This window comes from Macrococcoides bohemicum (assembly GCF_016865215.1).
GTDB classification, from domain to species: Bacteria; Bacillota; Bacilli; order Staphylococcales; family Staphylococcaceae; genus Macrococcoides; species Macrococcoides bohemicum.
This window is the reverse complement of sequence record NZ_CP054482.1, coordinates 1903162-1960832: the sequence shown is the minus strand read 5'-3', so window position 1 is coordinate 1960832 and position 57671 is coordinate 1903162. Positions and strand designations below refer to the sequence as shown.

The following is a 57671-nucleotide window of genomic DNA, read 5'->3' as shown; positions in this document are numbered from 1 at the left end:
GAATAATCAATAATTAATAAAGCTTCACTCATCGTCAGCGCTCCTTTATATATATTATCAAAATTTAGAGTATACAGCTGATTAAAACAGGGTATAATCTTAATTACATTATAAATGATTTGAAGGTGTTATAAATGAAAAAGATTAATATTAAAGATTTTGGTGCAAAGGGTCGCCATGTTCTTTTTGATACGATTGGCTTACAGCGTGTACTTAATCATGCAAAAAAAGAGCCTGTAGAAGTTTATGTTCCAGAAGGGACATATTACATCGGTAAAGAATTAGTGATTTATGCACACACTTATTTACATTTGCATCCTGATGCTGTTTTGCGCCGAATGAGTCCTTTTGCAATGCTTAAAAATGGTAGGAAAAGTGAAGGATATAAAGGGTACGATGGTAATGGTTATATTAAGATTGAAGGTGGAACGTTTGATCAATATGGTCATGTCCTAAATTTCAATAATAGTATCATGTCGCTCGGTCATGCGCGTGAAATTGAAATTAAAGATGTAACATTTAAAAATGTTGTACAAGGGCATGCGATAGATGCATGTGGTATCGATGGTTTTAAAGTATCAGGATGTAAGTTTCTCGGGTTTCGTGATGATAGTGGAGAACGTGCTTTTAGTGAAGCCATTCAACTGGACTTACAGCTGAAAGATTCATTTCCTAAGTTCGGTGAATATGATGGCACAGTGACGAAGAATGTCATCATTGAAAACTGTTATTTCGGTAATTCTAATGAACCGATGATGAAACCATGGAACAGAGCGATAGGTAGTCATGCCAGCACGTATGAAATTTATTATGAGAATATAACTGTAAAAAATAATACTTTTGACAAAATGGGAGATTATGCACTTACTTTCCTAAAATCAAAAGTATTGCATGTATATGATAATACCTTTAATGACTGTAACGGAGGTATACGTTATTTAGCAACGAAGAAGGGGAAATATTCACTTGATCTATACGGGAACGACCACGGTGCTCAAGCAGGGGAAATGACTGTTATACGTAACAATCATTTTCACTCTATCAATGATAAATACGCAATATTATTTCTGAGTTACGATGGTAAGAAGAATAAAGATATCTATATCATCGATAATGAATTCAGCGAAGATAATATGTGTACTATTAAAATAGGTGCAGCGAAAAATGTTGTCTGTATGCAAAATAAAAACTTAAAGCAGATTAAAAAAGTAGAAGTAGATGATTTTTATGCAGAAACGATAGCTAAAGATGAATCTGTTGGTGAATTATAAAAGCAACGTGTCCTAATGAAACGGACACGCTGCTTTTTTCATTTTATAATAAAAATTCGTTTCGTGATACGTATTGTCGTAGCCTTTGTGCCAGTTATGAACAAGGGAAGGAGATATCGGAGGAATAAGCCATGTCCAGTCTCCAGTTACTTTTCTATTATTTGCCGCTTCATTCTCTTCAAATTTTAAAAATTGTCTGCTGGCATTGTAATGATCAACGATGGAATAGCCTTGCTGTTTAAATGAATGATAAACTGCATAGTTTAATTCAACGACGACTTTATCGCGCCAGTAACTCGTAGTTCTGCTTGTATCTAAATCCATACTGCGGGCAATAGGTTCCAGTAAGTTAAAACGATAATCATCTAGAAAATTACGACTTGCAATCTCACTTTCCATATACCAGCCATTAAAAGGGCAAAGTGGATAAGTAATACCACCGATAGATAAATCCATGCCAGATATAATCGGTACAGCATACCAATGAAGATTTAAGGCATTAAACTTTGGAAAGTCAGGATGTCCAATACGTACTTCTTTTATAAGGTCATGATGAATATCATATGTTTTGTATTGATTATCATAACGATAGAGTAACGGTAAAAATTTTCCGAAAGATTTGTAACCGGTATGTTCAATTAATTTTTTCGTATCACTAACGATGGGATCATCAGCATATCGAATAAGCTGATCGTTTAGCAGTTCGAAATTTATTTTAGATTGCTGATTAAAGATTGTGATGGTCGGAATAATTTTCCCGTTATTTGTTGCACGCACGATATGTGTTTCAAGTGCTGTGAGATAGTCTTTTTCATCTGCTACATGACGCATATCAACGACATTTAACTTATCCCATATAAGACGACCGATACAGCGATTACTATTGCGCCAGGCAAGACGTGCACCGTATGTCAATTCTTCTGTTGTATGTATGTAAGAGCCGGTACGCTCGATTTCTTGTTGAATTGACAGTAATCTTTCGTTGGTTGCATCTCCATCAATGTTTAATTCATTGCCCATCTGTTTTATAAATAATTTAGCTTTTTCGAATAACAATTGTGTCACCTCACTTTATTTATTCTGATTATTTCTATTCTACAATAAAAAAAGCCCGATTTGAGCTTTTTGATTAATCTGTTTGTAGTTGTTGTCGCTTTTTATAATCGTAAAATGTAGCACAGCTTATTGCGAGTAATATAAAAGCGATATAACTAAAAAATTGTGTGTTATGAGATATCTGTATAACAAGTCCGCCTATTATCGGACCTAATATACTACCGATACTGAATATGAGACCGCACATTAAATTCCCAGCAGGTAACAAATATTTCGGAGTGATTTCGGTCATAAATGTTACTCCTAAAGAATACATTGAGCCGACAAAGATACCGGTAATAAAAAAGAGTCCGACTAACACATAGCCAGAGTGACTGAAGATCTGGCACATCATAAATAACATTGCACCGATAAAAGTCACAATAGTAAGTAAGATATTACGATTCATATTATCAGAAATCATACCAAGCGGCACCTGGAAAATGATCGCACCTAAACTAAACGCAGGTAAGATAATTATAATCAAATTAACAGGAATATCCTGCTTCATCGCATAAACAGGAAAGTTGCTGTTGAGACATGCTTCCAATATACCGTACATCATCGGAAATAAGAATGCAACCCAGCTCGTCTTCATTACTTTACCAAAGTTGATAGTTGTTGATTTAAACGATATTTTTGAATGATTATCTTCAGGAAATTCATTTTTTAGCATAAATACAAGGGCACTCGCTGTAAGTGTGAATACTGCACTTAATAGAAATGGAAGGCTTGTATGTACTTCGTATAATTTAGCGAGCAATGGCCCTGCCATAAAGCCGAGTGAGAAGCTTAAGCCATAAAAAGAGATGATACGGCCGAGTTTATGCTTTGGTGTTGTTTCAGTAAGCCAAGATTGTGTAGCAAAGTGGAGCATATTATCGCCGACACCAACAAGCAGTCGTAATATAAACCAGAATGTCATTGCTTTATACACTGGAAAAAGTGACATCGATATTACAATGATGATTGCGCCAATGACGACAAGATTTTTGTAACCTACTTTTCTTAGCAGGCCTTCTAAAAATAATGACGCTAAAAAAACACCAATATATAAAGATGATGCATGTAATCCGTTGATAAAACTAGGCACATCATCACGTTCAAAGATGATGGCGATAAGGGGTAATAACATACCTTGAGTTAAACCGGAAATAGATACAATGATAGTGAGTATAATGAAATTTTTCTTAAACATAACGGCCTCCTTATTTTTGATTGTATCAGAATGCGTTGGCAATGCCTAAATGTAAGCGGTATGTTAATATGAATTTAATATATCAGTTCAAAGTGTAAAGCAAAACATTAATAGATAATTATAAACTTGTTGAGGAGATGAAGCAATGTACAATTATGCTGACGATAGTCTAATGCTACATACAGATTTATATCAGATTAATATGGGTGAGACTTACTGGAATGATGGTATCCACGAGCAAACAGCAGTCTTTGATGTCTATTTCAGAAGTATGCCATTCGATGGTGGTTATGCTGTATTCGCAGGTCTTGAACGTGTAATCAATTATGTTAAAGGATTCAAATTTTCTGAAACGGATATGGAATATTTAAAGTCTTTAGGATATCAGGATGATTATCTCGCTTATTTAAAAGATTTAAGATTTACAGGTAATATCCGTTCGATGCAGGAAGGGGAAATCTGCTTTAATAACGAACCGTTATTACGTATAGAGGCACCATTAATTCAAGCGCAGTTACTGGAAACAGCAATATTAAATATCGTGAACTTCCAGGTGCTTATTGCAACGAAAGCAAGTCGTATTAAACAAGTTGTTGGTGATGAAATTGTAATGGAATTCGGAACACGACGCGCCCAGGAAATGGATGCTGCAATTTGGGGTACACGTGCAGCATATATTGCTGGATTTGATTCAACAAGTAACGTTCGTGCAGGTAAGTTATTCAGCATTCCAGTGTCAGGGACGCATGCGCATGCGATGGTACAAGCGTATGATGATGAATATATTGCGTTTAAAAAATATGCAGAACGTCATAAAAACTGTGTCTTCCTTGTAGATACTTTTCATACGTTAAAGTCTGGTGTACCGAACGCGATTCGTGTAGCACAAGAATTAGGTGATAAGATTAATTTTGTCGGCATCCGTTTAGATTCCGGAGATTTAGCATACTTATCAAAAGAAGCACGTCGTATGTTAGATGAAGCGGGATTCCCAGATGCAAAAATATTTGCCTCAAATGACTTAGATGAAGAAACAATTACTAATTTGAAGTTACAAGGTGCAAAGATAACTGCCTGGGGTATTGGTACAAAATTAATTACAGCGTTTGATCAACCCGCATTAGGTGCTGTATATAAACTTGTAGCAATAGAAAATAAAGCGGGGCAATTAGAAGATCGTATTAAAATATCAAATAATGCTGAAAAAGTAACGACACCGGGTAAAAAGAATGTATATCGTATTATAAATAATCAGACAAAAAAATCAGAAGGTGATTATATCACTTTAGATTTTGAAGACCCATCTAAAGAAAAGCCGTTAAAGATGTTCCATCCGATTCATACGTATAAACAGAAATGGATCAATGATTTTACAGCAAAAGATCTCCATGAGGACATATTTGTTGATGGAAAGTTAGTATACGAAGTACCTACTTTAGAACAGTCACGTGCATATTTAAAAGCGAATCTGGCATTGTTATGGGAAGAAACAACGCGCTATTTAAATCCTGAAGAATATCCTGTAGATTTAAGTACGCTATGCTGGGAAAAGAAAAATCAGGAAATTTATGAAGTATCTAAAAAAGTGAAAGAAGTGAAGTAAATGACATTACAGCAAGATATTATAAAGTCACTTTATGTTCAGCCAGAGATTAATCCCGAAGAGACTTATAGAGCTATCGTAGACTTCATAAAAGACTACGTTAAACAAAATCCATTTATCAAATCTCTAGTACTAGGTATTTCAGGAGGACAAGACTCTACTTTAGCGGGCAAACTATCACAAATTGCAGCCACTGAATTACAAAGTGAGGGATTAGATGTGAAGTTTGTTGCTGTTCGACTACCTTATGGTGTGCAAAAAGATGAACAAGATTGTCAGGACGCGCTTGACTATATCAATCCGGATAAAATTTATACAATAAATATTAAAGATGCAGTTGATGCGAGTATTGCGACATTAAATGCCCAAGGAGTTACTTTAACGGATTTTCAAAAAGGAAATGAAAAAGCACGTGAGCGTATGAAAGCACAATATTCTATCGCAGCAGTTCATAGTGGTATAGTTATCGGAACAGATCATGCGGCAGAAAGTATTACAGGGTTCTACACGAAATTTGGAGATGGCGGAGCCGACATATTCCCCCTTGCCGGCTTAAATAAGCGTCAAGGTAAATCTATCCTGAAGTATTTAGGTTGTCCGGTTCATCTATATGAAAAAGTTCCGACAGCTGACCTGGAAGAAGATAAACCACAATTGCCTGACGAAGTCGCACTCGGTGTGACTTATGAAGCAATCGATGACTACCTTGAAGGTAAGACAGTAGATGCTGAGTCTCGAGAAAAGATAGAAAGTCATTATATAAAAACTCAGCATAAGCGTATGCTTCCGATCACACGTTATTCAATCGAGGAACTCATAAAATAAATTACCATTGCAAACCCTTATCTTCAGTAGTAGAATTTAAGAATGATTTTTTATAGGGGGGATTACAGTGCCGGCAATAGATAACCCATGGATTACCGTGCTATTAATATTTGTTATCAATATTTTTTATGTATCGTTCTTAACGATGCGTATGATTCTGACACTTAAAGGTTATAGATATCTCGCAGCCTTTGTTTCAGTATTAGAAGTACTTGTCTATATCGTAGGATTAGGTATGGTAATGAATGGTCTAGATAAGATAGAAAACATCATCGCTTATGCACTAGGATTTGGTGCAGGGATTATTGTAGGGATGAAGATTGAAGAAATGATTGCATTAGGCTATATCGTTATCAATGTGACGACTGCGGAATATGATAAGGAAATTCCGAAAACTTTGCGTGACCTAGGTTACGGTGTAACGCACTATGCAGCACATGGCCGTGATGGTGATCGTCTTGTAATGCAAATTTTAACCCCACGTCGTTTTGAACTTAAATTAATGGACACAGTGAAGCAGCTTGATCCGAAAGCATTTATCATTGCATATGAGCCTAAGAATATTCATGGTGGATTCTGGGTTAAAGGTGTGCGCAGTAAAAAGTTAAAGGCGTATGATACAGATGAAGTTTGAAGTTAAAGACAATGAAACAATTACACAATGTTTAGAACGCATGAAGCAAGCAGGTTATGCACCAGTAAAAAGATTTCAAAAGCCAATTTTTCGTGAAAATGAAAAAGGTGAAATAGAAGTGTATAAAGAACAGATTATTTTTACTGGTAAAAAGATTCAATAATGAAAATCGGTCCGTTCAGGGCCGTTTTTTTTAATGAGAATTTTATCTCATCGAAATATCTGTTAAAATAGAAGGTGTAGCATAAAATACACGAACTTTATAAATGAATAAATAAAAAATGTACGGAATTTTAAAAGTTTGTTATACTGATTAAGATAAAACATTTACGGAGGAATCTATTCATGATTGAACGTTATTCAAGAGAAGAGATGTCGAACATCTGGACGGAACAAAACAGATTTGAGGCTTGGTTAGAAGTTGAGATACTTGCAAGTGAAGCATGGGCAGAATTAGGATATATCCCTAAAGAAGATGTGAAGTTAATCCGTCAGAATGCTCGTGTTGATGTTGAACGCGCAAAAGAAATTGAGATGGAAACACGTCATGACGTTGTTGCTTTTACACGTCAAGTATCCGAAACATTAGGAGAAGAGAAGAAATGGGTGCACTACGGTTTAACGAGTACAGATGTAGTGGATACAGCGTTAAGCTATGTGATTAAACAAGCGAATGACATTATCGAGAAAGATCTTGAAAGGTTCATCGAAGTATTAAAACAAAAAGCATTAAAGCATAAAACAACACTCATGATGGGTAGAACGCACGGTGTACATGCTGAACCGACAACGTTCGGTTTAAAGATGGCATTATGGTATATGGAAATGCAGCGTAACTTAAAGCGTTTTAAAGAAGTGCGTAAAGAAATCGAAGTAGGTAAGATGAGTGGTGCAGTAGGTACGTTTGCTAACATCCCACCTGAAATTGAAAGCTATGTTTGTGAGAAATTAGGATTAGGATATGCTGAAATCTCTACACAGACATTACAACGTGACCGTCACGCTTACTACATTGCAACATTAAGCTTAATTGCTACATCAATTGAGAAGTTTGCAGTAGAAGTACGTGGTCTCCAAAAGACTGAAACACGTGAAGTTGAAGAAGCATTTGCTAAAGGTCAAAAAGGATCTTCTGCAATGCCGCATAAGCGTAATCCAATCGGTTCAGAGAATGTTACAGGTATCGCACGTGTTATTCGTGGCTACTTAACAACAGCTTATGAAAACGTACCATTATGGCATGAACGTGATATTTCACATTCATCTGCTGAACGTATTATGTTACCAGACGTAACAATTGCGTTAGATTACATGTTAAATCGTTTCACAAATATCATCGATAACTTAACAGTTTACGAAGAAAATATGAAAGCGAACATGGAAAAAACATTCGGCTTAATATACTCACAACGTGTAATGCTTACGTTAATCGATAAAGGTATGGTACGTGAAGAGGCGTATGATACAGTTCAACCGATAGCGATGGAATCATGGGCAACGAAGACACCATTCCGTGAGTTAGTTGAACAGGATAGCAAGATTACTGACTTATTATCAAAAGAAGAATTAGATGAATGCTTCAACGAAAACCATCATTTAAATCAAATTGATACATTATTCCGCCGTGCTGGATTAGAATAGTATTTATGAAAGAATCTCTTCGGAGATTTTTTTTTGTCTTTTTAAACTTTTTTAACAATATTAAATTAAAAAGTAATTTACATTTTTTTAAAATTTGAATAAAATTATATTATACGAATTTTGTTAAATGATATAGAGTAATACTGTATTGCTGTACTTTAACAATGTAATACATTAAAATATAAGTACTAAAGTTTAAGGGGTGTTGATATTGCAAATCGAGAAAATTAAGGGGAAACAACTAGATGAATTGTTCGATGCAATTCTAACGCTGGAATCTCGTGAAGAATGTTATCAGTTTTTTGATGATCTTTGCACAGTGAATGAAATTCAGTCTTTATCACAACGTCTACTTGTTGCTAAGATGATTAAACAAGGATTTACATACGCTGCAATTGAAAAAGAATCAGGTGCATCAACTGCTACTATCTCAAGAGTGAAACGCTCTTTACAATGGGGAAACGATGCCTATACGATGGTTTTAGACAGAATGAATATCGAAACAAAATCTTAATTTCCAAGTACTGGGTCATATTTGATTCAGTATTTTTTTTGGCATATAATAGTAAATGAAATGAGGAGAAGACATGAAAAAATCTTTACTTGTATTGTCAGCTATCCTATTAGCTGCCTGTAATCAAGGTGAAACCAATCAACAAACACATAAGAATTCAACACAGCAGACAGAAATGTCTTCAGAAAAAGAGACTACTGTTTCTGATGGTTCTACTACAATACCATCAGACCATAAAAAACATCAAAAAGAAGTAAAAGATGGCATAACTTATATTGATAATATATTAATTGTGAATAAAGATATTGCATTACCTGAGTCATATGCACCAGGCGAAATACAAGAAGCAAGACAAGCGATTAATCAGTTGATACAGCAAGGTAATGCACAAGGTCTAAACCTGGTATTACGCAGTGGATTTAGAAGTTATGCGACACAAACTGAATTATATAACAATTATGTAGCACGAGACGGTCAAAGTAAGGCGGATACGTATAGTGCGCGTCCAGGGCATTCTGAACATCAGACAGGATTAGCATTTGATTTAGGAAATACTGCCGGAACAGATGATTTTAAAGTTTCTTTTGAAAACACGGCTGAAGGTAAATGGATAAAAGAAAATGCTCAGGAATATGGTTTTATTATAAGATACCCTAAAGACAAAACAGATATTACCGGCTATCAATATGAACCTTGGCATTTGAGATATTTAGGTAAAGAAATAGCTCAGAAAGTCAAAACAAGTGGATTGACACTAGAAGAATACCTTGGTTTGAAGTAGTTAGATATTAAGGAGAAACAAATGAAGAAAATATTATTAGCCTCAGTGTTATTACTTACAAGCTGTAGTCTTCCGGAATCTATAGTTAAGCCTGAAAAAAGCGAAGAAAAAGCAGCTGACACAAAAGACGCACAAAAGAAAGATAAAGCAGTACAACAGAAAAAAGAAGCATTGCAGAAAAAACAGGTGACAAAATACAAGAAAGAAGTTAAAAATGGCGTGACATATATTAACGGAATTCTTATTGTAAATAAAAAAATTAGTTTACCATCAACGTATAATCCTGGAGAAAATAAAAATGTCAGAAAGATATTAAATAAGATGATCGTGGATGCCCAAACAGATAATATGCATCTTGTTGTACGCAGTTCATATCGCAGTTATGCGGCCCAGAAAGCATTGTACGATAAATTTGTTGCTTTAGATGGTCAGCAAATTGCTGAATCATATAGTGCAAAACCTGGGCAATCAGAGCATCAGACAGGTCTTGCATATGATATCGGTTCACGCGAATCAGTAGCCAACATGAGTATTCAGTTTGGGCAAACACCTGAAGGGAATTGGCTGAAAGAAAATGCACATAAATATGGCTTTATTATCCGTTATGGCAAAGATAAAACGCATATTACAGGCTATCGCTATGAACCGTGGCATATTCGCTACGTCGGTAACGAACATGCAGCAAAGTTATACCGCTCTGGTCAAACTTTAGAAGAATATTTAGGTGTATACAAAAAGCCGGTTGCGAAAAAAATCTCTCGAAAAATACCCACAACGGAAGAACCAACAACTGAAAAATCTACAGCTGAACTGTCAACATCAGAAATGTTAACCATAGAACAACCATTAACAGAACAACCATTAACAGAACAACCAACAATAGAAAATAACACCTCACAGTAGGTGTTATTTTTATGCAAACATATGTTTCGTTTCGCATTAAAAATGCACAAAAAAATGATATAATATTCATTATTATTATAAAAGGAGACACCTTATGTACGAGATTCAAGATTGGCAACATGTATTCAAGTTAGATCCTGCAAAAGAAATCAGCGATAATGATTTAGAACGTATTTGTGAATCAGGTACAGATGCAATTTTTATCGGGGGCTCAGATAATGTGACGATGGAAAATGTATTAGATTTAATGAGTCGCGTCCGACGCTATCCTGTGCCTTGTGTATTAGAAATTTCAAATATTGAAAGTGCGATTCCAGGGTTTGATCATTATTTAATTCCTTCAGTGTTAAATAGTGATAACGTTCATTTTCATAATGGTATCCTACACGAAGCGATTAAACAGATGGGACATATGATGGATTATGATTTATTTACAATGGAAGGTTATGTAGTATTAAATCCGGACAGTAAAGTAGCGAAACTAACGCGTAGTAATACAGATTTAAATCAGGATGATATTGCTGCTTATGCAGAAATGATTGAACATCTATATGGCTTAAAAGCAATGTATATCGAATATAGTGGCACATATGGAGACGTCAGTCTGGTTAAGGCTGCCAAAGAAAGGCTGAATCAAACGCGACTTATCTATGGTGGTGGTATTGATTCATTACAGAAAGCACGTGAGATGTTCGAAGTAGCAGATACGATTGTAGTAGGAAACGTAATTTATACAGATATCAAAAGTGCATTACAAACAGTAAAGGTTAGGGGTTAATATTGTGAATGATTTATTAAAGAACATGAATGAAGAGCAACAGAATGCAGTGAAGACGACAGAAGGACCACTGCTTATCATGGCAGGAGCAGGTTCAGGAAAGACACGTGTTCTAACACACCGCATTGCTTATTTAATCGATGAAAAAGATGTATCTCCATATAAAATATTAGCAATAACATTCACAAATAAAGCAGCAAAAGAAATGAAAGATCGTGTAAAAAATATTATCGGCGATGCATCAGACGTAATATGGATTTCTACGTTTCACAGTATGTGTGTAAGAATTTTAAGACGTGATATCGATAGAATAGGCATCGAACGCAACTTTACGATACTTGACCCGACTGATCAGCGTTCTGTCGTAAAAGATATACTGAAAAAAGAGAATATTGATCCGAAGAAATATGATCCAAGAATGTTTGTCGGTGAAATTTCTAATTTAAAAAATGAACTGAAAACACCTGATGATGCACAAGCAGATGCAAATGATTTTATGAGTGTGATGGTTGCAAAAGTGTATAAACAATATCAGGAGAAATTACTTAAAAACCATGCGCTCGACTTTGATGATTTAATTATGATGACATTAAAGTTATTTGAACGTGTACCTGATGTATTAGATTATTACCAGAATAAATTTCAGTATATTCACGTCGATGAATATCAAGATACGAATAGGGCGCAATATATGCTTGTTAAGATGCTCGCTGACAAGTTCAAAAATTTATGTGTCGTAGGGGATTCAGATCAATCTATCTATGGTTGGCGTGGTGCAGATATTTATAATATCTTAAGTTTTGAAAAAGATTATAAAGATGCGAAGACGATATTTTTAGAAAGAAACTATCGTTCAACGAAGAATATATTATTTGCTGCCAATGAAGTCATTAAAAATAATACAGAACGTAAGCCGAAAGCATTATGGACAGATAATGATCACGGCTCTAAAATTAATTATTATAAAGCACAATCAGAACGTTCTGAAGCAGAATATATTGTATCGGAAATATTGAAGAAAAAGCGTGATGGTTATGCCTTGAAAGACATGGCAATTCTATATCGTACGAATGCACAATCACGTGTACTGGAAGAAACTTTGATGAAATCAAATGTTAACTATACGATGGTCGGTGGAACAAAATTCTATGATAGAAAAGAAATTAAAGATATATTAAGCTATTTGAGATTAATCGCAAATAGTAATGAAGATATTAGTTTCACGCGTATTATTAATACGCCTAAACGAGGCATTGGACCATCTGCGTTAGATAAAATCGTAGCGTATGCTGAGAACAATGGTTTAAGTTATTTTGATGCGTTAGCTGAAGTAGACTTTATCGGTTTACCGAAAAAGACGACTGAAAAGCTTGTCCAGTTCTATAACATGTTAGATAACATTATGAAACAGCAGGAATTTTTGTCTGTTTCTGAACTTGCAGAAGAAGTACTTGAACAAACAGGATATATGCGCATGTTAGAAGCGGAAAATACACTAGAATCTCAGTCACGTATTGAAAATATTCAGGAGTTTATGAGTGTACCGAAAGATTATGAAAAGGAAACACCCGACGAAGAACAGTCACTGATTAATTTCCTTACGGACCTACAACTTGTTGCAGATGTTGATAACGCAGATTTAGAAGCAGGAATTACATTGATGACAATGCACTCAGCAAAAGGTTTAGAGTTTAAAGTGGTATTTATTGCAGGACTTGAAGAAACGATCTTTCCACATTCAAGAAGTTTGAATAGTGACAGTGAGATGGAAGAAGAACGTAGATTGATGTACGTTGCAATTACACGTGCTGAAGAGCATCTCTATTTAACACATGCAGATATGCGCAGTTTGTTCGGAAGAACTCAAGCAAATAGAAAGTCACGATTTATTAATGAAATTCCTGATGATATTTTAGATACACCAGCTAGACCAACGTACCCTAAAGGTGTGAAACGAGGACCTGCAAGACGAATGACGACTACAGCAACCTCAGCACCGAGTGACTATAAAGTTGGCGATAAAGTTATGCATAAAGCCTGGGGAGAAGGTTTAGTAAGTAACGTTAGTGAAAAGAATGGTTCAACAGAACTTGATATTATATTTAAATCAGTTGGTATGAAACGTCTATTAAGTCAGTTTGCACCGATTGAAAAAAAGGAGTAACCAATGGAAAAAAGAGTTCAGGAATTACATCAACTTTTACATCGATATAATTATGAATATCACGTATTGGATAATCCAACGGTACCGGATGCAGAATATGATAAGCTATTACACGAATTAATTGCTATAGAAGAGAAGCATCCTGAACTGAAAACTCAGGATTCACCAACGGTTCGTGTCGGAGCTGAACCTTTATCCAAGTTTGATAAAGTTGATCATGATACACCGATGCTAAGTCTAGGTAATGCTTTTAGCGAAGAGGATTTAATCGCATTTGATACACGTGTTAGAAACGAAGTAGGTAGCGTAGAATATATGGTAGAGCTAAAAATAGATGGATTAGCTGTTTCACTAAAATATGTGGATGGCGTCTTTGTTCAGGGATTAACACGTGGTGATGGAACGACCGGTGAGAATATCACTGAAAATTTAAGAACCATCTATGCGATACCATTAACAATTAAAGAGCCGTTAACGTTTGAAGTGCGTGGGGAAGCTTATATGCCTAAAAGTTCATTTATCGCATTAAATGAACAACGTGCTGCAAATGGTGAACAACTGGCCGCAAATCCTCGTAATGCTGCTGCAGGTTCACTGCGTCAGCTTGATTCAAGGCTTGCCGCTAAACGAAAGCTTGATATCTTCTTGTACAGTGTGAATGATTTACGTGAGATTAATGCATCAAGTCAAAGTGAAGCATTAGATCGACTTGATGCAATTGGATTTAAGACAAACCCTGAACGTAGATTATGTAAGGATATGCAGGAAGTTTTTGAATATATTAAGCTCTGGACAGAAAAACGTGAAAATTTAACATACGATATTGATGGTATCGTTATTAAAGTTAATAATTTAGCGAAACAGGATGAATTAGGATTTACAGCTAAATCACCGAAATGGGCAATTGCTTATAAATTTCCGGCAGAAGAAGTTGTAACGACATTAAACGATATTGAACTATCTATCGGAAGGACGGGTGTGGTAACACCAACTGCGATTTTAGAACCTGTTAATGTTGCAGGTACGACTGTTGGACGTGCATCACTTCATAATGAAGATCTGATTCATGAAAAAGATATTCGTATTGGAGATTCTGTCGTTATTCGTAAAGCTGGGGAAATTATTCCTGAAGTTGTGCGTGTCGTACTTGATCGTAGACCTGAGGGTGCAACAACTTATCATATGCCTGAAGTATGTCCGTCATGTGGTCATGAACTTGTGCGTATTGAAGGAGAAGTTGCCTTACGTTGTATTAATCCGAAATGTGATGCAAAACTTGTAGAAGGAGTAATACACTTTGTTTCAAGAACAGCGATGAACATCGATGGACTTGGAGAACGCATTGTACAAAGCTTATATCAGGAAGGTATCATTCATGATGTTGCAGATATTTATAATTTAACACGTGAACAACTTTTACCGCTTGAACGCATGGGTGAGAAGAAAGTAGATAAACTACTCAGCGCAATAGAAGCATCGAAATCCAATTCGCTGGAACGATTATTATTTGGATTAGGTATTCGTCATCTAGGTGCTAAAGCAAGTCAGATATTAGCACAGGAATATCATACAATGGATCGCTTAAAATCTGCAACAATAGAAGCGTTAACTGAAATAGATGATATTGGACATAAAATGGCGCAGTCACTCGTTACTTATCTGCAAAATGAAGATATTATTAAATTAATTGATAAACTCGCGGCAAGCGGCGTCAATATGACGTATAATGGACAGAAAAAAGAAGATATCGAAATTCATCCGGTATTCGGTAATAAAACCATTGTACTTACTGGGAAATTAAACATAATGTCACGTAGTGATGCAACGAAAGCACTTACTGATCTAGGTGCAAAAGTAACAAGTTCTGTAACGAAAAAAACAGATTTAGTCATAGCAGGTGAAGACGCTGGAAGTAAGCTTGAAAAAGCGCAAACATTAGGCATTGAAGTCTGGAATGAAACAATGATGATAGAAGCACTTAAGTAATAATAGTTAGGAGAAAAAGATGAAACGTTTAGGCTATTTAGTATTATCAACACTTATATTAGCAAGTTGTTCGAATTCTGAAACGACAACCAATAATCAGAATAAAGAAAAAGAAGAAAAGCAAATTGCTACTGATATTCAAATTTCAAATGACTATTTTAGAACGTTATTACCGTTTAAAGAAAGTCAGGCACGTGGATTAACAAGTACAAATATGTCTAGCAGCTACAATGGAGAAGCATTTGAAACAGGTTTATTACGTATCAGTAAGAACGTTTTTTCTCCTGATGAGTATTTGTATCGCGATGGCCAATTACTGACAAAAAGTGCTGTAGAAAGTTATCTGGAACCACAATATACAAAAGCTGAAATAGACAAGATGGACAAGGATGAACGTATCGAAAAAAATGCATATGCCAACTTCGGTTTGAATCCATCGCATAAAGATGAGACAGATCCAACGAAGATTGCAAAAGAATCGCCAGCTTATTTATCGCATATTATTGAACAGGACTTCTTTACGGAATCAGACGCAAAACGTAAGAGAATTTCCGGTATGACAATCGGCCTTGCGATGAATAGTGTTTACTACTATCAAAAAGAAGCATATGGTGAAGTGTATAGTGAAAATTTAGATAAAAAAGAAGTTGAGAAAAAAGGGAAAGCAATGGCAGATGAGATACTATCTCGCTTACGTGTGAAACAGGAATTAAAGGATATTCCGATTACGTTTGCAATCTTTATACAATCATCATCAGAAAGTATTACTCCAGGGAATTTTGTCTCTTATGCTGTAAGTGAGGAAAGCAGTAAGAAGATTGGAAAATGGAAGTCTGTAAATGAAAAGTATGTATTGTTACCTTCAGCTGATGCAGATAAATTAAATGAGAAATTAAATAATGATTATAAACAATTTAACGATCAGCTACAAACGTATTTTCCAAACTTTACGCAATCAATAGGAACAGGTTATTTTGTCAACGATTCGATTAAAGAGCTGAATATTAACGTGCCATTAGACTACTTTGGTAAAGCAGAGGTAGTAGGTGTTACACAATATATTGCAGACCTAGCAATGAAGAATTTCAGTCAAGTTGATAATTTAGAAATCTCTATCGTAGATAACGATAAACCACTTGCGTTAATCGTGAAAAATAAAGGTGATAAAGAACCGACGATTCATGTATATCGTCAGTAAATTATAAAAAAGCCATTCAATACGAAAGTGTATTGAATGGCTTTTTGTGTGAAATGATTTTAGGAAGGGTAAGTGTCTTCAAAATAAATCTGAGGTCACTTTCATATAAAAATATAATGATTAACTTCTAACAATACGTTTCATTTCATCAAATTCATCAATAATACGTTGTTCTGGCTTTGGTGTCATCAGAGACACTAATACAGTAGAAACTAAGCTGATGATAAATCCAGGAATGATTTCATAATATTCGAAGATGCCGCCATGAGATTTCATGAAGATCCAGAAGATTACGGTAATTGAACCTAATACCATACCTGTAATTGCACCATGTTTCGTTAAGCCTTTCCAGTATAATGATAACAATACAAGTGGTCCGAATGCGGCACCAAATCCAGCCCATGCATTTCCGACTAAGTTTAAGATTGTATCATTTGGGCTCCATGCAATCGCACCAGCGACTACTGCTACAAGCAATACAGAAATTCTTCCAACTAAAACGAATTCTTTCTCACGACTTTTATCCTGTAAACTAGATTTCGTGAATAACATATAAAAGTCTTGTGTTAAAGCTGAACTTGTTACAAGTAACTGAGAAGAAATCGTACTCATAATGGCCGCTAAAATAGCTGCTAAGAAGAAACCTGCAATTAACGGGTGGAAGAGCACTTGACTCATCACTACGAAAATTGTTTCAGGGTTTTCTAATTTTGTACCTGATTCATTGATGAATGCGATACCAACAAGACCTGTAACGACAGCACCAATCAATGAAACAGCCATCCATGAGATACCGATTCTTCGTGCTGCTGGTAACATTCTATGAGACTTAATTGACATAAATCTTACGATAATATGTGGTTGTCCAAAATATCCTAATCCCCAAGCAAGTAACGAAATAATACCTACTGTTGTTGTTCCTTTAAAGATGTCTAAGTTAGTTGGTTTTAATTCAACAACTGTATCAAATACTTCTAATCCATTTAATTTCATAATCGCTACGATCGGAACTAATACTAAAGCGATTAACATGATAACCCCTTGGAAGAAGTCAGTTAAAGATACTGCTAAATATCCACCGAACAATGTATACAGAATCACGATACCTGCCGTTAAAATTAACCCGACATGATAATTTAATCCAAATGCACTTTCAAATAATACGCCACCTGATACCATTCCGGCATGTGTATATAATGTGAAGAAGACGACGATTACTAATCCTGAAATAATCTTTAAGATACGTGTATGGTCACTAACACGTTTTTCAAAGAAATCTGGAATGGTAATTGCATTATCTGTAAGTTCTGTGTAAACACGTAGACGTGGTGCAACTAAAATGTAGTTAAGCCATGCTCCGAACGTTAACCCGATTGCAATCCATGCTGCTGAAATACCTGTTGAGTAAACAGATCCAGGTAATCCCATCAGCATCCATCCACTCATATCAGCAGCGCCTGCTGATAACGCTGTAACTAAAGCACCAAGATTACGACCACCAAGCATATACTCATCCAGCGTGCTTGTTGATTGCTTGTAGGCATAGTATCCAATGCCAAGCAAGATGAAGAAGTACACAGCAATCATGACATAGGTCATCCATGTTGCTTCAATTTTTACGTTTTGAAACGTATTTCCTAATAAAAACATTATTTATCCCCCTTTTATCCCTTTAATACATTAAATCAGAATATTTTGTACACTTTATTATAAGTCCTTTTAAAGCGTTTTCAAAGATAATTTTTAATAATTTTAGATTTTTCTTAAAAAATTTGATAAAATCTAAGGATGATATAAAGTTCAGGAGGAATATATTCATGTCAAAAGTAACGAACGAGCAGGTAAAGCACGTTGCACATTTAGCACGTCTGGAAATTACTGAAGAAGAAGCAGCAAAGTTCAGCTCTCAATTAGAAGCGATTCTTAACTTTGCAGACCAATTAGAAGAAGTAGATACAGAAAATGTTGAGCCAACATTCCATGTATTAGAACTTCAAAATGTATTGCGTGAAGATGTTGCAGAAAAGAGTTTAACACAAGAAGAAATTTTAAGAAATGCGCGTAGTACAGAAGCAGGTCAATTTAAAGTACCATCGATTTTAGACGGAGGAGAATAACAAATGTCATTAAGATATGAATCTATAGAAAATTTAACGAAATTGATTCAAGAGAAAAAAGTAAAACCTTCTGAATTAATTGAAGAAACATTTAAAAATATTAAACAAACTGATGCAACAATCAATTCTTTCTTAGCATTAGATGAAGCTGTTGCTATGGATAAAGCGAAAGCGATGGATAATCAAGAACCTACAGGTAAACTTTTCGGAATTCCGATGGGTATTAAAGATAACATCGTGACAAAAGATCTAGAAACGACTTGTGCGTCAAAAATCTTAACAGGTTTTAATCCGGTTTATGATGCGACAGTTATGAATAAGTTAAATGCGGAAAATGGTATTGTTGTCGGAAAATTAAATATGGATGAGTTTGCAATGGGCGGATCAACTGAAAACTCATTCTATAAGAAAACTGTCAATCCGTTTGATCATTCTGCAGTACCTGGTGGTTCTTCAGGTGGATCTGCTGCTGCTGTTGCAGCTAGTTTAGTACCATTTTCTTTAGGTAGTGATACTGGTGGATCAATTCGTCAGCCAGCATCATACTGTGGTGTTGTCGGTATGAAACCAACATATGGCCGCGTATCACGTTATGGTTTAGTGGCATTTGCGTCTTCTCTAGATCAAATCGGACCGATTACAAGAAATGTTAAGGATAATGCAAAAGTATTAGAAATTATTTCTGGACACGACAATATGGACTCTACAAGTGCACCGGTAGAAGATGTTGACTTTTCTTCTAATATTGAAAAGGACATTAAAGGATTACGTGTTGCAGTACCAAAAGAATATTTAGGAGAAGGTGTATCTGAAGAGGTGCGTACTTCAGTTCAGAATGCGATTAAAGCATTAGAAAAAATGGGTGCTGAAATTTCAGAAGTTTCGTTACCAAATTCTAAATATGGTGTAGCAACGTACTATATTCTTTCTTCTAGTGAAGCGTCAGCGAACTTAGCGCGTTTCGATGGTATTCGCTATGGTTATCAGGCAGAAGGTGCTAAAAACTTAGAAGAGTTATACAAAAAGACGCGTCAGGAAGGTTTCGGCGATGAAGTGAAACGTCGTATTATGTTAGGAACGTACGCTTTAAGTTCTGGTTACTATGATGCTTATTATAAAAAAGCTCAAAAAGTCCGTACGTTGATTAAACAAGACTTTGAACGCGTATTTGCAGAATATGATGTTATTGTTGGACCTACTGCTCCAACTGTTGCATTCGATATCGGTGCTCAAATCAATGATCCATTAACAATGTATGCTAATGATATCTTAACAATTCCAATTAACTTAGCAGGATTACCTTCAATTTCTGTACCATGCGGAGAAGCAAATGGACGTCCAATCGGTTTACAGTTAATCGGTAAGCCGTTCGATGAGAAAACATTATACAACGTTGCATATAACTACGAGCAAGTATTTAATATGTCTGAACGTTATCAATCATTATAAGGAGAATATACTATGCATTTTGAAACAGTAATCGGACTTGAGGTCCATGTAGAACTTAAAACAGAATCAAAAATGTTTTCGGCTTCTCCTGCACATTTCGGAGCAGAACCGAACACAAATGTTAACGTGATTGACTTGGGATATCCAGGTGTATTACCTGTTGTGAATAAAACAGCTGTAGACTGGGCAATGAGAGCTGCTATGGCTCTAAATATGGATATTAGAACTTCTACGAAATTTGACCGTAAAAACTACTTTTATCCAGATAATCCGAAAGCTTACCAAATCTCACAATTTGATGAGCCGATTGGTGAGAATGGATATATTGATATCGAAGTAAACGGTGAAACGAAACGTATCGGTATTACACGTCTTCATATGGAAGAAGATGCTGGTAAATTAAGCCATAAAGACGGTTATTCATTAGTCGATTTAAATCGTCAAGGTACACCGTTAGTTGAAATCGTATCTGAACCAGATATCCGCACACCAGAAGAGGCATATGCTTACTTAGAGAAGTTAAAAGCAATCATCCAATACACAGGTGTATCTGACGTACGTATGGAAGAAGGATCACTTCGTTGCGATGCAAACATTTCACTTCGTCCAGTTGGTCAAGAGAAATTCGGTACAAAAGCAGAGCTTAAAAACTTAAACTCATTCTCTTACGTTAAAAAAGGATTAGAGCATGAAGTGAAACGTCAGGAAGAAGTTTTACTAAATGGTGGCGAAATTCTTCAGGAAACACGTCGTTTTGATGAATCTACTGGTAAAACAATTCTTATGCGTGTTAAAGAAGGTTCAGATGATTATCGTTACTTCCCTGAACCTGATTTAGTTCCTTTATTCATTGATGAAGCATGGAAAGAACGCGTACGTGCGTCTATTCCAGAACTTCCTGATGTACGTAAAGCGAAATATGTTTCAGAATACGGATTACCTGCATATGACGCACACGTATTAACATTAACGAAAGAAATGTCTGATTTCTTCGAAGCAATGATTGCTTTAGATGCAGACGCTAAACTTTCTTCAAACTGGTTAATGGGTGGCGTAAACGAATATTTAAACAAAAATCAAAAGGATTTACATGATACAAAATTAACACCAGAAAACTTAGCTGAAATGGTGAAATTACTTGCAGACGGTACAATTTCTTCTAAGATCGCGAAGAAAGTATTCGCTGAAACGGTTGAAAGTGGAAAAGCGCCGAAAGTGATTATGGAAGAACAAGGATTAGTTCAAATTTCTGATCCTGAGCAATTAAAAGCATTCGTTACTGAAGCTTTAGATAACAATCCACAATCAATTGAAGACTTTAAGAATGGTAAAGGCAAAGCGACAGGATTCTTAGTTGGTCAAATTATGAAAATTTCTAAAGGACAAGCTAACCCACAAATGGTTAACAAAATTCTTAAAGAGGAATTAGAAAAACGTTAATATATGTATTATCAGCTCTAAAAATAGGACAATATGTGCCTATTTTTAGAGCTTTTATAATACAATGATAGTAAGGTGTAATAATTAACAGTTATAAAATAATTGACAATTATTATCAAATTGATACTATTATTTTAATGAACTTAGGACGAGGAGAGAAATAGAATGATTGATATTCATAACCATATATTATTCGGCATCGATGATGGTGCACAAACAAAAGAAGATATGCTTGATATGGCAAGAGCCGCACATGCAGAAGGAATAACTGATATTATTGCAACACCCCATCATAAAATTGGTGTGTACGAAAATTTTGGTCCGAAAATTAAAGCTTTAACAGAAGAAGTGAATACAATTATTGCCGCTGAAGGTATACCTGTAAAAGTACATCCCAGTCAGGAAGTAAGAATTTATGGAGATGTTGTTGAAGATTTAAAAAATGGTCAGGCTTTAACTTTATCTGAAGATAGCCCTTATGTGTTAATTGAGTTTCCTTCACATGAAGTACCAATATTTACAGAGCAATTATTTACGAAGATGGCTTTAGAAGGATATATTCCGATCATAGCGCATCCTGAGCGTAATTCTGAGCTTCAAAAAAATCCAAATAAATTGGCTGAACTTATAGAACTTGGTGCGCTCGCTCAAGTTACTGCTGGGGTTGTTTGTGGTCATTTAGGTGAATTTAGTAAGCAGTGTGCTGAAATGATGATGGACCATCGTTTAATTCATATAGTAGCGAGTGATGCTCATAATGTAACTTCAAGAAATTATTATATGAATGAAGCGTATGAAGCAATTGCCGGGAAGTATGGCGATGAAGCAGTTAACAAGTATAAAGAAAATGCCCAAAAAGTGTTAAAGGGTGAAACGATTCGTTATGTCAGTCCGATTGAAGTAGAGAAGGAAGATAAGGTTGAGAAACCTGTTAAGAAAAAGAAGAAGAAATTTCTTGGATTATTTTAAATACAGCAAAAAAGCTTGTCTCCAAAAATTATTGGAGACAAGCTTTTAACTATTCAACTTTATCGTTAAATAAATAATCTGAAATTGATGTTACCCATCTTGCTACACCACGGTCTGTCAATAAACCATCAGCTACGTTGTAATAATCTTCAATTGCCTTATTGTTCGGCCATTTGTTAGATTGATTCACATAGAAAAATTCATTGTTTTGACTACCGAAATAATCTGCTTCAGCTTTTTGATATTTAGCAAAATTAGAATCATTGTATTCAGGTCTTGTACCAATGATTACTACAGGCGTATTATCGTCACCTGCTGCAGAATAGATACTTTCAACCGTTGCAATGTGGTCGTTTGACGATACATCTTCAGAGAAATCGTTTAAAGTTAATGCATCTAAAATGACTAAGTCAGGTTTAGTTTTATTAATTTTTTCGATACTTACTGTTGAAGAAGAACCAGATACTTCTACTTCATTCACTTTAATATGATCGTCAGAAGCATATGCTAACTCATCTTTAACTGTCGTGTTCTCGTCAGATGTTTGATACGGCGTAGACACAAGTGTGATATTCATGACTTTCTTATCCTTAACTGCATTGTTATAGATAGACTGAAAAGTTTTGTTTTTAAAAAGATTTGTATTCGGTTTTTTGTTTGTATCTTTTTTTACTTCTTTTTTAGTCTTGTTATCTTGTTCAGCATAGTAATCTTTACCGCCTTGCTCAGAGATTGCTTTTTCTCTAGCCTCAGAGTCAGTTACACGTGTTTCCCAAAATGTATAACCCACTGCAATTAGAATTACTGCTAAAATGATATAAATCCAAAATAATAAATTCTTCATTGCGAATTGTTCCTCCATCTTTATTCAATACTAATATAGTAACAAAAAAATGAGAAAATTTATACATACAAGTACTATTTGATAAATTTTTCTTTAAGATACATACCCTAAACATGATAAGTTAAGACATAATTAAAATAAAATTTTAAGTTTAATACTAGATTTTTAAGATAATATAAGTAAATATATTTTAAAAGTGTAATTTAAGTTGTGAACATTACAAATTGGAAAATGATTAAAATAAGATAGTAATACTACAATTGATATGGTAAAATATCTCTATATAAGTGTCGATGGTATCATTTCCTGAATCGGAGGATATTTATGATTGATTATACGCCTTGGAATGAAAAAGATTATCATCAGATTTTTATCCATGAGGCAAAAGAACTGATAGAAATTTTCAGAAATGAAATCGTTGAACTTCATCATTTTGGAAGCACTTCAGTGAAAGATTTACCTGGTAATCAGACGATAGATATATTACCAATCGTAAAAACTTTATCACAAGTGAGTTTATATAAAGATAAGATGGAGGCTATCGGTTATAAAGAAGTAGAAGTAAAAGAGATGACTGATGAACAGTGCAGACTCTTTGTAGCAAAGAAAAATCAACTGACGTTCTATGTAACGATGATTGAAAGAACAAACTTTAATGCAATTACAAGAAGACTCGCATTAAGAGACTATTTACGTGAACATAAACTTGAACGTCTGGCATATGCCAAATTTAAGATGCAACAAGCAGTGCAATATAGAAATGACTTCAACACTTATAATGTAACGAAGAATGACTATATTTTGAAATTAGAAGCAAAAGCACTTCGCTGGTATGAAGCGAAAAGAGGTTAAGCATTCTGCTTAGCCTTTTTTTCTGTCAAAATTGCATAATATATAGATTATTGTAAAATAAATAGTAACTATGCAAAATAAAAAGGGTAGGGATATGGATGACGACAGTAAATATTGCGAAAAACATAAATGATATAACTTTACAATTACAAATGGCAAATCGTCACGGATTGATAGCTGGTGCAACGGGTACAGGGAAAACTGTAACATTAAAAGTTTTAGCAGAACAATTTTCAAAGTCAGGTGTACCGGTGTTTTTGGCAGATATTAAAGGGGACTTGGCAAGTATCGCTGAACCGATGACATTAAATGAAAAAATTGAACAACGATTAAAAGACTTAAATATTACAGATTACCAGCCGAGAAGTTATCCTGTTCGTTTGTGGGATATATTTGGCGTTGATGGCGCACCAGTTAGAGCAACAATCTCTGAAATGGGACCGATGCTTTTAGCGCGTTTATTAGAATTAAACGATACGCAATCTGGTATTTTAGATATCGCATTTAAAATTAGTGATGACAATGGGTTATTGCTATTAGACTTAAAAGACTTACAATCTTTACTGAAAGAAATGGCGGATAATGCATCTGAATATAGCAGTAAATATGGAAATATTACAAAACAATCAGTAGGAGCGATTCAACGTAAACTGTTATCATTTGAATCACAAGGTGCTGAGAACTTTTTCGGTGAACCTGCTTTAAGCTTAACTGATTTTATGGAAGTAAGTCCTGACGGTGAAGGCATTATCAATGTGCTTATGGCGAATAACTTATTTACAAAACCCGTACTTTATTCAACTTTCCTTTTATGGTTATTAACAGAATTGTTTGAGGAATTACCTGAAGTTGGTGATCTAGATAAACCGAAACTTGTATTTTTCTTTGATGAAGCACATTTACTATTTAAAGATGCACCAGCATCATTTGTTACGCAAGTTGAACAAGTCGTTCGTCTTGTACGATCTAAAGGTGTAGGGGTGTATTTCATTACTCAAAATCCAATAGATTTACCTGATGAAGTGTTAGGACAACTTGGTAACCGTATACAGCATGCATTACGTTCATTTACACCACGAGATCAGAAAGCAGTGAAAAGTGCTTCTGAAACATTCAGACAAAATCCGGAACTGGATGTGGCAGCTGTTATCGGTGAATTAAAGACAGGTGAAGCATTAATATCATGTTTAAATGAAGAAGGTCAACCTAGCATTGTAGAACGTGCCTTTATACGACCACCTGAAAGTAAGATAGGCGTTATCGATAGTACCGTTAAACAAACTGTACTTACAGAAAATCCTTATCAAGCGAAATACGGCACAGCAATCGACCGAGAAAGTGCATATGAATTGTTACAGGAAAAGTTTGCGCAATTAGAAGTTGAAAAGGAAAAGGCAGCTGAAGCAAAATTACAAGATAAAACTGTAAAAGCTGAAAAAAGAAAACCAAAATCAGAATTACAAAAAGTTGCGACAAGTGTACTTACTAGTGTAGGTCGACAAATCGGTCGTGAAATTGTACGAAATATATTCGGCGGGAGAAAACGATGATGAAAAGTGGATGGATTTATATTGTACTCATCGCAATTAATATTTCATTGGTGATTGTATTGATGACACCTACTGTCCAGAATAACGAAATATTTATTAAAGGTGTACAAGTATGTATCGTGATTGTAACATTTATTCTATTTAGAATGTATTTGAAAGACCGTGGATTTTTAAAAGAGAAGAAATAGGTGGTGTGCTTTTTGAGAAAAAGAGCGAGAATTATTTATAATCCAACTTCAGGACGAGAATTATTTAAGAAGTCATTGGCTGATGTATTAATTAAGCTAGAAGATGCAGGGTATGAAACGAGTGCCTACGCAACAAAAGCAGAAGGTGATGCGATACAAGCGGCGCGACAAGCTGTAGAAGATCGCTTTGATCTTATTATTGCGTCGGGTGGTGACGGGACGATTAATGAAGTAATAAACGGTATTGCTGAACAGGAATATCGACCGAATATTGGTGTAATACCGATGGGTACAGTAAATGATTTCGGTAGAGCATTGCTCATTCCGAAAGATATTTTACAAGCAGTAGATGTGATTATAGAAGGAAACACTGTACCGGTTGATGTAGGTAAGATGAACAATCGTTATTTTATCAACATTGCAGGTGGTGGTAAGATTACTGAAGTAAGTTATGAAGCGCCGAGCAAACTTAAGACTGTGCTAGGGCCTTTAGCATACTATATTAAAGGTTTAGAGATGTTGCCGGAAATAAAGGCGACGGATATTCGTATTGAATATGACGGTAAGGTATTTAGTGGTGAAGTGATGTTATTTTTAATCGGATTGACGAACTCTGTAGGTGGATTTGAAAAGTTAGTACCGAACGCATCGATAAATGATGGATACTTTACTTTATTATTTTTAGAAAAAGTAAATTTTGCTGAATTCGGACATGTATTCTCACTTGCTTCACGTGGGGATCACATTAAACATCCGAAAGTACATTATATAAAAGCGAAAGATATAAAAGTATCGTCTTTTGAAAAAGTACAGCTCAATGTTGACGGTGAGTTTGGTGGGATACTACCGGCGCATTTTGTGAATTTAGAAAGACATATCAATGTATATAGTCAGTTAGATAAATTACATCCAGATAAAGAAAATGAGATTATCATTCAATATAAGCAAGACCTTGAAAAAGAATAATAAAAACTGCTTTCTCAATGCGAGAAAGCAGTTTTTATTTAAATTTCATCTGTAAACGATTCTAATAATTCATCGTATTCGAAATTACGATGTGAAGGATAAAGACTTAGTCCACCATCTGCCACAATCGTTTGACCTGTAATATATTTACTCTCCTTGCTGGCTAAAAATGCTGCTACACTAGCAATTTCTTCTGGTTCGGCAACATAACCCATAGGGACAAATAAATCAGCATCACGTTTTGCTTCAGGTGTTTTAAAGTTCTCAGCATTTATCGGTGTATTGATGCTGCCAGGGGCGATATTATTAATACGAATTTGAACGCGCGCATATTCTAACGCTAAACTTTGCGTCATTAATTTTACGCCACCTTTACTTGCACTATAGTGTGCGTAATGTGGCCATGGAATGATTTCATGAACACTTGAAATATTAATGATACTGCCTTTAAATTTGCGATCCATAAAATGCTTTAGCGCCAGTTGACAACCGATAAATGTACCACGAAGATTAACATCAATTACTTTATCAAACTCATCAATGGGCATCGTATGGCTTGGTATATCAGACTGAATACCAGCATTATTTACCATAATATGAAATGCGCCGAAATGATCGATTGTCTGCTTTACTAGACTTTCCATTTCATTTTTATTTGTAGTATCTGCTCTTATTGCAAGTGCATCGACACCAATCTCTTTTACGATATTGACAAGTTCATTTGCTTCAACTTCGCGAGAACGATAGTTGATAACTACGTTGATGCCTTCTTTTGCAAAGCGTATGGCTGTTGCTCTTCCTATACCTGATGCCCCGCCAGTAATAATAGCCACTTTTCCTGTTAAATCGTTATACATAAAGTCACTCCCTTTTTGATTCAATACCCGTAATTTACAAGATTAATCTATGATAGAAAAAATGACATTCTATTCAATTTCTAATAAAATAAATGTGAAAGGTGGCGCACATATGTATAGATTATCGATATTAGCAACGACAGATACACATAGTCATATTAGTTTATATGATTATTTTTTAGAAAGTGATCTGAAAATTAACGGATTAATTCTTGCTGGCAGCAAGATTGAAGCGATTAAAGCAGCTAATGAAAAGATTGATGTTGCAACAGTTGTTGTAGATAACGGTGATATACTACAAGGAAATATTATGGCAGATTATGCAGCAGAAATGCGTCCAGCAATTCATCCTGCAATCAATATGATGAATGAGATAGGCTATGATGCTGGCACTTTAGGTAACCATGAATTTAATTATGGACTTGAATATTTAGATAAAGCCAATCGTCAGGCATTGTTTCCATTAGTCAATTGTAATGTGAAATATAGCAATGGTGACTTCGTTGTTGCGCCTTTCCATATCGTTGAAAAGTCATATAAAGATGGAACAACGGTAAAAATCGGTATAACAGGTATCGTACCTGAGCAAATTATGAAATGGGATGAAGACCATTTAACGGATCGTGTAATTGTTGAAGATATGTATGACGCATTGTATCAATATAGCAATCAGTTAAAAGCATTTGGATGTGATATTGTCATCGCATTAATGCATACAGGGTTAGATCAAGAACAATTAGAAAATATGAAAGGCATTGAAAATCAGGTATATCGCTTGGCACAGATTGAAGCAGTCGATGCGTTTGTGTTCGGTCATACACATCAGCAATTTCCTGGACCTGACTATGTGAATATTCCAGATGTCGATAATGAGAATGGGCGTGTATTTCATGCTTATGGTGTCCAGCCTGTATGTTTTGCAAGCCATCTTGGAAGAATAGACCTTGCGCTCGAGAAAACAGAACAAGGCTTTAAGATTGTGAACGGTAAAAGTAACGTTATCGAATTAAAATCAAGTGATGTGGAAATTAATACACATTTTATAGATGTAAATCAAACTGCGCATCAGGGTGTGTTAGATTACATAAAACAACCCATTGGCATGACTGAGCGCCATCACGATAGTTATTTTGCGCAAATTGGTACGAGCACTGTTGTAGAAGTAATAGCTAAAGCAGTTAAATATGCAATTGAACAAATGATTGGCAATCATCAGCTCAAACTAGCAAGCTCAAATATTATATCAACAAGTGCACCAATTAAAGCTGGAAGAGATGGGGTAAATGATTATATCGAAATTGACAGTGGTGAACTAACACTTAAAGATGCAATTAATATTTATCGCTTTCCAAATAAGATGTCAGCAGTAAATGTTTCTGGTCGCATCTTACGAGAGTGGGTCGAATGGAGCGTATCTTGCTTCAATACAACAGATAGTGAATATATGCTTAAAGATAATAAATCAACATCACCTGGATTTCCAAGTTATAACATGGATATCTTCTATGATTTAAACTATTGTATAGACTTATCACGAGAAGCACGGTACAGTAGTGTAGGTGAGAAAATAAATGACACGTATCGTATTAAAGATTTAACCTATTTAAATCAACCTGTAACTGATGAACAGCAATTTACAGTGCTAACGACAGATTATCGTACAAACTTTTGTCCAATATTAAATGATGCCTCAGTGACTAAGATACAATTAGAAGATATTGAAATTAGACAAATTATTATTGATTATATAAAAAGATTTGGGGTTGATTTTCAACCAACAAGACCATTTACGTTTTTACAGGATGGAATATATAAATTTAAATCAAGTCCAAAAGGATCAGCATATTTGCAACCAGGGATTACGCCAACAGAAACATACGACGATGACTATTTAATTTACGAACTTAATACAGCATTAACATAAGGATAAGACGATACCTTAGTAACACATTCGAAATCATTGTGTCTTATCAATATTTTGAAATAAAACATTAGGAGAAAATATGAAACAAATTAAATTTAACAAAAATGACGAATTACAAGGGACAGTAGTAGACTTAACGCATGAAGGATCTGGTGTTGTTAAGATTGACGATTATCCATTTTTCGTTGAAGGCGCATTACCAGGAGAAGACGTAACGATTAAAGTGATGAAAGTCGGTAAGACATTTGGATTTGCACGTCTTGTTTCAGTACAGACGGAAAGCCCGGACCGTGTAGCGGAAAAAGATATTGTTGGTCGACAAATTGGAACGATGACATTACAACATTTATCGTATCCAGCTCAATTAAAGTTCAAACAGCATTTAGTAGAAAGCGCGTTTGAACGATTAGGTAAGTTTAAAGGTGTAAAAGTAGCTGAAACTGTAGGGATGGAAGTACCTTATGAATACCGAAATAAAGCACAGATTCCAGTAAGAACTGTTAATGGCATGCTTGAGACAGGATTCTTCAGAAAGAACAGTCATCAACTTGTGCCTGTTGAGAATTTCTATATTCAGCATAAAGAAATCGATGCAGCGATTGTGAAAGTAAGAGATATATTACGTAAATATGATATTGTGCCATATAATGAGCGTAACCATAACGGTGAAATCCGTCATATCGTAGTGAAACGTGGCCATTATACAGGACAATTAATGATCATATTAGTGACGAATAAAAAACGTCTGCAAAACATCGAATCAATTACACATGATATCGTGAATGAAATCGAAAATGTTGAAAGTGTTGTATTAAACTTTAATAACCAAGAAGGTAACGTGATATTAGGACGCAACAATACAGTACTACACGGTACACCGTACTATACTGATAAGATGTTAGGACTAGAATTCAGAGTATCGCCAAACTCATTCTTCCAGGTGAATACACCACAAGCAGAAGCGTTGTATCAATTAGCTTTAGAAGCAGCAGATTTAAATGGTACTGAAACAGTGTTGGACGCATATTGTGGTATAGGGACGATTTCTTTAGCGTTAGCACAGCAGGCGAAACAGGTCTATGCGATGGAAATTGTGCATGAATCTATTAAGATGGCGAAACAGAACGCTAAGATGAATGGCATTGATAATGTACATTTTGAGACAGGCGCAGCAGATGAAATCCTACCGAAGTGGAGCGAGGAAGGCGTTAAGTTTGATGTAGCAGTAGTCGATCCACCAAGAAAAGGATTAGACGATGACTTTATTCAGACATTAATTGCACAAAATCCTAAAAAGATCGTCTATGTCAGCTGTAACCCATCAACATGTGCGCGTGACTGCCGTAAATTTGCAGACGCAGGATACAAGTTAGAAACAGTAAAACCAGTCGACTTATTCCCGCAAACAGCACATACTGAGGTCGTAGTTAGACTTACGAAGTAGGTCTTATGGAGACCCATGCAAGGCTTGCCCAAGAAGACGAGGCAACGCCGAAGTATGATTGGCAGCGAGCTACTGACGAGGTCGTAGTTAGACTTACGAAGTAAGTCTTATGGAAACCCATGCAAGGCTTGCCCAAGAAGACAAGGCAACGCCGAAGTATGATTGGCAGCAAGCTACTGACGAGGTCGTAGTTAGACTTACGAAGTAAGTACTTGATTTTTGGAAGCTCTGGAAACAGGGCTTTTTTTGTTGAAAGTTTTTATAGCACGATTTTAGATGAAGTTGTTCCGATTTTACAGGAACGTGGTGTCTTCCATAAAGATTATGAAGGTAAAACGTTGAGAGAACATTTAAGTGTACCGTATCAATATGGTTTAGATGCGAGACTGAAATAAATATAGTTATTAAAGCACAGACTTTTGTAGTCTGTGTTTTTTGTTATGTGGCTGTTTTCGCAAGTGGTAGTATTAATGAAATACAATCACTTCCACACGGAAGTATCCCGAATTATCTTCTCCCGCACTTTTCATATATAATTAAAGTACTAGAAAACTAAAGAAGTGATAATATGGAGAGAAGAATCATTCACATCGATATGGATGCTTTCTATGCACAAGTTGAGCAGCGGGATAATCCTGACCTAAAAGGTAAACCTGTCATTGTTGGTGGTAAGAGTCGTAATCGTGGTGTTGTGGCAACGGCGAGTTACGAAGCGCGTAAATTTGGTGTGCATAGTGCGATGCCTACTGCTCGTGCACATCAGTTGTGCCCAGACGGTTATTATGTAAGTCCTAGATTTGATGTATATAAAGAAGTGTCGAGTCAAATTATGTCGATATTTAAAGGCTACACTGATATTGTACAACCGGTATCACTAGATGAAGCGTATTTAGATATAACACATCTTGTACGTAAAGATCTTGGTGCAAGTCAAATTGCAGCTTTTATTAAAAGAGATATTCTGACAGCTACAAATCTTACATGTTCAGCTGGTGTTTCTTATAATAAATTTTTAGCAAAGATTGCTTCCGGTATGAATAAGCCGAATGGTTTAACGGTTATCCATTACGGAAATGTTGAACAAATATTAGCTGAACTTCCCATCGGTGAATTTCCTGGTGTAGGGAAAGTGACAGAGGAGAAGATGCAAAGACTTAAGATAATGAACGGCAAAGATTTACGTGATAAATCTGAACTTGAATTAATTGAATTATTCGGTAAGAAAGGTAGTAGTTTATATCAAAAAGCTCGGGGTATTGGTTCTGACATAATAAATATGGACCGAGTAAGAAAATCGATTGGTAAGGAATCAACATTTTCTCACGATGTTCAGGATGAAGCATTTATATTACAGACAATGCGTACGCACTCAGAAAAAGTGGCATTAAAACTTCAGGATTTAAATAAAGTAAGTGATACGATTACCGTCAAAATAAAAACTAGTGACTTTGAATCACATACAAAACAAACAAAAATATTAGACTTTACAGATCAAGCTGATACCATTTATAATACAGCTGTGTTATTATATACTGACCTTAAAGAGGAGTTTAACAATATACGTTTAGTAGGCGTCTCTGTGGGTAATTTAAAAAATAAAGTGTATGAAAATCTTACGATATATGATTTTCTTTAGAAATGAGGAAGTATTATGAAATTTAAATTTGCAATCATTGGTATAACCGCACTTCTCATTATGATGTATATTATGGAAACGGTAGAACACGGCTTTAAAGTGTTACCGCTTATCGGTATTATTTTAGTTGCAGGATTTTTATTCTGGATTGATCATAAATTAGAACGACCAGTGAACCGTCATAACATTAAAAAGACTATAAAGAATAACACGACTACACATAAGAAGTAGTCGTGTTTTTTATATCGATTGATAAAAGGCGATCATCTGCTGTAATTTATCGTCGTTCATAATTGTAATATCGTGCCCTAAAGCAATTTTATTACGGGCGACCCCTTCTTTTTTAGAGGGTTTATCAGACTTTTGTCTTCCTCTGATTAATATGTCTGCCTGCTCGATTTCATCTGTATAACTACCACCGTTATCAACGATATATTGCACAATATGTTTTCTTGTTTTATGAAGTGTTCCTGTAATTGCAATTTGTTTATCGTAAAAAGGATGGCTCTTGTCAATTACTGCTGTAGTAGATTTTATACTGCTTAGTTCGCGATGATAGCGTGACATGCTTTGGTTTTTCGTAGTAGTCGAAATGCTTTTGATATATTTTTTTCGGCGTTTCGTTGAAAAGTATTCTTCAAGGTCTGTATAATGTTTCAGCAATCTGACTGTAATCATAGCACATGCCTTAGCGTCGTTTAATGCATGGTGATGCCCGTGGAAATCCAGTTTATAATAGGCCATCATATTCTTTAAACTATAACTATGATTCTTTATCGTATCTCTCGCCATAATGACCGAACAGAAATATGGCAGTTTTGGCATATCGAAATGATATTTATTTATAGAGGCATGTAATACTTTCATGTCAAATTGCGCGAAATGTGCCACAACCGGAAGTTCACCGATAAAATCGAGCATGTATGGATAAACATGTTTAAAGGTTGGTGCGTCCTGAACGTCATCTGCGTGTATACCGTGTACCTGAATGTTAGATGCGCTAAAATATGTTTCAGGATTTACTAATGTGTAAAAGGTTTCAGTCATCATATTATCGATTACTTTTACCATACCGACGCTACAAATTGAAGCAGGATTACCATTAGCTGTTTCAAAATCTAATGCTATAAATGAATTCATTGTTAACTCCTTTTTACATCACATTGTACAATTTTATTAAAATATATATTTTTTAAAAAAATAGGGAATACAATTAATAATATGACTGAATATTACAATATATTTAAGTTAAAAAGCAATTTTAAAACAATTTTTATTTAATCAGGGAGGAAAAAATGAAGAAAGTTTTTAAAATTAGTAGTGCATTTATAGGCGTTATTGTAGGTGCGGGATTTGCATCAGGTCAGGAAATATTGCAATACTTCACTAGCTTTGGAACTATGGGAATATTAGGAGGAATTGTATCAACTATTCTATTTAGTTATATCGGTATGGTACTTGTATGGGCAGGAAGTAAAACAAATGCTGATGACCACAAGATTGTGATAAAAAAATTCACAAATTATCCTGTTATAGGAAGGATTTTGTCATGGACAATCGATATAGTTCTTATCATTACATTATTTAGTTTTGGAGTTGTAATGTTAGCAGGGGCAGGATCTAACTTAGAACAACAATTTGGAATCCCATCAGTATATGGTACAGCTTTAATGGCAATAGTTGTAATTATTGCTGGAATGCTAAAAATTGATTTTATTGTAAAGATTATTGGTTACGTTACACCATTTCTAGTCTTAATGATTTTAGTAATTTCAGTATATTGTGTTATTACATTAGATACACCATATGGAACTTTAGATAAAGTAGCTACAAGTGTTCAATCACCGTTTCCTCATTGGATTATAGCTGGTGCTAATTATGTTTCAATGAATATTGGATTAGGTGCAGCTATGGCAATCGTTATAGGTGGTGCAGAAAATAATAAAAGAGCCGCAGCTATCGGAGGATTATTGGGGGGATTAGTACTTGGAATATTAATTATTTTAAGTCATTTAGCAATCTTTGCTAAAATTGAAGTCGTAAAAGATTTACCACTACCTATGTTAGGTATTGTAAATGAAATTTCGCCGATTTTAGGAATTGTAATGTCAGTAATTATTTTCGCTATGATATTTAATACGGCATTAAGTATGTTTTATTCATTTTCAGCTAGATTTACAATTGTGGATACTAAAAGTTTTAAAATATTTTATATTATTTCAACACTTGCCGGATTCGGATTAAGTTTTGTAGGTTTCACAAAGCTCGTAAATAAAGTCTATCCGATATTAGGAAATTTAAATTATCTATTGATATTAGTAATCTTAATTGCACCAATAAAATTTCATTTTGATAATAAGAAAAACTATATTGAAAGATAAAGAAGAGAAACGAGAATTTTTATATCTCGTTTCTCTTCTTTATTTCTTTATGTTATCAAAATTAATTTGATGAAGATTATCACAACCACAGCTGTCATTTAAATCACAACTGTTGCACTTACCGGCTTTAGAGATTTCTTAAAGAACTTATAAAGGCTAAGTAACACAAGTGCTTGATGTTCTTTAAAGAATACACCAGCAAATAATGCGTATAACAGATTATTCTTCTTCACTAAAGTTGCGTTTACCTAATTCTTTCTCATATAAATACAACGCATTTGCATCATCTTTAATACGTCTGATGTAATCGATATGTTTTTTAAACATCGCTTCTTCCTCAACCTGTTCGTCTAAGAACCAGTTTAAGAACGAGATCGTTGAGAATTCCTTATCATTCTTAGCAAGTTCCGCTAAATTGTAAAAGTTTGCAGTCACTTGTTGTTCTTGTGCAAGTCCTGCTTCAAAGGTATCTAAAACACTTGAAAATTCTGTCTTTGGTGCAGGGATTTCTGAGAACTTGGCATGTTGATCGCGGTCATTTAAATAATTATAGATTTTTGTACCATGGAATCTTTCCTCAGCAGCTTGCTGTTCATAAAAGTTAGCAAACCCGTCATAACTTTCTTTAGCACAATATGCAGCCATTGCCATGTATGCATGTGCTGCTGCGAATTCCTCGTTCATCTGTTTATTTAATGCGGCAGTCAATTCTGTTGATAACATCTTTATTCCCTCCATTTTCTAAGATAAATTCATTATAATATAATGTAAAAAGATTAGATAATAATATCCATGGGATGAAGGGGAATATTTTATAGTCTTTATATTTATTCGTGACAAATATTTATACTAATTATTTATGAAATGATATAATAAATTGTTGAAATCAGGAGGTTACTATGAAAAAATTTGCTGCTAAAAATTTAGCGAAAGCTGCACGACGATTAAGCATTATGGCAGGTAAACGCGGAACAGATTTACCAGGTCAGATTGCGCGTAAAATTGATCCGCAAATATTAAAGAAACTAAGTGCTGAAGTTGATGAAGTGGTCTTTATTTCAGGGACGAACGGGAAGACGACGACAAGTAATTTAATCGGGCATACATTGAAACAAAATAATATTAATATTATTCATAATACAGAAGGTGCCAACATGGCTGCCGGCATTACATCAAGTTTTATCGTACAATCTTCAAAAGATACAAAACTAGCGATTATTGAGATCGATGAAGGATCTATCCCGCGAGTACTAAAAGAAATGACACCGACAAAGATGGTGTTTACGAATTTCTTCCGTGATCAGATGGACCGTTTTGGTGAGATAGACATATTAGTTGATAGAATCGCTGAAAACATAAAAGGACGAGGCATTGAGCTGATTTTAAACGCAGATGATCCGTTTGTTTCACGCTTAAAGATTGCTAGTAATAAAGTTACATATTATGGTATGAAAGATCATATTCATAACTTTGAAGAAAGTTCAATGATTGAAAGTAAATATTGTCCAAATTGCGGTAAAATGCTGCATTATGATTGGATTCATTATAATCAGATTGGACATTATTCTTGTACGTGTGACTTTAGTCGAAACACACCGAAATATGAAGTTGAAGCATTAACTGAGACACCATTCTTAAATCCGACGATTAACGGACATACATTCAATATGAAGATTGCAGGCGACTTTAACGTGTTCAATATCATTGCAGCTTACGCAGTTTTACGTGAACTCGGATTAAATGACAAATCTATTGAAAAAGGATTTTTAACGTACACAAGCGATAATGGGCGTATGCAAAACTTTGAAAAAGGAAACAAACAAGCCATTATCAATTTAGCGAAGAACCCAGCTGGATTGAATGCGAGCTTATCTGTCGGTGAAAAAATTGAAGGTGAGAAATCCTATTTAATCGCATTAAATGATAATGGTGCAGACGGACGTGATATTTCATGGATTTGGGATGCTGATTTTGAAAAGTTAGCACGTCAAAATATACCTTATATTATGTGTACAGGAAATCGAGCTGAAGAAGTTGCATTGCGATTGAAGTATGCAGAAATTGATGCTGAAATTCATGTGAACCAAAATATTAAAGAAGCAACGCATACAATATTGAAACGATCTGAGTACACAGTGTGTATTCCAAACTATACGTCTTTAGAACCGATGCATCAGGCATTAAATCAATTCTTTGAAGGAGGTAAAGGAAATGAATAGAGCAATTGAAGTATTTCACTTTATGCCGGATAAGTTGAATTTATATGGAGATATCGGAAATATTATCGCATTGAAACAACGTGCTAAATGGCGTGGGCTGGAAGTAAATGTTACAGATATTAATACGACACAAGGCATTAAGATCAGCGATGCGGATATATTGTTTATCGGTGGAGGGAGTGACCGCGAACAAAAGATTGCTACTGATGATCTGTTCCGTGTTAAAGATGATTTTAAAGCAGCAATCGAAGATGGTATGCCAGCACTAACGATTTGCGGTGGCTATCAATTTTTAGGTGAAAAATATATTACGCCAGATGGCCAGGAAATAAAAGGGCTACATATTTTGGATTTCTATACTGAATCTAAGAAAGACCGTTTAACAGGAAATATCGTGATTGAATCTGAAACATTCGGTCAAATCGTTGGCTTTGAAAATCATGGTGGGAGAACATATCATGATTACAATACATTAGGTAATGTTGTCAGTGGTTATGGTAATAACGACACGGATAAAAAAGAAGGCATTCATTACAAGAATTTATTAGGAACGTATTTACATGGGCCGATTTTACCGAAAAACCATGAGATTACAGATTATCTTCTGAAACAGGCATGTGAGCGTATCGGTATGACATTTCCTGAAGTATTTCTCGATAATAGTGTGGAAGAAGCGGCGAAACAAGTTATTGTAAAGCGATTAATGGAAGACAAGAAATAAAATATAAAATTGTTATGGGGCGATTCTATTGTGGAACCGCCCCATTTCTATTGATTTGGGCCGAGTCTATACTGAAATCGCCCAACAATCTTGTGACAAATTATCAAACTCTTTTAAAGATGTATTTAAAATATATCTTTTGGGTGTATAATCGACTTATAAGTTTCGGGGAGGGGTTTGTTTGATAGATTATAACGAGAAACCATTTATCGTCATCTGGGAAGTAACACGTGCTTGTGAACTACATTGCCTGCATTGTAGGGCTGAAGCACAAATTGATCGAAATCCATATGAATTAACGACGGATGAAGGTAAAGCATTGGTTGATGATATTGCACAGATGGATGGGCCGATGCTTGTATTTACCGGTGGCGATCCTTTGATGAGAGAAGATATTTTCGAATTGTCAGCGTATGCAGTTGAAAAAGGCGTTCGCGTTTCAATGACACCGAGTGCCACACCAAATGTCACGAAAGAAAATATGCAGCGTGCAAAAGATGTCGGTTTATCTCGTTGGGCATTCAGTATTGATGGACCGAACAAACAAATCCACGATCACTTCAGGGGAACAGAAGGTAGCTTTGATTTAACGATGAACGCGATTCAATATTTAAAAGAATTAAAGATGCCATTACAAATTAACACGGTGATTAGTCGTTATAATATCGATTATTTAGAAGAGATGGCTCAGATGGTTGAAGATTTAGGATGTGTACTTTGGTCAGTATTCTTCTTAGTTCCTACGGGTCGCGGAAAAGAAAGTGATATGGTCACACCTGCACAACACGAAGAAGTATTTCGTTTCTTAAACAAATTACGTAAGACAGCTTCATTTGGTATTAAGACGACTTCTGCGCAACATTATCGACGCGTCGTGCTTCAGGAACAGATTCGTGAAATGAAAAAAGCTGGGACGTTTGATGCAATTAAATATGAAGACAGTTTAACAACGATGGATATCAATACAATTGATGGATTAGGTCGTGCCCCTAAAGGTGTCAATGATGGTAATGGCTTTGTATTTGTATCACATTTAGGACACGTTTATCCGAGTGGCCTGCTTCCTGTTTCATGTGGAAACATTCGACAAAAACCACTCAGTGATATATACGTAAACGCACCAATATTACAAAACTTACGGAACCCTGATCTATTCAAAGGTAAATGTGGGATGTGTGAATTCAGATATGTATGTGGGGGTTCAAGAAGTCGTGCATACGCCGTAACAGGAGATTTAATGGAATCGGAGCCTTTCTGTGTATATCAACCTAAAGCCTGGATACAACATCAAAGAAAGCTGAAAGCAGTTAATTAAAAAAAGTAAAAATGCTTATATAAAATGAATCAATAAACAAAAATTAAAATTAATCGGAGGAAAAAAACATGATCACTAAAGAAATGCTCGTTTCAGATATCGTAAAGCAATCGCCTAAATCAGCAGATATTTTTAGAAGTAACCGTATCGATTTCTGCTGTGGAGGTAATATCCCGTTATCAGAGGCTATCAACGAAAAAAGTAAGCCGCTTGATGCACTATTAGAAGAAATTAACGCTTTAGATAATGGTGGTGATGGAACGCTTGATGTACAGTATTTAGATAATGCAGCGCTTATCAATTACATTCAAAATAAATATCATAAACCACTTGCAGAAGAATTTAAGAACTTAATGCCTTATGTAACGAAAGTAGCAAAAGTGCATGGTGAACGTCATCCACATTTACTAGAATTAAAGGAATTGACGATGAAGTTACGAGATGAATTAATAGAACACACAAAAGATGAAGATGAAAATGTATTTCCTCTTGTCATCGAATATACAAACAATCCGACAGATGATTTAAAGACTAAACTTGCACCTCATATTGCTGAACTTGAAACAGAACATGATGGTGCAGGTAATATTTTAAAACGCATGCGTGAAATGACATCCGACTTTACTCCGCCGATGGATGCTTGTGGTACATTTAGAGTTGTATACCAACGTTTAGCAATGCTTGAACGTGATACTTTCCAACATGTACATCTGGAAAATAACGTGTTATTTGAAAGAATTAAATAGATAATCAAACAAAAAGAAACAAGTCATAATTAGACTTGTTTCTTTTTGTTTGGGTGATCATTCAGTAATCTGTTTATCATCAGCAATTCATAAATGTAATGACTTTTCATTTGATTATCATCAAATTCAGTTAAATGCTTCACACTGTTTTTAAGTAAACTCAGCGAAGGTTTATCGGGATGGTAAGAGCGATCTTTACCGAATGACTCAAAAGCTTTCATTAATTCATTAAGTGCTTTCTTTTCTTCTATTGTCATTTCAAAGGTCGTCCCATTTGGAATGAGTATCATATGATTGATATGCAGTTGAATGAGACGGTTAACATCAAGTCGATGACGTAACTTTGTCAATTCGTACTCAATTTCTAAATTTTTATGAAAATGTAGTTCCTCTTTTTCGTATGCCAGTAAAGTATCAATCTTAGCGATTAATTTATTTGTTTGCTCCATGATTGGCAATGTGCCGCTTAAATCAGCAAGATTAGCATTGATTTCAGTCGAACGCCTTACAAGCATAGACATTAACTTTGATTCCAATATATCCATAAGACTCGCAATCTGCATATGATACTTTGGTGGTAATACAAAGAAATTGACGACAGTTGCTGTCGTTAAACCAATCGTTGTTGTAGCTAGTCTTGAAAAGAAGTTAAATGCAAAATCCTGATGAATATTAGGAACCATAGCTACTGCAGTAAGACTGGCAACAAGCATGCCATCATATAACTTTAGTTTATAGCATACAAACAAAGTCAGTGTTGCAGCGATACTATAACTTAAAGCACTGTCTCCTAAAAAGTATGTACTCATTACAGCGATAAATGCCCCGAGTATAGAAGCTGGAAATCTGACAAATGCTTTCTTCAAAGAAGCGCGAGCTGTCGGTTCTATCGATACGATTGAAGTAATAACTGCAAATATCGGTGGTAAATTAAAAAATTGACATATTACTGCAGTTAAAAAGGTTGCAAGCCCGGTTTTAATCGTTCGGGCACCGATTAATTTTTTCGTCCATTTTATTTTCATTTCATCATTCCAATTTTTAAAAGTAGTATACTGCTTAATCTTTGTTATAATAAACAGTGACGAATATATGATATGGTTATTAATCAAATTAATCAATACTTTCGTATGAAATTAATCGATATTTACACATATCATATGAATAAATTTAAGTGAAAGAAGAGATAAACATGATCGTAACATCAGAAAAAGATTTACAAGGACTTAAAGAAATTGGACGTATTGTAGCACTTATACGTGATGAACTTAAGAAACAGGCGAAACCTGGTATGACAACTAAACAACTTGATAATATTGCCAAAGAATTATTTGAGGTGCACAGTGCTAAATCAGCGCCAATCACTGAATATGACTTTCCAGGATACACATGTATTAGTGTAAATGAAGAGGTAGCACATGGTATTCCGGGACCACGTGTTATCAACGATGGAGATTTAGTAAATGTCGATGTATCTGCATGTAAAGATGGCTATTATGCAGATACAGGTATTTCATTTGTTGTAGGTGAGGTTAATGACCCTATGAAACAAAAAGTAGTGGATTGTGCTGAAATGGCGTTTAATGAAGCGATGACGAAGATTAAACCTGGTGCTAAACTAAGTAATATCGGACGTGCAGTAAACGCTACAGCACGTAAAAATGGCTTAACAGTTATTAAAAACCTAACTGGACATGGTATCGGTAAAAGTTTACATGAAGAACCAAAGCATATTATGAATTACTATGATCCAATGGATAAAACTTTGTTAAAAGAAGGTATGGTATTAGCTGTTGAACCTTTCATCTCTTCTAAAGCAACAATTGTTTCTGACGGTAAAGATGAGTGGGCATTTGAGACGAAAGATAGAAGTTTTGTCGCACAAATCGAGCATACACTAGTCGTTACAAAAGATGGTCCATTGCTACTTACAAAATTAGAAGATTAATCATACTACTTTAGTTGTAGTCAATAATCATTCCACAGACGCTTATATGTTTGTGGAATTTTTTTTATAATGATGATACTACGTAACGAATGAGGTATGAATATGCAAAAGATAAAACATTACTTAAACAATACTGTCAAAGCCTGCGTTCAGAACTTTATGTACTTTAGAACGGCAACTGCCTATAAACGATTAGCCGATATTAATGGATTGAAAAACATAAAACAAAATGAAATAAAGTTGTTAACTTCTGAGAAAGAACAACTACAAATTACGCTTGAAACATATGAAATTAAACCGACAGACCATTTAAAGAACAATCGTCAACCTTTAATCAATAAACTTAATACGATTGATAATGATATTGATGAAATTGAATCATTACTGTTAAACTTAGAAGAAGAAAAAAGAAATATACAATATGAAATATTATTATTATCCAATGTAAAATAAAGAGGAAGTGTATATGTGAAACAAATTGTTAGCTCAGAGTTATTAATCATCTTTTTTACATTGATATTGTTATCGAACCTGTATTATATATTCTTTGTGAAAATTGGGATGCTGCTTGTTATTGTTGTAGCAATTGCATTGATTTACTTAAGCCAGAACATGAAAGAAAATCTGCGCGGACTTATCATTTTGTGGATTGGATTAATCATGTTGATGTTTGGTTTACTATCTAATCCATATACTTTAATCGTCTTGTTTAGTTTTATTATTATCGTTGCAATCAGATATATTATCTATAAACGTCAGCCGATGAAAGTCATCCAGACAGAAAATAATAAGATGATCATCAATAAACAATCTTTGTTTAGCTTTCAGTCCACACCAGACAAAGTGTATAAATTTGAAGATATTAATTTGCAGCATGCGATTGGTGATTTAAATATTGATTTAAGTCAGGCAGCAAATCTAAAAGAGATTAATATTGTAGTTGTGCGCAATATGATTGGTAAAACTACTATTACTATACCTTATCACTACCAAGTAAAAGTGGATTATACAACGATGTATGGCCAACTTAATATTCAGGATGCGTATACTAAGAAGGCACGAAATGAAAGATTGACCTACGAATCAGATGCATATCCTAACAATGTGGTGATCAAACTTTTTGTATCATCTATAGTAGGGGATTTAGAGGTGCAGTACCGATGAATAACTATACGAGAATGATTGGATCTTTATTGATTCTTACCTATAGTCTAGCCGTAATATTTTTCTTGCTAGATCGTATTTTTGTAAATATCATCTACTTTCAAGGCATGTTTTATACACAAATCGTTGGAGTACCGGCTATACTGTTTTTAAATGTTATCGTAATACTCGCCTGTATTATTATGGGTTCGATACTTGCATATCGCCAAAATGAGCAATACTCGGATATTCAGGAAATGATATCGCGTCTTGGTGACGGTGAGAAGATTACGCTGGATAATTTAAATCAGGATCTAGAAGTTATTGAAATCATGAAAACTTTAGAAAATGTAAGTACAATCATCGAAGACGTTAAACGTCAAAATCAGCTTGTAATCAATGATGTTCATACATTAAACGAAGAGACTGTGAAGCAAATTGTAGAAGAGGAGCGTCAGCGACTTGCAAGAGAATTACATGACTCGGTAAGTCAGCAGCTTTTTGCGGCAAGTATGATGCTATCTGCTTTAAAATCAGCAAATCATGCTGAACAGGTAAGCAAACAACTTAATCTATTAGAGAAGATGCTCCATGAATCACAATTAGAAATGAGAGCGTTGCTATTACATTTAAGACCAGTCGGTTTAAAAAACAAAACGTTAGAACAAGGATTAATACAGCTTATTAAAGAATTGAAGCAAAAGATACCATTAAATATCAATGCGGATATTGAAGAGATTAAACTTGAAAAAGGTGTAGAAGATCATCTTTTCCGAATTGCTCAGGAGTCAATATCCAATACGTTACGACATGCTAAAGCTGAAAATATTACGATTGAATTATTTAGAGCAGGTAACCGAGTTATATTGAGAGTAACTGATGATGGTTTAGGTTTTGACATTAATCAAATAGATGATACGAGGTACGGGTTACATACGATGAAAGAAAGAGCCTTAGAGATTGGTGGTACTTGTCACGTTATTTCAGCACCACAGTCAGGCACTCGAATAGAAGTAAAAGTCCCGATCAAGGAGGAATAACATGCGCATTTTATTTGTAGATGACCATGAAATGGTTAGAATCGGTATTTCAAGTTATTTATCCATGCAGGAGAATATCGAAATTGTTGGAGAAGCGAGTAACGGCAAAGAAGGGATTGAAAAAACCTTAACGCTTTCTCCGGATATTGTATTGATGGATATGGTAATGGATGAAATGGATGGTATTGAAGCGACGATTCAAATTAAAGCCAGGATGCCTAAAGTAAAAGTGATTATGCTGACAAGTTTTATCGAAGATAAGGAAGTTTATCGCGCTTTAGATGCTGGTGTAGACAGTTATATTCTTAAAACAAGCAGCGCAGAAGAAATTCGTGATGCGATTTATAAGACATATGCTGGTGAATCAGTATTTGAAAAAGAAGTAATGGCTAAGATGAGATATCGTCTGAATCAAAAAGCTGAACTGCATGAAATGCTTACTGAACGTGAAAAGGAAATCCTTTTACTCATTGCAAAAGGATATTCTAATCAGGAAATCGCTGATGCTAGCCATATTACAATTAAAACAGTTAAGACTCACGTGAGTAATATTTTAAGTAAATTAGAAGTACAGGACAGAACACAGGCGGTCATCTATGCATTCCAGCATGATTTAATTGAATAAAAAGAAGAGTGAAATGCTGTAATAAGCATTTCACTCTTTTTAAAAGGTTATTTTTCTACATGATCATATCCATTAACCAGTAATTCTACTTCACCTGTATGCGGTTCGATTACGAGGCCGTGCACTGGTACTGAGCGATCGAAAAGCGGGTGGTTGTATACGAGTTTAACGTTTTCTCGGACGTTTTCATAAACATCGTTAAACCCACCAAGAAAATGATCAACATCAATACCGGAATGAATGATAGTATCCATCACTTCTTGTTTGATACCTCGGCCTATCATCGTTGATTTTACTTTATCAACGTCAAGAGCACCCATACCACAGTCTTTATGACCCATAATAATGATTTCTTCAGCACCTAATGCATAGATACCTACAAGTAAGCTACGCATAGTAGATCCATAAGGATGAGTAATTGTAGCACCTGCATTTTTAACAGTTTTTACATCACCATTTTTTAAGCCAAGTGCTTTAGTTGATAACTCCTGTAATCTTGTATCCATGCACGTTAACAGTACAGCTTTCATCGCTGGGACTTTAGAAGACGCATATTGCTCATAATGTTTATTCTCTACAAAATTTTTGTTGAATTCAAGCATACTAGATAATAAAGTCAATGTAATCCCTCTTTCATTATTATTGCTGAGATGATAGTTTCTTCTCATGTATTATAGCATTAATTTGAGCTCCGATAATAATGATAAATCCAGTTAAATATAACCATAACATTAAGACGATAACCCCTCCAATACTGCCGTATGTTTTAGAGTAGTTACCAAAGTTACTTACATAATAACCGAATAAGAAACTTGCGCCAATCCATACAATTGTTGCAAATAATGCACCAGGAATTACAGATTTAAACTTTAATTTTATATTTGGTGCAATTGCGTAAAGTGTAACAAACACGATAAATGTAATAATTAATGGAAGTAATACTTTAATTAAAGAAAATACCCATTTAAATTGTGATTCTAAACCGAACTGCCCGAATAAATAGTTACCAATTTGTTCACCGAATACAGGTAATGCAAGCGCCACACCGAATACCACAACCATAACTACAGTGAATAATACACTTAATAATTTAGCAACGATTGGATTACGCGCATCTTCAACTTCGTATGATACATTGAATGCATTCATTAACGCAGTCATTCCGTTAGATGCTGACCAAAGTGCAGCGATTAAACCGAATGATAGTAAGCCGCCGTTTGCATTTTTCATGACATCAGTAATAACTTCTGTAATCATCTTTGAAGTTTCTCCTGGTGCGTTCTTGGCAATCATATTCGTAATAGTATCAGGAGAAACATTAAATAACGGTATTAATGTTAATAAGAAGATTAACATTGGGAATAAAGACAATAAGAAATAATAAGCAAGTTGTGCTGATAATCCAGCAGCGTCATCTTTCCCAATTCTAAATAATAATTTGTTTAAGAAATTACCGTTATGCTTATACTTTGCAGGTTTGTTAATTTTAGAAACATACAGTGTTTCATTTTCTTTTTTTGCTTGTTTTGATTTAAAACGTTGACTGTTTACGTAATACTCGTCTTTGTTAGACAATTTGTTTTTGTCTTCAGCCTCCAAATTATTAGACTCAGGACCTTTAGCGGCCTGAGTCAGAAATTTAGAGGTGCTTTTTTTATCTTTCGACATATTTCCACCTCATTATTAAATTGATTTAAGAAATTATCCGTTTGGACCAGAGATTTTCTTCTGGTTACGTTTTTGAATGAACGTATCTTTTGCATCTAAAATAGCACGTTCTAATTCTGGGTTATTACGACGAATTTCATCGATTGTTTCTTTCCAGTATAATAACTCATCTTTTAAATTTTTAGCTTTCGCTTTTGTAGATGGAGCTGGTGTAATACCGTTTTGTTTTGTTGATTGAACTTGATTTTTAACCGAACTACGTGTCTTTTTATCAATCATTGATACTGCGGCACCGATAATAGCACCAGCAATTGTTGCAGGGATTAATTTGTTATTCATAATTGTTCTCCTCCTAAATTGTAAGAAATGGTGTGTTTCACACCTATTAATTATTATATAGCCATTTGTTGAGATTGATAAACAAAGAAATATCAAAAATAAAAAATTTTATATTATTCATTTTTTGAATTGTTTGATAAAATAGATTTTGTATGAAATTTGAAAGAGAAGGTGCTAACGATGAATAAAGAACAAATGGTCAATGAAATCATTCAAAAGTTAAAATTAGTAAATGTCGGTGTTATAAAGCCTGAATCTATTGACGATAACAAAATTGATGAATTAAGAGAGATACATGAGATGGTATCAAAAAGAGATAGCTTTTCACCAAGTGAGATGAGTGCTTTAACAGATGCATTAGGACAACTAAGAAAATAATATTTATATAGAAAAGGGGATAACTTATGAGTTACAACAAAGAAGAAAAATTACAAAAATATGCTGAATTACTTGTCAAAGTCGGAATGAATGTTCAAAAGGACCAGCGTGTATTTATTCGTGCAACAGTCGATGCAAAAGATTTTGTACATTTAATCGTAGAAGAAGCTTATAAAGCAGGATCAAGTGATGTTAAAGTATCTTATGGTGACGACCGTCTGGCGCAATTAAACTTCCAGTATCGTGATCAGCCTGCATTTGAAAATGTACCACAGTATTTAATCGATGAGCGTATGGATTACGCCAGAGATTATGCAGCACAATTAGCATTAATCTCTTCAAGTCCAGAAAATTTAAAAGATGCAGATCCTGCAAAAGTGGCAGCCAATATGAAAGCTTATGGTGCAGGCTTTAAAGAATATATGAAGATGATGCAATCAGACCAGTTCTCATGGACAGTTGCAGCATATCCATCACCAGCCTGGGCAAAATTAGTATTCCCGGAATTAGAGCAAGCTGAAGCGTTCGATAAATTATTAGATGCTATTTTAGAATCTGTGCGTATGAATGAAGCAGATCCTGTTCAGGCGTGGGTTGAACATAATGATAATCTGCATACTAAAGCAGACTATTTAAATCAGAAAGCTTATGTGGCATTGCATTATACAGCACCAGGAACTGACTTAAAAGTTGGACTTCCGAAAGGACACATTTGGAGTGGTGCTTCTAGTATCAATAAAGATGGTACGTCATTCATGGCAAATATGCCAACTGAAGAAGTATTTACGGTACCTCACAAAGATGAAGTTAACGGTACAGTATCCAGCACATTACCGTTAAGCTATAGTGGCAACATTATCGATGAATTTACTTTAACATTTAAAGACGGTGTCGTCGTTGACTTTGATGCGAAAGTTGGTAAAGATATTTTAGAAGGATTATTAAACTCAGATGAGAACGCAAAAAGATTAGGTGAAGTCGCATTAGTTCCACATGATTCACCAATTTCAAATTCAAAGATTCTTTACTATAATACTTTATTTGATGAAAATGCATCTTGTCATTTAGCATTAGGTTCAGCTTATCCTTTCTGTATCGAAGGTGGTAAGGAAATGAACGATGAAGAGCTAGCAGCACACGGTTTAAACAATTCCATTACACATGAAGACTTTATGGTCGGTTCTGCTGAAATGAATATTTCAGGGATCACAGCAGACGGACAAGAAGAAGCAATCTTTGTAAATGGAAATTGGGCGTTTTAATTTTTAAAATAAAGTGATATGATGATATTATTATTGATATAAGAGGAGGATGGTCATGTCAGTACCTATGATGTGGTTAGTAGTTATCGCATTCTTATTTGTGATCTTTACTTTCGGTGGATTTATTATGATGGCTTTAATCAATGCATTTGATTCAAGAGAATCAGATATTATTGATACACCTGAAGAAGCTTTAGAAAAGAAAGTTTTTGCTGACGATTTACATTAATAACTTTTAAAGAGATAGATTTCTATCTCTTTTTATTTTTTGTGCTGGCGACAAAGGAAGATTACCGTTAGCTCGAAACAGATTATAATCTTGCATATACTAAATAAGACTTTTAAATAAAGTAATAGAATTGAGGTATGACGATGACAGAACGATTAAAAAAGCCGATGAATGCATCAAAGACAGTAAAGACGAAACAAATATTCCCAACGGATACGAACCATCATAATACATTATTCGGTGGAAAACTCATGACATTGATTGATGATGTGGCAAGCATTGCTGCAACGCGACATTGTGCATGTTCAGTAGTAACGGCAAGTACGGATTCAGTTGACTTTTTAAAGCCAATACGTCCTGGTGAAGTAGTCACACTCGAAGCGTTAGTGACTTATACAGGTACGTCTTCTCTGGAAGTTTGTGTACAAGTCATTTCAGAAAATGTTATCAAGCAGACAAAACATTTAGCCGCGATTAGTTTCCTGACTTTTGTGGCATTGGATGAAAATAATAAACCGGTCGTTGTACCTGAAGTCATTGCGGAGACAGAAGATCAAGTTTGGCTAAATGAAACAGGGAAAGAACGTGCAGAATTTCGTAAAAGCAGAAGAGATAAAAGTAAAGAACTATTAAATTTCTTCGAGAAAAATATTGAAGTATAAAGAACGAATCCGGATTGATTTCCGGATTCGTTTTATTGTTTATATATCTCATTCACTACTAAAAATTCAACGCCTTCATCAGTAAAGTTGTACCAGTAATGAGGTTCGTGTGCATCAAACATATAAGATGCGCCAGGCTGTAATTCTAACCGTTTAGTACCAACTGTAAGTGTCAAAGTTCCTTTGATACAGTAAATAAATTCAACACCGGCATGTTGACTCGAATCATCCTGACTCGCACCAGGCTGTAATACAACACGAATTGGTGTAAATGCGCCAGGTACGCCGTTTGATAAATTCTGATATGTAAATGATTTCGTAAGTTCTGAAGCATCAACTTCTATCTTTTCAACAGTTGTCGTATGGAAGAAATAGCTTGGATGAATTTCTAATGCATCTGCAATCTTTCTGAGTGATGCCATCGTTGCGCTGCATTTGTTTGTTTCTAACTGTGAAAGAAAAGCGATAGAAACGCCGGTTTCATCCGATATGTATTTTAAAGTTTTATTCTGTTTCTTTCGAATTTCTCGTATCTTTTCCCCGATTGTCATATGAATAACACCCCTAAAATATACTTTATATATCATTATACATGAAAATTAGTATCAAATAATAAGAATATTTCAAAAAAACTAATTATTAATAAAAAAAGACCCGCAATGGGTCTTAATGAGATATCATTATTGATTCATCCTAATTTCATTTGCTTTAAAATCAACATTCGGATAATACATATTTTTAACGAGTAGATTCGGTCCTAAACATTGCACTTTTGGACAGTGGCAATTTAGGGATTGATTGAGCGCACTTACTTTCCACTTATCATAGATATCTTGAAGTGACGTCGTATTAATATTTTCAATTGTGCCCGTCTCATCGCCAAAGTCCGTCACAATTACATCACCGGTAAATACGTTAACATTTAATCTTGAACGCCCATCCGGATCATTACGAACCGTAACATTTTTAGCGTTATTTACTTCTTCCAGGAATAATAAATCATCTTTATCCAATGAACAAGGGAGAATAGGTAACGTTCCGAATAACATCCAAGTTTCCTGGTCTCTAAATGAAAGTAACTTTCTGATTGCAGCTTTCGTTTCTTCAGTTGTTAGTACATTTAAGTCGCTCGCAAAGTCTGATGGGTACATCGGATGTACTTCATGACGAGCACATTTCATATCATTTACGATTTCATTATGTATCTTTTCGAGATATGGTAATGTGTTTTTGTTTAACATCGTCTCAGCGGAGACAAAAATACCTGCTTCAGATAATTTACGTGAATTCTCAATCATCTGTTCATAGAGCTTATAGCGTGCAGCAAGTGGGGGCTTCTTATCCATTACGTGGAAACCAACTTCTGCAAATTCATCGATTGTACCCCAGTTATGAGAAATATGCATGACATCGACTAAGTCAATAATTGGTTCATAACGATCATAATTAATCGTTAGATTTGAATTCATTTGTGTATAGATACCACGGGCCTGGGCATATTTTAAAATTGGAATAACCGTTTCTTTAATTGATTTCTTTGAGAACATCGGCTCTCCGCCTGTAACACTTAAAGTAGAGAGATATTCAACTTCATCCAGACGTTTGAAAATGGTCTTCATATCAATTGTGTCCGGATCTTTTAATTGCAATGTATAACCGACAGCACAATGTGCACAACGCATATTACATAATGTGGTCGTTGTAAATTCAATGTTTGAAAGTTTCGTTTCACCATATTTTTCAACGTCGTTATATGCTTCCCAAGGATCATTGTGAATTGAAATTTTGTCTTTCAATTGTATCATTTTTAGCCTTCTTTCCAGTAATCGTCTTTTTCTATTATGAACGTGTGAGAATGTTTGTCAATAATAAATACATTGAAAGTTTAAGGAATCTGTTACATAATGAATACATTCATAGAATAAAAAAGGAGCACATTATGACTAAAGATTCTTTAGAAGAAATTAAAGTAAAATTAAATGATTTTATGGAGACGATTGATTCAGTAGACCCTGAAACGACAGATATTCATGATATCGATGAATGGTTAGCGTTACTTGATCAGTTAGAACAGAAAGTAAAATCTATTCAACAATAAGGAGATAAGTTATGGCAGATATACAAGTAAAGATCGGTCAGCAGTTTCCTTTAACAATTAAAAGACTCGGTATAAACGGCGAGGGAATAGGTTATTTTAAAAGGAAGATTACATTTGTTAAAGGGGCATTACCTGGCGAAGTAATCGTGGCACAAGTTACAGATATTAATCATAAATATTTAGAAGCAAAGATGGTTAAGATTCGTGAAAAATCAAGAGAGCGCGTGAAACCACCGTGTAATGTATTTGATCTATGTGGTGGATGTCAATTACAGCATCTTTCATATAATGGTCAATTGAAATATAAGAAACAGATCGTTGAAGATGCTATTACTAAATACGCACCACACGTTAAGCTTGATGCAATTAAAGATACATTAGGCATGGCAAATCCATTTGGCTATCGAAATAAAAATCAATTCCCAGTGGAGAAATCAGGACGAAAAATTCGTGCAGGACTATATAAAGAGCATTCTAATACTTTGATTGATTTACATGAATGTATCGTACAAGATGATCGTACGATGAAGACGACTAATGAAATCAAGAAGATTATGAGTGAACTGAATATAGAAGTTTGTAAAAATCCTTCGCGTGATGTTGGCGTTCGACATATTATTACCCGTGTAGCACTTGCGAGTGGAGACTTGCAAGTAGTCTTCGTAACAAATACGCGCGATTTAAAGAAGCAGGACTTGTTAGCAGAACGTGTGATGCGTTTACCTGGTGTTAAAGGTGTTGCATTAAATATCAATAAAGAGAAGACATCGATTGTAATGGGCAATGAGACTATCGTTATTGCTGGTGATGAGACGATTCGTGAAACGTTACAAGATCACGTGTATGACTTATCAGCAGAAAGCTTCTTCCAGTTAAATCCGAAACAAACTGTTGTACTTTACAAAGAAGTAGAACGTGCTGCTGGATTGACAGGCAAAGAAAATGTTGTTGATGCATTCTGTGGAACAGGTACGATTGGTATCTGGTTAGCGGACAACGCCAAAGAAGTACGTGGAATGGATACGAATGAAGATGGAATCGTTAATGCCATTTATAACGCTACTGCAAACAATAAAGATAATTGTAAGTTTGAAATTGGTGATGCATCAGATAAACTTGATGAATGGATTAAAGACGGATTCTATCCGGACGTTATTACAGTAGATCCTCCAAGAACAGGCCTATCTGAAGAAACGATTCAACTGATCAATGAAATTAAACCGAAGACATTCGTCTATACAAGCTGTAATCCCTCAACACTTGCTAAAGACTTAGCGCATTTAACGAAAGCATTCCAGGTGGAGTACATTCAGCCAGTGGATATGTTCCCGCAAACAGCGCAAGTGGAAGCGGTTGTAAGACTTGTACGTAAAAGGAAATTAGGGAAATAACAGTTACATCCATAGTAATTTGCTATGGATGTTTTATCATTTTTAAGACGGGTAAATAATACTATAACGATTTTAGGAGGAATTTATATTATGACTAAGAAAATCGCAGTAGTATTAGACAATTTATTTGAAGATGTGGAATTTACGAGCCCGGTTGAGGCCTTTAAAAAAGAAGGACATGAAATTACTGTTATCGGTAAAGAGGCAGGTAGCACAGTAAAAGGTAAAAAAGACAATACAGAGGTAACAATAGATAAAGCAATCGGTGATGTTAAACCTGAAGACTTCGATGCTTTATTAATCCCAGGTGGATTCTCACCAGATATGTTACGTGGTGATGAGCAAGGACGATTCGGTGAATTTACAAAAGCATTCGTTTCAAATGAAAAACCTGTATTCGCCATCTGTCACGGTCCACAATTATTAATCGATACAGATTTATTAAAAGGTAAAAAGTTAACAAGTTACTTATCAGTACGCAAAGATTTAGAAAATGCTGGCGCAACAGTAGTAGACGAATCAGTTGTTGTAGATAGCAATATCGTAACATCACGTACACCAGATGATTTAGAAGACTTTAATCGTGAATCATTAGCATTATTAAAATAGAATATATTTTTTACCAGCTGACATTTGTTAGCTGGTTTTTTTGTGTGCTAGCGATAAACTTGAAATATCGCTAGCAATTGCCGAAAAAGAATCGAAATTAAAGAGATGCTAGCGATAAACCTAGAATATCGCTAGCAAATGCCACAAAAAGACCGAAATCAAAGAGATGCTAGCGATAAACTTGAAATATCGCTAGCAATTACCACAAAAAGAATCGAAATCAAAGAGATGCTAGCGACAAACCTAGAATATCGCTAGCAAATGCCACAAAAAGAATCGAAATTAAAGAGATGCTAGCGATAAACCTAAAATATCGCTAGCAAGTAGCGAAAAAAGAACGAAATTATAGGGATGCTAGCGATAAACCTAAAATATCGCTAGCAAGTAGCGAAAAAAGAACGAAATTATAGGAATGCTAGCGATAAACCTAAAATATCGCTAGCAAGTAGCGAAAAAAGAACGAAATTATAGGATGCTAGCGATAAACCTAAAATATCGCTAGCATAAACACCAACACCACCTCATACAACCCAAGACTGATTTTATGCATTTACTGCTTCTTTTAATTCCAAACATTTAACCGTGGTGGTAAGATAAAATTAAGAAAAGAGGTGCTTACAGTTGAGAAGAAAGAAACGTGGATGCGGTTGTGGTTGTTTTTCTATTTTATTAATTCCAATACTTTTAATGATATTATATGTCGGTTTTAATGTATATAAAGGCTTTCAGGTCGATATCAGTGAACTTCGAGCAATTGAGCAACAGCAAACTTACGTCGCGACTAAAGATATGCAACCTTACGTTAAGAATGCTTTCATCGCTGTTGAAGACAAACGATTTAATACGCATGACGGAGTAGATTGGTTTGGTACTGCACGTGCCATTATTGTCTCTATCAAAAACGGAGAAGCGTCACAAGGTGGTAGTTCAATCACCCAGCAACTTGCGAAGACGTACTTCTTTGATAATGAAAAGTCTATTTCACGAAAGATTAAGGAAGTTGTCGTCGCAAAGCGTATAGAGAATAACTTCTCTAAAGATCAGATTATGAGTTATTATTTGAATTCTATTTACTTTGGTAATAATCATTATAATATTGAAAGTGCTGCGAACGCAGATTTTAATGTCAGTACACATAAAGAAAATCAATATTACCCTCAAATAACAGTACTCCAAAGTGCCTTGCTGGCAAGCAGTATTAACGCACCATCTGTTTACCATCCAGAAGCTTATCAATCAGACGCTGCTTTAAAGACACGTACTAAAGAAACACTACAAAAGATGATGGATCAGAAATTTATTGATCAAACGCAATATAATGAAGCTGTAAGTGGGTTATAATATGTATAAGGTTAACGCTAAATATTCATTTAGCGTTATTTTTATGGAGGTTTTATGATGGAGAAAAAAATCACCAAAATAGAAGTACAGAAAAATAATAAAGAACGCTTTAACTTATATATCAATGGTGAATTTTTTGCAGGTATAGATGCTGCTACTTACGTTCATTTTAATTTGAAGAAAGATTTAGTGCTTACAGATGAAATGCTGATTAAAATAGGTGAATATGATGGATATCGTGTAGCTGTCAATAAAGCAATTCAGTATTTATCCTATAAGAAGCGAACTGAAAAAGAAGTACGGGATTATTTGATAAATATAGAAGTTAATCCACAGGCGATAGACAAAGCAATCGATTATTGTAAAGTGAATGGTTATATTAATCATGAGGATTATTGTGTCAGCTTTATGAATACAATGCTAAATACGACTGATAAAGGCCCTGTTATCTTCGCTCAGAAATTAAAGGAACTTGGTGTAGAGCAAAATTTAATCGATAAATATTCATATCAATTTGAAACTGAAGTTACTGATGAAAGAATAGATAAAATTGCTGCTAAAATAACAAGAAAGTACGAAAAAAAGCAATCCGCACGTATGATTCAACAAAAAATAATGCAAACTCTGATTCAAAAAGGTTATAATTTGGATATTGCAAATGATGCTTTAAAAAATGTTAAAATGGAATCAAACGAAGATGCCCTTCAAAAAAATCTTGAAAAAGAAGTCAATCGTTTAGCACGTAAACATGAAGGTTTTGAACTAAAGCAAAAAGTCATTCAAAGCATGATGAGAAAAGGTTTTGAATACGATATAATAATAGAACGTTTAAAGGATAGTGGACTCGAATGAATGAGAAAAAATTAATCGAAATGAATGAACATGAATTACGTGAGATTGTTGGTACTTATCGTGAAAAAGCAAGAAAAGCTGAGACGATGGGGATTGTAAATGAATATGAAGTCTGGATGCGTAAAGCTTTAATTGCAGAGAGCTATATGGTTGATACAAAAAAGGTTGAAATCGGTAAAGTGTATCAATTGATCGGAAATCAGAAAGCATACTTTAAAGTTGAGCGCATTAAAGGCGTATTTGCGTGGGGATTCAGATTAGGTTCCCAATTAGATGAAGAAGGGATACCTTTGGCACTGTTACAGCTTGATGCTTAAGGAGAATAAAAATGTCAAATAATATTTTAGTGAGACTGGTAAATGTTACAAAATACTTCCGTCATGTCAGTGGATTCTCGAAGTTTAGAGATATTATTATGCCTGAATCTAAAAACCATCATGTGGAAGTTAAAGATGTTACGATACATCTATATAAAGGGGAGATTTTAGGTTTAATTGGACTACCGAACTCTGGGAAATCCGTCATTGGTAAATTAATATCGAAAGTTGTTGAACCAAATGAAGGACGTGTAAAAAACGATCATCCGACTTTTTTAGCGAGTCATAACCATATTCTTGATGGAGAATCATCAGTTAAGCAATTGATTGAATCTATCTTCTTATCTTATAATCTTCCGTTAAATTTATTTAATGAAAAACGTAAACATGTCCTTGAATTTAGTGGTTTAAAAGATCAGGAGAAAAAATCAACAAATGATTTAACGACATCTGACCGCTCTAAGTTAATGATAGCATTGGCTTATTTTTTAAAGCCGGACGTGATTATATTTGATGATTTATATCAACATCTTGATGATGTATTTAAAGAAAAATTTGGCATGGTGATTGATTTACTTGTTAAGGAAGGCAAATCAATCGTATTAATTGAGTCAGATATTGACTTTATTCATTCTAAAGCAAATTATATTACCTGGATGAGTCATGGACAGGTGAGAAAGTCTGGTACGCCAGCTGAAATTATTCCAATATATAATACATATGTTAAAGAATATAATAGTTGCCGTAATGAGAGTGAAAGAGAACTATTTGACTTGAATTATAAGATGGCCAGATCACTTGATCATGATGAAGGTGATAAATTAAGTCGCATAAAACGTTATGGTAGCGTTATTGTAGATGAAAGTCTACAAAAGCTGCTTACAACGAGTGCGCTAATACTGTTTGGTATTGCGCTAATGTTCGTATTATTATTGAATAATATCGGTGTACCAAGTAAAATTACTGCTACTGAGGAAAGTAGTATCGTCGAAAAGCCTAAGAAAGAATATATCGATAAATATGCATTCGGCGTAACAAATAAAGAAACGAAGCTTACAAATACATCAAAAGATGTTAAGTTACCAGGTAATACAATACTAACGATTTCTGGCTTAAATGAAAAAGTTTACAGAGTCGATTTTGCGGGCAGTACAATGGATGTTAATAAAAAAGATATTACTTTTATCAATCCAGCTGCACTGTATGATGAGCATACGTATAGTGAGCTTGAAGATTATATGTACGGTAACTATGTTAACTTTAGAGAATTCTTTAATGGTTATTTAGGCAAAAGCCATGCAACAATCAATAAAGAGTTATATCCGGAAACAAAAGATCGATATAAAGTTAAATTAACAAAGAATAAAATTAATCTACACTTTAACGATACCAATTATATGAACGGTATTAGTTTTCCGATTGAAAATGCAGCGGGTTTAAAAAAGAAATTTGGCATTCAATCAGATGAATGGATCGTAAAAATTGGAGAGGGATATGGCATTGCAGACTTTTCGAAGAATGAATGGCTATATATTCAAATGTAGGTGTGAATCATGAATG

Annotated in this window: 61 protein-coding genes and 1 pseudogene (2 of these 62 only partly in view); 48 read left to right on the top strand and 14 right to left on the bottom strand. The window is 34.8% G+C overall.

Annotated elements, in window-relative coordinates; translation table 11 throughout:
* A protein-coding gene (locus HT586_RS10295) for a cysteine hydrolase family protein (RefSeq protein ID WP_203545741.1) crosses the window boundary here: on the bottom strand, window positions 1–32 show its 5' portion. 526 nt of this gene lie to the left of the window's left edge; the window shows 32 of its 558 coding nt (coding positions 1–32); its start codon is at window positions 30–32; the stop codon falls past the left edge of the window.
* Window positions 33–134: 102 nt separating this feature from the next.
* Here HT586_RS10295 and HT586_RS10290 point away from each other — a divergent pair, with 102 nt between their 5' ends.
* Entirely contained in the window at window positions 135–1271 is a 1137-nt protein-coding gene (locus tag HT586_RS10290) for a glycosyl hydrolase family 28-related protein (protein WP_203545740.1), read from the top strand.
* Between the two features lie 12 nt (window positions 1272–1283).
* Here the strand turns inward: HT586_RS10290 and HT586_RS10285 are convergent, their stop codons facing one another.
* On the bottom strand, window positions 1284–2327 hold the full coding sequence (locus HT586_RS10285) for a nitric oxide synthase oxygenase (protein WP_203545739.1): 1044 nt from the start codon (window positions 2325–2327) through the stop codon (window positions 1284–1286).
* A 73-nt stretch (window positions 2328–2400) separates the two neighbouring features.
* Window positions 2401–3564 (bottom strand): MFS transporter, encoded by a 1164-nt coding sequence (locus HT586_RS10280; protein ID WP_111746332.1) that lies wholly within the window; start codon window positions 3562–3564, stop codon window positions 2401–2403.
* 145 nt (window positions 3565–3709) lie between these two features.
* Here HT586_RS10280 and HT586_RS10275 point away from each other — a divergent pair, with 145 nt between their 5' ends.
* The 12 genes from HT586_RS10275 (at window position 3710) to HT586_RS10220 (ending at window position 16591) form a co-directional block, all read left to right on the top strand.
* Entirely contained in the window at window positions 3710–5167 is a 1458-nt protein-coding gene (locus HT586_RS10275) for a nicotinate phosphoribosyltransferase (protein ID WP_203545738.1), read from the top strand.
* Window positions 5168–5992, top strand: coding sequence for an NAD(+) synthase (gene nadE / locus HT586_RS10270; protein ID WP_203545737.1), 825 nt, complete (start codon window positions 5168–5170; stop codon window positions 5990–5992).
* A gap of 67 nt (window positions 5993–6059) precedes the next feature.
* Entirely contained in the window at window positions 6060–6626 is a 567-nt protein-coding gene (locus tag HT586_RS10265) for a DUF2179 domain-containing protein (protein ID WP_096075896.1), read from the top strand.
* Window positions 6616–6789: an NETI motif-containing protein gene (locus tag HT586_RS10260; RefSeq protein WP_099483455.1), complete on the top strand. Its 174-nt coding sequence runs from the start codon at window positions 6616–6618 to the stop codon at window positions 6787–6789. Before HT586_RS10265 ends, HT586_RS10260 begins: the two co-directional genes overlap by 11 nt.
* A 182-nt stretch (window positions 6790–6971) precedes the next feature.
* Entirely contained in the window at window positions 6972–8267 is a 1296-nt protein-coding gene (gene purB, locus HT586_RS10255; RefSeq protein ID WP_203545736.1) for an adenylosuccinate lyase, read from the top strand.
* A gap of 211 nt (window positions 8268–8478) precedes the next feature.
* Window positions 8479–8781 (top strand): YerC/YecD family TrpR-related protein, encoded by a 303-nt coding sequence (locus tag HT586_RS10250; protein ID WP_096075899.1) that lies wholly within the window; start codon window positions 8479–8481, stop codon window positions 8779–8781.
* Between the two features lie 73 nt (window positions 8782–8854).
* A complete protein-coding gene (locus tag HT586_RS10245; protein ID WP_203545735.1) occupies window positions 8855–9562 on the top strand; it encodes a D-alanyl-D-alanine carboxypeptidase family protein in 708 nt (235 codons plus the stop codon).
* 21 nt (window positions 9563–9583) lie between these two features.
* A complete protein-coding gene (locus HT586_RS10240; protein ID WP_203545734.1) occupies window positions 9584–10465 on the top strand; it encodes a M15 family metallopeptidase in 882 nt (293 codons plus the stop codon).
* Window positions 10466–10559: 94 nt separating this feature from the next.
* Window positions 10560–11243 (top strand): heptaprenylglyceryl phosphate synthase, encoded by a 684-nt coding sequence (gene pcrB / locus HT586_RS10235; RefSeq protein WP_203545733.1) that lies wholly within the window; start codon window positions 10560–10562, stop codon window positions 11241–11243.
* 4 nt (window positions 11244–11247) lie between these two features.
* A complete protein-coding gene (gene pcrA, locus HT586_RS10230; RefSeq protein ID WP_203545732.1) occupies window positions 11248–13407 on the top strand; it encodes a DNA helicase PcrA in 2160 nt (719 codons plus the stop codon).
* Window positions 13408–13410: 3 nt separating this feature from the next.
* Complete coding sequence (gene ligA, locus HT586_RS10225; RefSeq protein ID WP_133354888.1) at window positions 13411–15393, top strand: NAD-dependent DNA ligase LigA; 1983 nt, start codon at window positions 13411–13413, stop codon at window positions 15391–15393.
* Window positions 15394–15412: 19 nt separating this feature from the next.
* Complete coding sequence (locus HT586_RS10220) at window positions 15413–16591, top strand: CamS family sex pheromone protein (protein WP_203545731.1); 1179 nt, start codon at window positions 15413–15415, stop codon at window positions 16589–16591.
* Between the two features lie 120 nt (window positions 16592–16711).
* On the opposite strand, the gene putP is transcribed toward HT586_RS10220, so the two are convergent.
* The gene (putP, locus tag HT586_RS10215) at window positions 16712–18241 is read right to left on the bottom strand and encodes a sodium/proline symporter PutP (RefSeq protein ID WP_188018429.1); all 1530 of its coding nucleotides are present in this window, start codon (window positions 18239–18241) and stop codon (window positions 16712–16714) included.
* Between the two features lie 167 nt (window positions 18242–18408).
* Between putP and gatC the strand changes: the two genes are divergently transcribed.
* The 4 genes from gatC to HT586_RS10195 all read left to right on the top strand — a co-directional run bounded on the left by gatC (window position 18409) and on the right by HT586_RS10195 (window position 22566).
* Entirely contained in the window at window positions 18409–18708 is a 300-nt protein-coding gene (gene gatC / locus HT586_RS10210) for an Asp-tRNA(Asn)/Glu-tRNA(Gln) amidotransferase subunit GatC (RefSeq protein WP_096075907.1), read from the top strand.
* A 3-nt stretch (window positions 18709–18711) separates the two neighbouring features.
* Window positions 18712–20157 carry an Asp-tRNA(Asn)/Glu-tRNA(Gln) amidotransferase subunit GatA gene (gene gatA, locus HT586_RS10205; RefSeq protein WP_096075908.1) on the top strand — a complete coding sequence of 482 codons (1446 nt, stop codon included), beginning with the start codon at window positions 18712–18714 and terminating at the stop codon, window positions 20155–20157.
* Window positions 20158–20169: 12 nt separating this feature from the next.
* Window positions 20170–21597 (top strand): Asp-tRNA(Asn)/Glu-tRNA(Gln) amidotransferase subunit GatB, encoded by a 1428-nt coding sequence (gene gatB, locus HT586_RS10200; RefSeq protein ID WP_096075909.1) that lies wholly within the window; start codon window positions 20170–20172, stop codon window positions 21595–21597.
* 165 nt (window positions 21598–21762) lie between these two features.
* Window positions 21763–22566, top strand: coding sequence for a tyrosine-protein phosphatase (locus HT586_RS10195; protein WP_203545730.1), 804 nt, complete (start codon window positions 21763–21765; stop codon window positions 22564–22566).
* A gap of 49 nt (window positions 22567–22615) precedes the next feature.
* Here HT586_RS10195 and HT586_RS10190 read toward each other — a convergent pair whose 3' ends face one another.
* Window positions 22616–23410 (bottom strand): substrate-binding domain-containing protein, encoded by a 795-nt coding sequence (locus HT586_RS10190; protein WP_188018433.1) that lies wholly within the window; start codon window positions 23408–23410, stop codon window positions 22616–22618.
* Window positions 23411–23734: 324 nt separating this feature from the next.
* On the opposite strand from HT586_RS10190, the gene HT586_RS10185 reads away from it, so the two are divergent.
* The 4 genes from HT586_RS10185 to HT586_RS10170 all read left to right on the top strand — a co-directional run bounded on the left by HT586_RS10185 (window position 23735) and on the right by HT586_RS10170 (window position 26966).
* Window positions 23735–24262: a GrpB family protein gene (locus HT586_RS10185; RefSeq protein ID WP_096075912.1), complete on the top strand. Its 528-nt coding sequence runs from the start codon at window positions 23735–23737 to the stop codon at window positions 24260–24262.
* A gap of 98 nt (window positions 24263–24360) precedes the next feature.
* The gene (locus HT586_RS10180) at window positions 24361–25812 is read left to right on the top strand and encodes a helicase HerA-like domain-containing protein (protein WP_096075913.1); all 1452 of its coding nucleotides are present in this window, start codon (window positions 24361–24363) and stop codon (window positions 25810–25812) included.
* Window positions 25812–26000 (top strand): hypothetical protein, encoded by a 189-nt coding sequence (locus HT586_RS10175; RefSeq protein WP_111746365.1) that lies wholly within the window; start codon window positions 25812–25814, stop codon window positions 25998–26000. The genes HT586_RS10180 and HT586_RS10175 overlap by 1 nt, the downstream gene beginning before the upstream one ends.
* A 12-nt stretch (window positions 26001–26012) precedes the next feature.
* The gene (locus tag HT586_RS10170) at window positions 26013–26966 is read left to right on the top strand and encodes a diacylglycerol kinase (protein ID WP_096075915.1); all 954 of its coding nucleotides are present in this window, start codon (window positions 26013–26015) and stop codon (window positions 26964–26966) included.
* 38 nt (window positions 26967–27004) lie between these two features.
* Here HT586_RS10170 and HT586_RS10165 read toward each other — a convergent pair whose 3' ends face one another.
* On the bottom strand, window positions 27005–27823 hold the full coding sequence (locus tag HT586_RS10165) for a glucose 1-dehydrogenase (protein WP_096075916.1): 819 nt from the start codon (window positions 27821–27823) through the stop codon (window positions 27005–27007).
* A gap of 49 nt (window positions 27824–27872) precedes the next feature.
* On the opposite strand from HT586_RS10165, the gene HT586_RS10160 reads away from it, so the two are divergent.
* The 5 genes and pseudogenes from HT586_RS10160 (at window position 27873) to HT586_RS10140 (ending at window position 33058) form a co-directional block, all read left to right on the top strand.
* The gene (locus tag HT586_RS10160) at window positions 27873–29747 is read left to right on the top strand and encodes a 5'-nucleotidase C-terminal domain-containing protein (RefSeq protein WP_203545729.1); all 1875 of its coding nucleotides are present in this window, start codon (window positions 27873–27875) and stop codon (window positions 29745–29747) included.
* Window positions 29748–29826: 79 nt separating this feature from the next.
* Entirely contained in the window at window positions 29827–31191 is a 1365-nt protein-coding gene (gene rlmD / locus HT586_RS10155; protein WP_133354900.1) for a 23S rRNA (uracil(1939)-C(5))-methyltransferase RlmD, read from the top strand.
* A gap of 272 nt (window positions 31192–31463) precedes the next feature.
* Window positions 31464–31586: pseudogene (locus tag HT586_RS10150) on the top strand (hypothetical protein); the annotation flags it as partial.
* A 173-nt stretch (window positions 31587–31759) separates the two neighbouring features.
* Window positions 31760–32827 (top strand): DNA polymerase IV, encoded by a 1068-nt coding sequence (dinB, locus tag HT586_RS10145; RefSeq protein ID WP_096075919.1) that lies wholly within the window; start codon window positions 31760–31762, stop codon window positions 32825–32827.
* Between the two features lie 15 nt (window positions 32828–32842).
* Window positions 32843–33058 (top strand): hypothetical protein, encoded by a 216-nt coding sequence (locus HT586_RS10140; protein WP_096075920.1) that lies wholly within the window; start codon window positions 32843–32845, stop codon window positions 33056–33058.
* 9 nt (window positions 33059–33067) lie between these two features.
* Here the strand turns inward: HT586_RS10140 and HT586_RS12540 are convergent, their stop codons facing one another.
* Window positions 33068–33967 (bottom strand): exonuclease domain-containing protein, encoded by a 900-nt coding sequence (locus tag HT586_RS12540; RefSeq protein ID WP_096075921.1) that lies wholly within the window; start codon window positions 33965–33967, stop codon window positions 33068–33070.
* Between the two features lie 155 nt (window positions 33968–34122).
* Between HT586_RS12540 and HT586_RS10130 the strand changes: the two genes are divergently transcribed.
* Window positions 34123–35208: a YkvI family membrane protein gene (locus tag HT586_RS10130; RefSeq protein ID WP_203545728.1), complete on the top strand. Its 1086-nt coding sequence runs from the start codon at window positions 34123–34125 to the stop codon at window positions 35206–35208.
* Window positions 35209–35427: 219 nt separating this feature from the next.
* Here the strand turns inward: HT586_RS10130 and HT586_RS10125 are convergent, their stop codons facing one another.
* A complete protein-coding gene (locus HT586_RS10125) occupies window positions 35428–35931 on the bottom strand; it encodes a ferritin (protein ID WP_111715848.1) in 504 nt (167 codons plus the stop codon).
* A 176-nt stretch (window positions 35932–36107) separates the two neighbouring features.
* Here HT586_RS10125 and murT point away from each other — a divergent pair, with 176 nt between their 5' ends.
* From murT to scdA, 4 genes are all read left to right on the top strand, one after another.
* Window positions 36108–37427, top strand: a complete 1320-nt coding sequence (murT, locus tag HT586_RS10120) for a lipid II isoglutaminyl synthase subunit MurT (protein ID WP_203545727.1) — start codon at window positions 36108–36110, stop codon at window positions 37425–37427.
* Complete coding sequence (gene gatD, locus HT586_RS10115; RefSeq protein ID WP_096075926.1) at window positions 37420–38148, top strand: lipid II isoglutaminyl synthase subunit GatD; 729 nt, start codon at window positions 37420–37422, stop codon at window positions 38146–38148. Before murT ends, gatD begins: the two co-directional genes overlap by 8 nt.
* 181 nt (window positions 38149–38329) lie before the next feature.
* Window positions 38330–39463: a TIGR04053 family radical SAM/SPASM domain-containing protein gene (locus tag HT586_RS10110; RefSeq protein WP_203545726.1), complete on the top strand. Its 1134-nt coding sequence runs from the start codon at window positions 38330–38332 to the stop codon at window positions 39461–39463.
* A gap of 68 nt (window positions 39464–39531) precedes the next feature.
* Window positions 39532–40209, top strand: coding sequence for an iron-sulfur cluster repair di-iron protein ScdA (gene scdA, locus HT586_RS10105; RefSeq protein ID WP_096075928.1), 678 nt, complete (start codon window positions 39532–39534; stop codon window positions 40207–40209).
* Between the two features lie 29 nt (window positions 40210–40238).
* On the opposite strand, the gene HT586_RS10100 is transcribed toward scdA, so the two are convergent.
* Window positions 40239–41234 carry an FUSC family protein gene (locus tag HT586_RS10100; RefSeq protein ID WP_096075929.1) on the bottom strand — a complete coding sequence of 332 codons (996 nt, stop codon included), beginning with the start codon at window positions 41232–41234 and terminating at the stop codon, window positions 40239–40241.
* Between the two features lie 167 nt (window positions 41235–41401).
* Here HT586_RS10100 and map point away from each other — a divergent pair, with 167 nt between their 5' ends.
* From map to HT586_RS10075, 5 genes are all read left to right on the top strand, one after another.
* Window positions 41402–42157: a type I methionyl aminopeptidase gene (gene map, locus HT586_RS10095; RefSeq protein ID WP_188018438.1), complete on the top strand. Its 756-nt coding sequence runs from the start codon at window positions 41402–41404 to the stop codon at window positions 42155–42157.
* Window positions 42158–42259: 102 nt separating this feature from the next.
* A complete protein-coding gene (locus HT586_RS10090) occupies window positions 42260–42610 on the top strand; it encodes a hypothetical protein (protein ID WP_133354912.1) in 351 nt (116 codons plus the stop codon).
* A gap of 15 nt (window positions 42611–42625) precedes the next feature.
* Window positions 42626–43321, top strand: coding sequence for a cell wall-active antibiotics response protein LiaF (liaF, locus tag HT586_RS10085; RefSeq protein WP_203545725.1), 696 nt, complete (start codon window positions 42626–42628; stop codon window positions 43319–43321).
* On the top strand, window positions 43318–44340 hold the full coding sequence (locus HT586_RS10080) for a sensor histidine kinase (protein ID WP_096075933.1): 1023 nt from the start codon (window positions 43318–43320) through the stop codon (window positions 44338–44340). The genes liaF and HT586_RS10080 overlap by 4 nt, the downstream gene beginning before the upstream one ends.
* A gap of 1 nt (window position 44341) precedes the next feature.
* Window positions 44342–44965, top strand: a complete 624-nt coding sequence (locus HT586_RS10075) for a response regulator transcription factor (protein ID WP_203545724.1) — start codon at window positions 44342–44344, stop codon at window positions 44963–44965.
* 47 nt (window positions 44966–45012) lie between these two features.
* On the opposite strand, the gene HT586_RS10070 is transcribed toward HT586_RS10075, so the two are convergent.
* Genes HT586_RS10070 through HT586_RS10060 form a run of 3 tightly spaced genes read right to left on the bottom strand, consistent with a single transcriptional unit; the run spans window position 45013 to window position 46972 of the window.
* A complete protein-coding gene (locus HT586_RS10070) occupies window positions 45013–45585 on the bottom strand; it encodes a beta-class carbonic anhydrase (protein ID WP_203545723.1) in 573 nt (190 codons plus the stop codon).
* 19 nt (window positions 45586–45604) lie between these two features.
* Window positions 45605–46633, bottom strand: coding sequence for a YihY/virulence factor BrkB family protein (locus tag HT586_RS10065; protein ID WP_203545722.1), 1029 nt, complete (start codon window positions 46631–46633; stop codon window positions 45605–45607).
* 33 nt (window positions 46634–46666) lie between these two features.
* A complete protein-coding gene (locus tag HT586_RS10060; RefSeq protein ID WP_096075937.1) occupies window positions 46667–46972 on the bottom strand; it encodes a YtxH domain-containing protein in 306 nt (101 codons plus the stop codon).
* 180 nt (window positions 46973–47152) lie between these two features.
* Between HT586_RS10060 and HT586_RS10055 the strand changes: the two genes are divergently transcribed.
* From HT586_RS10055 to HT586_RS10040, 4 genes are all read left to right on the top strand, one after another.
* The gene (locus tag HT586_RS10055; protein WP_111746404.1) at window positions 47153–47350 is read left to right on the top strand and encodes a DUF1128 family protein; all 198 of its coding nucleotides are present in this window, start codon (window positions 47153–47155) and stop codon (window positions 47348–47350) included.
* A gap of 26 nt (window positions 47351–47376) precedes the next feature.
* Entirely contained in the window at window positions 47377–48612 is a 1236-nt protein-coding gene (locus tag HT586_RS10050; protein WP_203545721.1) for an aminopeptidase, read from the top strand.
* Window positions 48613–48667: 55 nt separating this feature from the next.
* Entirely contained in the window at window positions 48668–48841 is a 174-nt protein-coding gene (locus HT586_RS10045; RefSeq protein WP_203545720.1) for a hypothetical protein, read from the top strand.
* Window positions 48842–48984: 143 nt separating this feature from the next.
* Entirely contained in the window at window positions 48985–49503 is a 519-nt protein-coding gene (locus tag HT586_RS10040; protein ID WP_203545719.1) for an acyl-CoA thioesterase, read from the top strand.
* 32 nt (window positions 49504–49535) lie between these two features.
* Here HT586_RS10040 and HT586_RS10035 read toward each other — a convergent pair whose 3' ends face one another.
* Both HT586_RS10035 and yfkAB read right to left on the bottom strand, forming a co-directional pair.
* Window positions 49536–50054, bottom strand: coding sequence for a helix-turn-helix domain-containing protein (locus HT586_RS10035; protein WP_203545718.1), 519 nt, complete (start codon window positions 50052–50054; stop codon window positions 49536–49538).
* 129 nt (window positions 50055–50183) lie between these two features.
* On the bottom strand, window positions 50184–51308 hold the full coding sequence (gene yfkAB / locus HT586_RS10030) for a radical SAM/CxCxxxxC motif protein YfkAB (protein WP_203545717.1): 1125 nt from the start codon (window positions 51306–51308) through the stop codon (window positions 50184–50186).
* 134 nt (window positions 51309–51442) lie between these two features.
* On the opposite strand from yfkAB, the gene HT586_RS10025 reads away from it, so the two are divergent.
* The 8 genes from HT586_RS10025 to HT586_RS09990 form a co-directional block, all read left to right on the top strand.
* Window positions 51443–51601 (top strand): SE1561 family protein, encoded by a 159-nt coding sequence (locus tag HT586_RS10025; protein ID WP_096075943.1) that lies wholly within the window; start codon window positions 51443–51445, stop codon window positions 51599–51601.
* 11 nt (window positions 51602–51612) lie between these two features.
* Complete coding sequence (rlmD, locus tag HT586_RS10020) at window positions 51613–52992, top strand: 23S rRNA (uracil(1939)-C(5))-methyltransferase RlmD (protein ID WP_203545716.1); 1380 nt, start codon at window positions 51613–51615, stop codon at window positions 52990–52992.
* A gap of 90 nt (window positions 52993–53082) precedes the next feature.
* Window positions 53083–53601 carry a type 1 glutamine amidotransferase domain-containing protein gene (locus HT586_RS10015; protein WP_099581104.1) on the top strand — a complete coding sequence of 173 codons (519 nt, stop codon included), beginning with the start codon at window positions 53083–53085 and terminating at the stop codon, window positions 53599–53601.
* 621 nt (window positions 53602–54222) lie between these two features.
* Window positions 54223–54942 (top strand): glycosyltransferase, encoded by a 720-nt coding sequence (locus HT586_RS10010; protein WP_203545715.1) that lies wholly within the window; start codon window positions 54223–54225, stop codon window positions 54940–54942.
* Window positions 54943–54999: 57 nt separating this feature from the next.
* A complete protein-coding gene (gene recX, locus HT586_RS10005) occupies window positions 55000–55794 on the top strand; it encodes a recombination regulator RecX (RefSeq protein WP_203545714.1) in 795 nt (264 codons plus the stop codon).
* Window positions 55791–56111, top strand: a complete 321-nt coding sequence (locus tag HT586_RS10000) for a YfhH family protein (RefSeq protein ID WP_096075948.1) — start codon at window positions 55791–55793, stop codon at window positions 56109–56111. Before recX ends, HT586_RS10000 begins: the two co-directional genes overlap by 4 nt.
* Before the next feature lie 11 nt (window positions 56112–56122).
* Window positions 56123–57655 carry an ATP-binding cassette domain-containing protein gene (locus tag HT586_RS09995; protein ID WP_203545713.1) on the top strand — a complete coding sequence of 511 codons (1533 nt, stop codon included), beginning with the start codon at window positions 56123–56125 and terminating at the stop codon, window positions 57653–57655.
* Between the two features lie 9 nt (window positions 57656–57664).
* On the top strand, window positions 57665–57671 hold the 5' portion of the coding sequence (locus HT586_RS09990; RefSeq protein WP_203545712.1) for a hypothetical protein. It continues 857 nt past the right edge of the window; 7 of the gene's 864 nt are visible here — the first part of the coding sequence; it begins with the start codon at window positions 57665–57667; its stop codon lies off the right edge, out of view.

Excerpts from the sequence above, each read along its gene's own strand:
- HT586_RS10290 (WP_203545740.1), top strand. The coding sequence starts at position 135 with ATGAAAAAGATTAATATTAAAGATTTTGGTGCAAAGGGTCGCCATGTT.
- HT586_RS10280 (WP_111746332.1), bottom strand. The coding sequence starts at position 3,564 with ATGTTTAAGAAAAATTTCATTATACTCACTATCATTGTATCTATTTCC.
- HT586_RS10275 (WP_203545738.1), top strand. The coding sequence starts at position 3,710 with ATGTACAATTATGCTGACGATAGTCTAATGCTACATACAGATTTATAT.
- nadE (WP_203545737.1), top strand. The coding sequence starts at position 5,168 with ATGACATTACAGCAAGATATTATAAAGTCACTTTATGTTCAGCCAGAG.
- HT586_RS10260 (WP_099483455.1), top strand. The coding sequence starts at position 6,616 with ATGAAGTTTGAAGTTAAAGACAATGAAACAATTACACAATGTTTAGAA.
- purB (WP_203545736.1), top strand. The coding sequence starts at position 6,972 with ATGATTGAACGTTATTCAAGAGAAGAGATGTCGAACATCTGGACGGAA.
- HT586_RS10245 (WP_203545735.1), top strand. The coding sequence starts at position 8,855 with ATGAAAAAATCTTTACTTGTATTGTCAGCTATCCTATTAGCTGCCTGT.
- HT586_RS10240 (WP_203545734.1), top strand. The coding sequence starts at position 9,584 with ATGAAGAAAATATTATTAGCCTCAGTGTTATTACTTACAAGCTGTAGT.
- pcrB (WP_203545733.1), top strand. The coding sequence starts at position 10,560 with ATGTACGAGATTCAAGATTGGCAACATGTATTCAAGTTAGATCCTGCA.
- ligA (WP_133354888.1), top strand. The coding sequence starts at position 13,411 with ATGGAAAAAAGAGTTCAGGAATTACATCAACTTTTACATCGATATAAT.
- HT586_RS10220 (WP_203545731.1), top strand. The coding sequence starts at position 15,413 with ATGAAACGTTTAGGCTATTTAGTATTATCAACACTTATATTAGCAAGT.
- putP (WP_188018429.1), bottom strand. The coding sequence starts at position 18,241 with ATGTTTTTATTAGGAAATACGTTTCAAAACGTAAAAATTGAAGCAACA.
- gatC (WP_096075907.1), top strand. The coding sequence starts at position 18,409 with ATGTCAAAAGTAACGAACGAGCAGGTAAAGCACGTTGCACATTTAGCA.
- gatA (WP_096075908.1), top strand. The coding sequence starts at position 18,712 with ATGTCATTAAGATATGAATCTATAGAAAATTTAACGAAATTGATTCAA.
- gatB (WP_096075909.1), top strand. The coding sequence starts at position 20,170 with ATGCATTTTGAAACAGTAATCGGACTTGAGGTCCATGTAGAACTTAAA.
- HT586_RS10195 (WP_203545730.1), top strand. The coding sequence starts at position 21,763 with ATGATTGATATTCATAACCATATATTATTCGGCATCGATGATGGTGCA.
- HT586_RS10190 (WP_188018433.1), bottom strand. The coding sequence starts at position 23,410 with ATGAAGAATTTATTATTTTGGATTTATATCATTTTAGCAGTAATTCTA.
- HT586_RS10185 (WP_096075912.1), top strand. The coding sequence starts at position 23,735 with ATGATTGATTATACGCCTTGGAATGAAAAAGATTATCATCAGATTTTT.
- HT586_RS10180 (WP_096075913.1), top strand. The coding sequence starts at position 24,361 with ATGACGACAGTAAATATTGCGAAAAACATAAATGATATAACTTTACAA.
- HT586_RS10175 (WP_111746365.1), top strand. The coding sequence starts at position 25,812 with ATGAAAAGTGGATGGATTTATATTGTACTCATCGCAATTAATATTTCA.
- HT586_RS10165 (WP_096075916.1), bottom strand. The coding sequence starts at position 27,823 with ATGTATAACGATTTAACAGGAAAAGTGGCTATTATTACTGGCGGGGCA.
- HT586_RS10160 (WP_203545729.1), top strand. The coding sequence starts at position 27,873 with ATGATAGAAAAAATGACATTCTATTCAATTTCTAATAAAATAAATGTG.
- rlmD (WP_133354900.1), top strand. The coding sequence starts at position 29,827 with ATGAAACAAATTAAATTTAACAAAAATGACGAATTACAAGGGACAGTA.
- dinB (WP_096075919.1), top strand. The coding sequence starts at position 31,760 with ATGGAGAGAAGAATCATTCACATCGATATGGATGCTTTCTATGCACAA.
- HT586_RS10140 (WP_096075920.1), top strand. The coding sequence starts at position 32,843 with ATGAAATTTAAATTTGCAATCATTGGTATAACCGCACTTCTCATTATG.
- HT586_RS12540 (WP_096075921.1), bottom strand. The coding sequence starts at position 33,967 with ATGAATTCATTTATAGCATTAGATTTTGAAACAGCTAATGGTAATCCT.
- HT586_RS10130 (WP_203545728.1), top strand. The coding sequence starts at position 34,123 with ATGAAGAAAGTTTTTAAAATTAGTAGTGCATTTATAGGCGTTATTGTA.
- HT586_RS10125 (WP_111715848.1), bottom strand. The coding sequence starts at position 35,931 with ATGTTATCAACAGAATTGACTGCCGCATTAAATAAACAGATGAACGAG.
- murT (WP_203545727.1), top strand. The coding sequence starts at position 36,108 with ATGAAAAAATTTGCTGCTAAAAATTTAGCGAAAGCTGCACGACGATTA.
- gatD (WP_096075926.1), top strand. The coding sequence starts at position 37,420 with ATGAATAGAGCAATTGAAGTATTTCACTTTATGCCGGATAAGTTGAAT.
- scdA (WP_096075928.1), top strand. The coding sequence starts at position 39,532 with ATGATCACTAAAGAAATGCTCGTTTCAGATATCGTAAAGCAATCGCCT.
- HT586_RS10100 (WP_096075929.1), bottom strand. The coding sequence starts at position 41,234 with ATGAAAATAAAATGGACGAAAAAATTAATCGGTGCCCGAACGATTAAA.
- map (WP_188018438.1), top strand. The coding sequence starts at position 41,402 with ATGATCGTAACATCAGAAAAAGATTTACAAGGACTTAAAGAAATTGGA.
- HT586_RS10090 (WP_133354912.1), top strand. The coding sequence starts at position 42,260 with ATGCAAAAGATAAAACATTACTTAAACAATACTGTCAAAGCCTGCGTT.
- HT586_RS10080 (WP_096075933.1), top strand. The coding sequence starts at position 43,318 with ATGAATAACTATACGAGAATGATTGGATCTTTATTGATTCTTACCTAT.
- HT586_RS10075 (WP_203545724.1), top strand. The coding sequence starts at position 44,342 with ATGCGCATTTTATTTGTAGATGACCATGAAATGGTTAGAATCGGTATT.
- HT586_RS10065 (WP_203545722.1), bottom strand. The coding sequence starts at position 46,633 with ATGTCGAAAGATAAAAAAAGCACCTCTAAATTTCTGACTCAGGCCGCT.
- HT586_RS10060 (WP_096075937.1), bottom strand. The coding sequence starts at position 46,972 with ATGAATAACAAATTAATCCCTGCAACAATTGCTGGTGCTATTATCGGT.
- HT586_RS10055 (WP_111746404.1), top strand. The coding sequence starts at position 47,153 with ATGAATAAAGAACAAATGGTCAATGAAATCATTCAAAAGTTAAAATTA.
- HT586_RS10050 (WP_203545721.1), top strand. The coding sequence starts at position 47,377 with ATGAGTTACAACAAAGAAGAAAAATTACAAAAATATGCTGAATTACTT.
- HT586_RS10045 (WP_203545720.1), top strand. The coding sequence starts at position 48,668 with ATGTCAGTACCTATGATGTGGTTAGTAGTTATCGCATTCTTATTTGTG.
- HT586_RS10040 (WP_203545719.1), top strand. The coding sequence starts at position 48,985 with ATGACAGAACGATTAAAAAAGCCGATGAATGCATCAAAGACAGTAAAG.
- HT586_RS10035 (WP_203545718.1), bottom strand. The coding sequence starts at position 50,054 with ATGACAATCGGGGAAAAGATACGAGAAATTCGAAAGAAACAGAATAAA.
- yfkAB (WP_203545717.1), bottom strand. The coding sequence starts at position 51,308 with ATGATACAATTGAAAGACAAAATTTCAATTCACAATGATCCTTGGGAA.
- HT586_RS10025 (WP_096075943.1), top strand. The coding sequence starts at position 51,443 with ATGACTAAAGATTCTTTAGAAGAAATTAAAGTAAAATTAAATGATTTT.
- rlmD (WP_203545716.1), top strand. The coding sequence starts at position 51,613 with ATGGCAGATATACAAGTAAAGATCGGTCAGCAGTTTCCTTTAACAATT.
- HT586_RS10015 (WP_099581104.1), top strand. The coding sequence starts at position 53,083 with ATGACTAAGAAAATCGCAGTAGTATTAGACAATTTATTTGAAGATGTG.
- recX (WP_203545714.1), top strand. The coding sequence starts at position 55,000 with ATGGAGAAAAAAATCACCAAAATAGAAGTACAGAAAAATAATAAAGAA.
- HT586_RS10000 (WP_096075948.1), top strand. The coding sequence starts at position 55,791 with ATGAATGAGAAAAAATTAATCGAAATGAATGAACATGAATTACGTGAG.
- HT586_RS09995 (WP_203545713.1), top strand. The coding sequence starts at position 56,123 with ATGTCAAATAATATTTTAGTGAGACTGGTAAATGTTACAAAATACTTC.